The sequence below is a fragment of the Clostridium sp. AF20-7 genome, from assembly GCF_003479275.1.
GTDB classification, from domain to species: domain Bacteria; phylum Bacillota; class Clostridia; order Lachnospirales; family Lachnospiraceae; genus Otoolea; species Otoolea fessa.
Genome location: NZ_QUGF01000006.1, coordinates 128,183 through 185,853 on the forward strand (window position 1 = coordinate 128,183; position 57,671 = coordinate 185,853).

Genomic DNA, 57,671 nt, shown 5'->3' on the forward strand with positions numbered 1-57,671 from the left:
AAATGTAATATAGCTGCATATATAAAATTGAAACCAGCATTATCTCTGTTAAAATCTAATAATTCTTCTGATGATGTTTCTTCAAATGCCTTTCCTTCAAACATTATTCCATCGTTATAAAATGATTTTATTACAACATCTGGTGCGACATTATCATAAAAATAATTAAACAGTTCAATCTCCTTATTGCAAGAAATATTCCCATTCCTATAAACACCTTCACGAACAGAATCATATGGATTAACTTCAAAATCGTTTCTTATTGTCCACATTAAAAAGCCCGTGATTTTCTTCTTATTTGCGCCATCAAATGTTCCCTTTTTTACTGCTGTATTAAGCAATGAAATAATATTCCTATCTAGGGTAACTATTATTTTAGTTCCATCTCTTTTTAATTGCTTCATTGAATCCTGCTCGATTTTACCATGTACAGCATACAATGGATGCAAAATGTGAATCTGTGTAAATAATTCTTCCTCAATATATTTTCGCAAACCATGGCCTAGGTTCTTGTCTAATACCGCTTCCAAATAATCTCTCATTAATAAAATAAATCTTCATCCTTTCTGGTTATTTTAACTTCTTGTCCAAACTTCTTCAGACTAAGTAATCTTTAACACACCCACCCTGTTTCCCCAAAAAACATATGAAAAACGACTTTACCATCTGGAACTAATTCTAATTCATCGCAAACACTAATATAAAACTAACTCTGACTGCGATATCTGTATTCTTTGTAATATGCAGAAATCCTCCCATATTTTTATTTTAGCCACGCTATAACTTCATCAAAATTGTTTACATATAACTTCTCGAAACTCTTACCATTTTCATCAGACAGAAAGTCCAAAAACTCACTCATATCTTTACGGAATATCTGCCCTATTATTTTTAAATCCACGGAAGCTTTACTAACCGCCTCAAGATCATTGATTTCTCTCATTCTCTTTTCTAAATTATCATAGCGTCTCTTCCAATAATCTACATATTCCAATCGTTCTTCTGGTCCTTTATAAATAGCTGGTCCTATCTTTTCTGGTGCATCCTCACCATAGTATTTTCGTTCTTTTTCACTCAGCACAACAAATAATAGCCTGTCTTTATAATGATGGTCCTTAATAATCTCTCCAACTTCATACATACATGCCTGACGTCTCAAATATGTATCACTAACAACAGTCAATACAAAGTCATGATCCTGTATCGTGTTCATAAATGCCATAAAACTGTCTTTGTACTGCAACTCTGTATATCTGGATATCCTAATCCTGTCTTTTAGTCTTTCCTTTATCTTATTTTCAATGATATCCACAATTGGTGCATCACACTCCGTATAAGAGATAAATAATGTTATAGGTTCATCATTCTGATTCACAACCATTTCCTCAACATCATTGTTTTCATATACAAAGTACTTTCCTTCCAGCCAAATCTTTTTGTCACTTTCCGCAACTTCAATAGCAAATATATCAACACCACCTACCGATACAAAGCCATAATTCATGGATATTTCATTATCTAGCTGAGCTTTTACCATTTCTATTACACCATCCACAATAAAAGTTTTTTGACACCCTACCGTCTTCATGCATCCATTTTGTTTTTCAACTCCAAGAAAAATGTATCCTCCAGTATTATTGGTCAGACCACAAATATATTTTGCAAGTTCTGTCGGGCGAAGCTCCAAAGCTCTGCAAATCACATTATCCAGTACATTATTTTCGACTATATAGGACACTCTATCCTCATTAACACCCATATTTTTCACATTCCTTTCAACGGTATTCTGTTAAGACCAGTTAATTTAATGATTTTACCGAAAGTAATCTTTTGTGGTTCCTTTTTTCCATCTTCCACCCATAGTTCCCAGTCCATAGAATAGTCTAAAATATCCATTTCTGTTCGGTAATAAATTCTGACTTCTCCACCATCGGATGGTCTTGCCAACACATATATCTGCTTTCCATTCTTTTTTACAACAAATATTGTGTCCGCAATCTTCTGTATATCCGAAAGGTCATATTCCTCCTGCTCATCCAGAAATGAAAGAACATTTTTCTGAGCTCTCTCCAGAATTTTCTTTACATACTCATATGTGCTTATTTCATGCCTAGATTCCCTAATAAATTGGCTTGCAAACTCTGAATTGGAAAACGCCATATCTAATGCTTCTTGCGAATCGATTCCATATTGCAACAGAACTTCCTCCGTGACAGCTTCCTTTGACAAAGCCGTATCGACCACAGCACCCTTAGTGCCTTGCATGATAATTGCTTCCAACTGTTCAGGGGAATCAATGTCATACTTACTCATTATATTTGTAAATGTTTCTGCCTGCCTAATATTATTGGCAATGTCGTCGTCATCATACAAATAGTGTTTATTTGCATAAAGAATTGGTAAAATATTTTCCGCCTCACTTTGATGATCCTTTACCCAAAGCAAAAGTTTATGGAAAGCATTACGTATTTCCGGTTCCTTTGTATTTCTATTATCTTGCACAAATTCGGTAATATAGCCGGCTATATCCTTATTTGTTTTCTGACGATTCTCTGGAAGTTCCAAATATATCTCTTTCATCAACAATTCTTCTCTAATATCATATCCGGCAATACAGGCTATCTCCTTTAATGTTTCATCCATTTCATTATCAAGAAAGATTTTTTCCTTAATTGTAAAATTACCATTCTGATTTGGAAGTATTGGTTTTGTGACCTTATTAATAAGATTATCCCATCCCTGCTCAACTACAAATTCTATAAAATTTGTCAAATACATAGCAGCTTCTTCCTTAGAAGTATCCAAATGTTCAGCCAGTCCAACCACAGTACTGTATTCGCTTATGCTATCTGCAACCATAGTTATCGTGTATTTTAAAGCTTCATGCAACAGTTTTTCAGAAATTGCTTTAACCTCATGCATCTCCAACTCTAATTCCAATACACTACTCGCATAATTGCATATCTTTTTCTGCGAATCCAAACCGTCGAAAGAATCGTTATACATAAATGTTATTTTTTGATAAACACGTTCTTTTTCTTCTTTTTCCGCCTGTTCTAACTGTTTTTCAATCAGTTCTAACATTTGACCATTATTGATCTCTGCACAATGAAACCATTCACTACGCTCAAAATCCAAATGTAATAACTTTGCTTTTATGTCTTTTCCTAAATCCATTAGAATATCTTTGTATTCTTCCAGAACATCAACGTCAAAACATAGACTAGCTACACTACAGAAGTCTCCTCTCTGATTTGGCAGAATACTTAGCTGATTATTTTTTACATATGTCTGCCATTTTTCATTTTCATCAATAAGAACATAGTATTCATCTAACCAATCCCTCCAATCAATATGATCCAATTTGGTCACTAATGTATCTACATTTTCGAAATTACCCACTTGTTCCGATAATGTTTCAAATGTATAACTGTTGCATCCTGACCATAAGGAATGATACCATTCATGCAAATCTTCTTTCTGAGGAATCATATCCGGAATCATATGACTTAATAGTTCCCATATTTTTTCACGTGTTTCTGTATTTCTATCGGAAATAATAAACAACTGTTGATCATCCCAATCATCTAACAATGCTTTCATATCTCCACATGCTGTGTGAACAATCGGGATATGCAGTATTACATCTTTACATTTTGTAATTATTTCTTCCAACCATTCTTCGTCATACCATTCTTTCTTACTATAAGAAGTCACTTTGGTGATATTATAAATTCCGTCCCATTTTTTCTCTACTGCATATTTCAACAGTTGCTTATACAAACCACACGCCTTCTCTACAATATTACGATTAGCTTCTATTTCTTCATCAATTCTCGTCATATTTTTACATGTCAAAAACACCCCATCTCTTGGTTCTGTGGGATTAAAATCTGGAGAACTAATTAAAACTGGAAAAGGGAAATCCTCTGTTCCAATCAAAGGGAAATCACAAAACAATTTGGATTGATTCTCAGAAAATGGAAGAATCTTCATATTATCATCCATATGCTCCAATGCTATATAAATAGAAACATTGTCCTCTGTCATTCCTAATACATATTTATTACAACAATGACCTTGCTGCTCCACTTCAATTTCAGATACAGTTGCATTTTCTAATCCACATTTCACTTCTCCCTTATACCGAAACTTCTCTCCAGTATTTTCAACAGTAATTTCCTCAATATCAGGAAGCATAGCAAGAACATATGCTGCTGATACTCTCAAACTCTCCAATCCATCTCGTGCCGTCTTCATCCCGTACTCGTCTAGCTCATACTCGAATACAGTATTATATTCGTCCTCATCAAAATCTAAGAAATCAACAGGTGTACAACTTCCCAAATCACCAACAGCCTTCTCCATAGCTGCTATAATTTCATTTTTTTCCTTTCCTGTTCGGTCTAAAGAAATAGTAAACTTAGAATATTCGTCACCAATTTCTAGAAGTCCGGAAATATTAACTACTTCTGATAACAGATGTGTAGTAATAAATCCCGTTCCAAACTTTCCACTTTTTCTCTCTCTACCATCATTACGATCCTTAGAAGAAGCCTGATTGATAAGCGATAATATATTATCCATTGAAAAAGCCTTACCATTGTGTCGAAAAAACACTTTTCTCTGCATTTCATCATAATTAATGCTTATTTTTACTTTTCCTGTAGAATTACAGACATCTTTGGCATTCTGGCATAACTCCCATATCCATCTTTTCGCACTATTCTCATTATTACTGTAGCGAAGTTTCTGCAAGAGCTGAACAATTCTGTTTGCAGCACCAATTCTCAAAGAATTATTGTCTGCTGCTTGTATATCCATATCAAATTGTTGCTTATTCATCCGTACCTTCCCCCATTCTTCTTATCAAATTTCTTTAATAATTATGTCGGTATATTAACATGTGTTTTTATATAATCAGCAACATCATCTATTTCCGGATAAATCTTTGCTTTATTTATCCCCAAACTTTCCAACTCATTTAGTAACTCAGCTTTTTTATCAATAATGCAAATTGTAATCTTTTTATTATCCAACTTTAATCGCAAATTTGATAATGTATTATACTTTTTACCACCATATGTTTCCTCAAGCAGTCCGCAAACAATAAATGCACCTTCTTGATTATCAATTCTTCTATTCTTCCTTGCAGGAATGCAAACAACAACATCTCTTATATCCTCTGCTCTTATTTCCGATTTAAAACCAGGACGTTCCATTCTCACCTCATGAACAAGGCGTTCAACTTTATCATTAAAATCATTCACATTTGAAGACTTGACAAAACTTGAATGGTAAAATTGCATTTGCTCATCTTTAGTAAACAAAGGAAGGGATGCTAGCATTGCAACAGTATCACTTTGAAAATATTTTACAGAATCCAAACTCTGTGAAAAAATTATTATTTCGCCATAATACGAATGCTGGGATTCACATGCAAAATAGAGTGCAACCAATGGATTCTGAGTGACATCTAACAATCTTGTTGGCAAACCGTAGTGTTGCATTTCTGTCAATTTTTCTATATGTGATTCTAATCGTTCGAATTCATAAGGACATTTCGCCATTAATTCTAAATACATTTTCTTTTCATTTGATAACCATTCTTCTTTTCGAAATAAAGACGGTTTCAAATCATAAGAAACTTTACTGTGTCCTCGAAAAAACAGTTTCTCCTCTTTTTTTCTAATTTGTCCCAAAAAATCTACGTACTGATTAATTGAAGATATAAAATTTACCTCAACCTTAGCCGCATCAAAAACTATTCCGTTTGACATCCTAATATCATACTCATGCTCACGCTCATTCCAAGTTGTGTATAACTCTTTTACACAATCAAGCTTCTTATCAACAGATTTGTACATTTGAAAGATAAAATAAATAATGGCAAAGTAGTTGTATTCATCAAAAGAACTTTTATTTTTTGATAGTTTTTCTTCCAGTTCTTTAAGTACTGGTAGCATTATTTTTTCGAGTTCCTCAGTATTTGTAGCATACTTTCCTGCAAAAACTTTAACCAATGGAGAATCTAATTTCTTTAAATTATTTTCTATTTCAGATTTAGAGGTTCTCGGTCTCCCTATTAGTGGATTAATATCACAATATCCTTCCGACTGCAATTTTTCGAACATCATCTTTTCAAAAGCGCTTTTTACAATGACATTATGTTCTAGTTCGCCTATTTCGCTATAAATAAAAAAAACATTTTATGCTCCTCCTTCGTATATGTCACAGTTTATTGCTGTTATAATTCACTTAATATACAACACTCTTGTCAAATTACAGATAATTTTCCACGCCTTCAATATTTGTTTTTTCATCATAATCAAAAACAATTCCCACACTATAACTTGCTCTTGTTATTGCAACATAAAATTGAGACCTTGTTTTCGGTTGTAATTTTTTTGAATGGTCAATCATCCAGTTCCTCATTGTACCGGTTGGATAAATTAGGACTCTATCATATGTCAATCCTTTAGCCTCACCCATATTTATTACTGCATATGCGTCATTCACTTTTACTGTTCTCTTCTCCCTTAGTTGCATTGGTTTAAATTTTTCTAAATATGCATCAATATCATCTGGTCTTACTAAAAAAACTCCGTCATGTCCAGTAACCTCAAATTGCTTTGTTCCAGTTTCGCCATATTCTTCATACAACAGCGATGAATATGAACATATACTTTGGTTATTTCTGTAAGAATCATTCAAAGTCTCTTTATCAATAATGCAATCTATCTTTTTACACTCACTTCTAATAAATTCTTCTATCTTACCATCTGCATACTTCTTATACTTTGCTTCATTATGCGTATGATATGTTACCTGTCTGGGATCTCCTACCATTGTCACATCACAATCCGCTTGCAACATACTTTTTATGATGTCTAAATCATATCCCGCCAAATCTTGAATTTCATCTATATATATCTTAGGATAAATCCTGCTAATTCTTTGCGAAACCCTTCCTTTAGTCTCCTTTTCACAACGACATACAAATTTTGCAATCTTATCAGAATACATTTTCATTCCATCCGTGAAATAAAAATTTCTATAGTCCTCTTCTGCATAATATACCGGACCATATTTACCATTATATTTTTTTCCAGACTTTTCATTAACTAATATCATACCATTAATCTTATCATCTAAGACCACTCCCTGAAATGGTCGAACCCCATGCTGTAAAAGAAATGAGTACCATGTTTGTATGGTAACATTATGCGGAACACAACCATTAAGTTCTACAAATTTTTTACGGATTTCCAGTTCATTAGCAATAGTGTATGTTGTTATTAACACACTGTCCGATTGTTGCATCGCCTGTCTAACCAAATATGTAGTTTTACCAGATCCTGCTGCCGCAATTATCAATCTATTTACCATTTGATAGCCTCCAAAATATATTCCGGTATTTCTATCTGTTCAGAAGATTCGAAGATTTTCAATCCGCATTCCGTTTTGTTATGCTTCATAAATTTCCTCAAATCGTCCTCATCCGTATAAGCAGTACCAAAAATACGATTTAACTTATCTAAACCATTAGCTTTCAAAAGTTTCGGTTCTAAAGTGTTGTAATTATAATCACTCTTGCCAATCTTAAGTGTCCCTGTGTCCACAACATCATCAACACATATCTTTATATATTCTTTCTGATTTGCACCTATATAATTTTCATACTTTTTGTTGATAGCTGCCAAATCCCCATCGTTATCTGTAACAACCGCGATTTTTGTCTGAATACAATCTGCAATCTCAAGGAAACGTAAAAATGATACACCTACGGAAATCACTTCTATACCATCCTCTATCGGCAACCGCCCATCATTAAGTTGCATATATGCTTTTTGAATCACCAGCTCGTCCGAATCTCCTTCACACAAAATAGCTTTCTTACATAAAATCATTCGCAACGTATCATACCCAGCCACCTTCTTAAAGAAATTATATGTATCTTCCGATAGTTCAGAAAATTTTGTTATCCTTAAGTTATCAAGCAGCATCACTTTCCCCAACCCTAACTTATTTGCAACAAAACTACTATGTGTTGAAATAAGTATCTGTTTTTCTGCATATTGTTCCGAAATACATTTAATCAATTGATTCAATCTTGTATGTGATAAATGATTTTCTGGTTCTTCTAACAAAATGATACTTGCATTTTGCGAAGTACGTTTTGCTAATGCCAGTTCCGTCTTAACAACACACTGCTCTCCCTTTCCCATATAATGAAACGGTATTTCATCCAATTGTGTAACAAGACTATTTTCCCATGCATTCTTTGTAACTAGTTCCACAGATAATGCAATTTTTTTGTCTGTCAAACTAGCATCCTGATTTATTTTGTTGTTAATGGCTTCTATTGATGGGTCATTAATAAATGTATCCCTCATTTTTCTATGTGCCTGTGCAATAGATGTTATATCTTCCGGTTCCAATGACCCCTTTATAATTCTCGACAAATACAAATCATTTCCACTTTGATATCTATATTCAGACGAATCAATCAAACTTGATTTATAAGGTATACTACGTGTTGTGATTACATCTCTGGCAAAGGTTGTCCAAGTAATATCATAATATTCAATCGGCAAGCTTTTCACATCTCCCTGTTGCACTAATGCCTCATATTCATCTCCATATTTGTCATTAAATGCAATTTTGAAACAAAATCCTTCCGCACTGTTATCTCTATCTGAATTTGCATCCCCATTCATCAAAGGATTTTCATCCCCTCCAAAAAAGATTTCTATTGTTATGTATGGAAGTGCTATAGGTGCTGTTCCTAACGAAACAATATACTCATCTACTGCCTCTTTATTAAAAATATACTGTGAAATTTCATTCCAAATACTCTTTCCGCTAATAATTCCGGTTAGTGCCAAATTTATAGCTTCTAGTATTGTAGACTTTCCCGCTTCATTATCTCCTACAACAATATTTAAACCTTCTTCAAGAGTAATTTCAAAATCTCTATAGCATTTAAAATTATGAATTTTGACTTTTCTAATAAACATTCTATGCCTCCTCATATTGCTCATATGTAATTCTGCCAAAAGCGATATCTTTTCCCATCATGATTACCCATTTTGTCATGCTTACATATAAATCCACTCCATCTATATTTTTCTTCTACTCTTCAAATTCTATACTATCAAAGATTGTCTCTTCCACAACCTTCACACACTCATCCGTATGTTTCTTTATATCTTCACCCCAGAACCGGATTACAGTCCAGCCCTCAAAGTTCAATTTCTTATTTATCTCATCATCCCGCTCTTTGTTACGGGATATCTTGCTAATCCAGTACTCACTATTGTTACTCTTTTCAAGTCTCTGTTTTAAAGTATCCCAATCTTTTCCATGAAAGAATTCTCCATCACAAAAAATAGCTATCTTATACTTTGTCAGCACGATATCTGGACTTCCCGGAAGTATTTTATAATTCTTGCGATACCGATACCCTTTGTTCCATAAAGCCTTTCTTAATATAACTTCTATTTTGGTATCCTTCCCATGAATATTTTTCATGTTTTTATGCCGCTGTTCTTTTGTTAAATCATCTGCCACAAAATCACCTCAACAATCTGTTTTTCATCAACTTTTCCAGTTCTTTTCTCCTTTGCTTCTTGTCTAGCATTTATACTTATAACTGCTCGCTATAAATACACATCTTTAACAAGCTCCATTATTTTATCCGTTAACATATCAAGCGATTTTCCATCTGCCATAGATTTAATATCTGATTTACTTTCAATACACTTTTTTAATACCACTTTAAGCACTTTTTCGTCTTTAAGTTCTGCTTCTGACAAATCCTTTATAATTTTCTCTATCTCAATAGAAGCATCCGCAATCTGGCTGCAACGATTATAAGAATCGCCCATATCCTCTGCCACCATACTTTCATGGCCTTCTTTTTCATATGGATTAAATCCATAAAAAGCATTACTTGCAACGGGGCATATAGCATCATATATAATTTTTGCACCTAATTCTCTTTTTATCTGTTTTGGATATATAAGCCTGCCTCTATCCGATTTCATTTCAAGTTTCTTTTCAGCCAATTTACTGGCAGTTGTGATTCTCGTAAGATATGCCATCATCCTATTTGCAAAGTTTTGATTATCTACTTCATGTTGTCCAATTACTGGAATATATTTGTCCATCTCATTTTCACTAACTATATGATCTGCTAAATATAAAGAATACATTTCTGATGCACAAAGCTTTACAACTGCTACATTCTCTAGTTTTTTATCTCCAATTTGATGAAGCATATCCATCTGCACCCATCCATATTCTTTATCCCCAGATTCATCAGGACAAAAAAACATATTCTGCACATATTTGTATCCTTGCTTTGCTATAAAATCATCGTACGCAAGCTGATATAAATACTGCTTTGTAACATCTGCCACTCCAGGCTGTCCTATAACTTTGTATTCTGACGCATGCTTATGAAAATTAATGTTATAATACTTTGCATCATATATGCCAAAACAATATTCTCCACTTTCACCACACTCATAAATACTAATCAAATCTGGTCTTAGTGTATCTGACTTTTCATCACTAATATTATCTGAAGTCTTATGCCATACTGGTCTATCAATTATTTCTATTAAAGTACTATCTTTACTTTCTTTATAATCATCACAAACTCCAAGTGGCAGCTCTGATAATTTTACATTTAAAACATTTCCAAAATTCTGTGCACATACTTTTTCCCATACTAAGTTAAAGCTGTTGGTACCATATATGCTAAAACTATCAATGTTATTAAAGCTTGCTTTTTGTGCAATATACGCATACATTGCCTTCAACACCAGTTGTTTTCTTGTGTTATACTGCACATTAAGTTCATTTTGTATCCTATATAAAATATAATCTTCATCGCCCAAATCTTCCAGTTGTTCTTCCGACAGCTCTACTGTCACAATATTAAACAACTCCGGCAGATCAGATTCTTCAAGTTCCTTTGAAAATTTAGTCAATATACATGCATGTAAGCGTCTGATAAAATCATATTCATCTGAAGTTCGCTTTTTTGTCTGTAATTCAGTATAATATGGCCTGTTATTTGATATATATGAAAATGTTTCATTGATTGTTCTGTCCCACAGTATTTCTCCTGTGCCATTAGTCTCAACAATCTCAACGTCATTAGCATATATTCCATTATCATAATAATCCTGCAACAAATACAGCATTACTGCCAATAAGTTAAACGATCCTCCATCATCACTTTCATTATACAGTTTTATTACCTGCTCTTTTGAATTATATTTTTCCAAAACACGCATAATCTGCTTCATCTGTGCTATTGGACTACCACAAGAATTAATATATTTAGGATAACACTTTAATACCCGTCCATATACAACAATTACTCCAACAAATGAAAACACATAATATAATTCCCGCTCCCCACTTTCGATATCTGTTACTCTGATATCTTCCTCAACTAAGTCAGAGAGCATACTTTGCCTATCACTTTTTTTTACATTTTTAACAATTCCATACTCTTTTAACTTTCTTATAATCTGCACTGTTTCATCAGCAGTGCATTCAAATATTTTTCTAAGTTCATCTTGAGTATACCGCTTCTGCTCTTTGACATATTTAGAAATCATCCAGTAATATTCCCTTCTCATTCTAATTCACTCAAATATTCTTTCTTGATTTTGTCTCGGATTTCTTTACAGAAAATATCTATGCCTCTTTTATCAAATTCCTCGCAAATCGTTGAATATTGGTTTCTTATATCCTCATCACAGCCTCCAAACAACATATGCCTTCTCTGCTTTGCTGCATCTTCAAATAAGTACATAATAATTTTACTCTTAAAAGTTTCTCTAAACGCATCTTCATTCTCTAAAATGCTTTTAGATACAAAAAATGGTCCCATAAGCTTGTCTTCATTTATCTTATAATCTCTAGAAGCAAGTGTTGTATTTATAGCCTTCCTAAGCTCATTCCAGTCAACTCTGTATGGCACCTGTGTTTTATCACACACTAAATATGTATCTTTAATCTTTTCTTCCTTATGGTTAATACCTATATATTCAAAGTTCCATCTTCTTTTAAATGCTGTATCCATTGGAAATACGCCCTGATCAGCACTATTCATAGTTGACCAGATATACATATTATCTGGTATCTTTATTTCATCATACTGCTCTGGCCTTCCACCAAGTTCTTTTGCCAAATATGCCTTTATATCTTCAGAAGGTTTAACTGGATATTGGCTTGCATTTCTATCGTCGCGATCTAAAAGCTGAAATACCTCTCCAAATACAGCGGCAACATTTGCTCTATTAATTTCCTCTATAAGAAGCAGAAATGGTTTTACATCTTCCTTATTCTCCGACTGTCCATTTTCTATTGCCTTTACATATGTCCGCATAAATGGTCCAGGAACATACTCATATGATATTACATTTTTTGTAGGTACTGGCTTATATGTTCCAACAAAATTAGCATATGAATAATCTGGATGGAATGTAACTCTTTCGTACTCTCCACCTTCTGAAATGAGATCCTTCTGCTCATCATTCAGCTTGAAACTTTTTCCTGTTCCTGGTGCTCCAAATACAATTCTATTGTGTGCATATACAGTCCCCGTATCCTTATTTTTGCGTGAACACCCTGTATAATAATCAGGTTCAATATATGGCTTAGATTCCATTTCTTCCTCCTCAGAGCCTTCATTCTCTATGCTCATTTCTTCCTGAATAGAATTTACTGCATCCTCTTTGCTTTCTCCAAATTTTACAGATGTTGGTATCATTACAGTAACTGCTCCAAGCACCCTGTCCATAAACTCTCTGTCAAAAATTCCTTTAAATTTTTCAAGCATTTCTGGGAATTCATCAAGTACTGCACGTATAACAGCAACAGCCTTTATCATATCCAAAGTACTTAATGCCTGTGACGGATCTCTTGATAACTCTGGTCCTATATATGGAGCATCGTATGCGTCTCTATAACTTAAAAAATCTTCTCTTTTAAATGGCTTATCAAAAACGCAGTCAACTTCTATATCAAACTTAAAGTACTTTTCTTTACCATTATATCCAAAATCATATGGCTCTTTAATAACATGTGCTACTCCTATAAACCCTGGTACCCAATCCACTTCTGCTTTTCCTGTATCCCCTCCTAATGTAACAAATACAGTTTTTCCTATATTCAATTCCTCTTTCAGCGTATAAACCCCATCCACTGTTATATATTTATTACCATTTAGAATGTTATGTACTGTTTTTGTGAAACCACATTTCATAGATACAAATGTTGGTTCCTCATACTCATATCTATGAATAATCTCCGCTACAGCTTTTTCCAATTGATCTGCAGAATAATCCTTATATAAATCAAATACTTCCTGATATGCTATACCTCGTCTTTTTAAATCTCTACTCTCTCCCCAGCCTTTTCTTCCATTACCAGTAAAATAAGAATCAAAAGTATCCTTTGCATACCTATATGTTGATTTTTTTATTCCGAATCTCTTTTCTAACACTTCCCAATCATGCATCCGCTGCTTATACCTTACATCTGTTTTGGGAAGCATAGCATAATACATGCAGACTAACGCCTGTTTTTGTGAATCATTTAAAATATCAATATTGACCTTCTGCTCCATATTGTTTACTCCTTAATGCCAGAATTAGTATTCCAAAGTATATATACCATCTTCATACCTTTTAAACAAAACTTTTGTTTTACCATATTGTTCTAACATCTGTTTTGTAATATATGTACCATCCGGCACTCCAAGTTTATGCCTTATCCATTCTCCTATTATCGCATTACTTTCTGGAGTTTCTAATGCCTTTCCCTTTGCTTGTGCCTGTCTCATATAAAAAGCATCATATTCCTTTGTTACAACCTTAAACACTGGATACGTTCCATCGGCATTTACATCTGGGAAAAATCCATCTTTATGATCTGCCACATTATATGGAATATACGCCTGGTTTCTATTTCTCTTATAGCCATTTTTACGTATTCCCCAATTTACGCCAGAACCATATCCAGTATCGCTGCCATCAGCTTTCAGTAAAGAAACTTCTAATGTATCTACCGGCTCAATAGTCTGATAATTCTCCCAAGATAAATTTTCCAAATTAGTATCCGCAACATCATCTTCCACATTTTTCTTGCTAGAAAATGAAACCTTATCTTTTATCTGCCCATCAAAGCAATTTATCGTATCAGGTAATAGACTGTTGAAATAATGGTTTGCCTCTTTAGGATTACATACATCCATGCATTCTCTTCTTGCAAAAAATGCATTCATGGTATAATTAGCTGAACCATTAAAAGCTTCTATTGCCTTTCGCCCCCTGCACCATACATACACCTTCGAATGTACCTGTTTACCTTCCACAATATAATTGCATGATATCTGAGGCATTCCAGATACACTATTCAATCTTTTTATCAATGAACATATCTTGTCATGTTTCTTTTGTGTCAGACCCGTACCTTTTGTCATTCCAAGTATAATGTCCACCTTTATTCCAGACACATATTCTTTATTCCTGCCATCAAATAGTTTTATCAAGTGACTTGATATTCTCTCAACATCGGTAAATGCTGTAACAATTTTCAAATGATTACATGCTTCACCATCTTTTCTGGCTGGTGTAAATAATATTTCTTCTTCAAAATTATCAGTATACATACCTTACTCCTTTATACTTGGTTCTACACTTTCGTAGTCAATTCCCGCAAATGTTCTTAAAATAGCTTCAAAGATGATTTTAGCTCCTTTTGCAGGTACCGCCATACCGATTTGTTTTCTAACAGACTCTTTAGACCCCTCAAAAATATAATTATCCGGAAATGTCTGTAATCTTGCTCTCTCTCTATTAGTCAATGCTCTTGGCTCCGAATAATGATACATATGCGTTCCACCACCGCCTGAACCAGTTACTGTATATGCAGGTTTATCTGGATCTAACCTCTTATAAATTTGACTTATCTTTGCCCCTTTCACTTTAAGCTGCAATTCTTCTGGCAAATCCGCAGTAAACGCATTTTCTCCTGGTTTAATATATTTCAATCGCTTTACAACTATTTCGGATTGCTTTGTTAACTCGTTATTATAAGCTTCTTTTCCGATTGGAGGATTCTCTATTGCATTCTTACAAGTAACATCAACATTTTTATATGGTTTTGGACTAGGTATTTTAAATTCATATGGCAGATCCTCTCTAATACCAACAATTATTACCCTATGTCTTGCCTGCGGCACCCCATATTCCTCAAATTTATATAAATTAGGATATATTCTATATCCAGCATTCTTCAAATCTTCCTGTATCTTCTGAAATGCCTTTCCATCATTAGCACTCTTTAATCCACCAACATTTTCTGCCAAAAACCACAACGGCTTATATTTCTTTAATACCTTTACTCCATATGTGTATAACGGACCATATACACCATCAAATCCCTTTTGCTCACCTACAACAGAAAAATCATTGCATGGGAATCCAAAAGCCAATGCATCTATATCTCCAAGACTGTCAATATCAAGTTTTCTTACATCTCCACAAATAACACTCTCTCCATCATCTGGGCAGATATTTCTCATATATGTATTACATGTGTCTTTATCATAATCATTTGCCCATTTATGAATAATCTTATAATCTGAATCTTCTATCTTCGCTGTCGTTGCTCCCAGTGCCAATCCGCCAGGACCACAAAATAATTCTCCAAGTTTAAATTCTTTTACAATATTCTTCATCAAACTTTATCTCCATTTGCTAATATAAATTCTCTGTTAAATTCGACGCCCAATACATCTGCAATTTTCTCTAAATCTTCTACTGTAAAACTTTCTCTTTTCATTTTCGAATTAAAACTTTGTGGCGATTTTCCCAGCCGCCTTGCCAGTTCTGCTTCACTTACACCACATCTCACACACAATACTTTTATTTGTTCTGATATTGTCATGCACCAATCCTCCTGCTTACTATCTATTTTTATATTATAAACATATTTTTTGATAATGTCAAAATAATTTTTAAGCATATAAAACTTAATGAATTAATATTTTTCTATCTAATACATAACTGGAAGAGACAGAGGAATTACCTTCCTCTGCCCCTATTCCACATCTTATCTTCTGCTTTATCTTTACCAGCATCTCTACCAACACTCTCATCATAAATTCTCTGGAATTCCTCATACATTTCGTCTCCATCCAGCTTTATCCCCAGCCTTTTCATTACATCCGAGAACAACCATATGCTTCCACTAACATCAGCAATATCAAATCCGAATATATCAGCCTTAACAGAATCACTAATATTCTCATAACCACCAAGCTCTGATATCCTCCTGACAATCCAGCCAGCTTTGTCCACAGACACTTTTTCTTCAAATTCCATAAATTCACTTTTACCTGTTACATCAGTAATATCTTCATCCATTCTTGCCGTATTTACATCAGACACATTACGAATATCTGGCATTACAGACGTATCGTTCTGATTATTGTCTGGATTCACTACCTCAACATTCGTCTCCGGCTCAATAGCCACATCTTTCTCTGACACAGCCTCCTTTTCCATCCCCGGTATCTCAAGATCCCTGTCTGCAACGATTTCTCCTTTCCCTGTCACCGCATAATAAGCCGTATACAAATCTTCTTTTATAATGTCATCAGAAAGCTGTATCTGCCTCTTAACATTTCTCTTCTCCTGCTTCAGCTCATCCAGTTCTTCCTGCACTTCCATGTGCCATATCTGATATTCCCGGTACTGCTCTTCATTCTTTATACTGCGTTTCCGACTAGAACTTTCTCTGTATATCTCCTTCTGCCTGTCCTCAATCTGCTGAATCCTATCTTCTTTCTCACTTATGAAATCCACAAGCTCCACAATACTTTTGATGTCATTATTCACAAGCAGCAGATATTCATCCTGCAACTGATGAAACCTCTTCAAATCCTCTGCATACTTTGCTCCACCAACTACAAAACGCTTCTGTTCTACAACCCTTAATCTGTATAGCTTTGCATAAAACTTCTTCTGGAATGGTGACAGCTTCGCCCTGTGTAGTCCCCTGATATCCGACGAATAAAAGTAAGGCTTTGCCATCCAGGGCATATCCACATAATGCCGTAACATATCTTCTGAAAACATCTCGTCCAGCTTTGCCAGTTTATGATAATACCGAAATCCCGGTGCCTGCACCTCCATCCATGCGTCTTTCTTAAATACATATCCAAGTCTTTTCATCAGATATTTAAAATGCTCCACATTCCCGGCTGCATATGCACACATCTTGGCATCCCTTAGAATTATCTCTTTCATTGACATTTCCTTTTCCCACTTGTCCCTGCTGATATTTTTTGGATTCCTGCTGTACCCTGCCGGCATAATGGAAAGTCCAAGTTCATCACAATATTTATTTGTAATAGGCTGAAGATGATTCTTCCAGTTGCCTTTCGGTGAATTGTATTTCTTGCCAGTTGTCATGCTGACACTGTTCCAGATCAGATGCCCATGCATATGTTCCCTGTCAGTATGGACTGCATACACCGCCTCATAATCATCACCAAGCACATCCTTTGCGAAATGCTCGAGGACATACATTGCCTGCTCTGCTGTTACTTTTTCCTCCGGCGAAAACGATATGATCACATGATAGCCCTGTCTTTTACCTGTCTTATGAAATATATTCTTTGTCTCTTCCATCTGCTCAAACGCTGTATCTGGCAAGCAGTTAATACCGCCCACCAGTATACATTCTTCTGTCTTATCCGGATTCTGGATATATTCCAAAGCATTCTTCAGGTGCGATGCTGGATTTCTGCCCTCTGACTCCTGTATATTTAAGATCTTTGTAATCGCCATACTTCCAGCACCTCCCCGAATATTTTCTTTATATCATCCAGACTGTTCTGCAATTTATCAATATCTCTGTAATACAATCTTCGCTGTGAATTGCCAAGCTTTACCGCCTAATTAATATTATTTGCAATACCGGCAATAACACGGATTACTCTTGCCCTGTCCTCTGGATAACTTGTATCAATGTTGCCACCTGTCCGGATCAATTCTCTTATATATGCACTTGCTGTCATTCCTGTTCGTTTAAGTGCTGCTTTTAGAATATCCATATCTTTCTCTGACAACTTCACAGATATCTTATAATCTTTCCTGTCAGACTTGTATCTTCTCTTTCCATCTGCCATACATTTCTCCCCTTTCGTAGTTTTCTAATGCTGTATCAAACCAATCTCTTTTTATCTGTACCATTGCTTTTCCAACCTTTCTTAAAAAATGTGTTCATAGGTTTTGCAAGATGCGGAAAAGGTCGGACCTTTTCCCGAAAAAATATAAACGCCATCAGCGTTTACATAATTTTTCGTCTTGGCAGGAGCACCTGCACCCTGTATATGATATGTGGTGGTTAATATTCCACCACAATTACTGATATGGTGGCGCTTTTTGCCATCACTTTGCTGTTTTAGTGGCGTTTTCCGCCACCACTTTTCCATTTTGATGGCACTTTCCGCCACCATGACTTTTTTCTCGCTTATCTGAGTGGGGGCGCTTTTTGCCGTCACTTTACTGTTTTGGTGGCGCTTTTTGCCCCCACTTTTCCATTTTGACGGCACTTTTTGCCCCCACACTTTTTCGGCTCTGATTTGTGCGGGGGCGCTTTCTGCCCCCACTTTGTGGTTTTGGGGGCGCTTTTTGCCCCCATTTTCACGTTTTGGGGGCGCTTTTTGCCCCCACACTAATGAAACTGCATTACCACATCCATAATAACGATTTCCTCCGCCATCATCCTGGTCTGTGTTCTTAGCTGTAACTGTTCTGTAAAGGAATTTGGATTCTTTGGCTTATGCTTTTTCAGCCACTTAGCTTCAATATCATCGAGCAGCTCATATGCTGTATCATTGACTTCATCCGCTCTCTCTTCAAGCTCACCGAACCGCACCAGACTCTTATATCTCATTGGATATTCTTCCCTGATATATTTAATCCACATACGCCCATACTTTCCTGCATCTATATCTGCCTTCTCTGTTCCTGCTACAAGCACCGGATAAAAGATTCCATCCCTTTCTTCATATGGGATGCCAAGCTTTTCAAATGTTGTCCTACTCATAATGATTACCTCCTCATATAATCAAGTGTTTTTTATTGAAAATTCAAGGTTTTTTAACCTTTCATATCTCAGTGAATAAGCCACAGCTATGAGCATTTCGATGTATCAGGTACTGAAATAGCGGTTGAATGGTATACGAAATAAAACGTCATTGATTTTCGCTTTACTGGCCTTGCGTATGCCCTTCCCTCTATGGCAGCTAACCTCCTATATCCACCAGGATCATCTCTGTCTCCAGAGGTCCTAACTTCCTTCGTCCTGCCTGCCCATAACCAGGGTGTCAGCTATGCTCCTTTACGGGGTCATGCCCCTTGGTAATGATTTCTGCCGACTACTGGCTCATTCTTTGTATTATTGATTACTGACTCGCTTCCTGTTCCAGCACTGTGATCAGTGGACGTTATCTGTTACATTCCGCTTGATTCAGTGGCTGTCCACATGACATCCTCCATTACAGTTACTTGTCTTTCTTACGCAGCCTGTAGATAAACTGCTGGTCTCTTGATGTCACTGACCATCTTTTTCGGATCATAATCCACGCCTTTCGTCAGCATGGCATAAAAGACTCGTATCAGCTTGGCTGCAATTGCCATAAGTGACTGCATTTTCTTCAATGGATTTAGTCTTCTGGTTGTGTAATAATTATGGAGTTCCCTAAACTCCGGGTTCTTCGACACAAGTGACATTGCAACCTCAAAGAGCAGATATCTGAGTCTCTTTCGACCTCGTCTGCTTATTGTTGTCTCTCCCTTATGCTTTCCCGAACTATTTTCAACCAATGCCAATCCTGCAAGTTTCTGTAGTTCCTTCGGATTGTTGAAGCGGCTGATATTACCTACTTCTGCAAGGAATCCTGACACTGTCCTGATTCCCACACCTTTGATCTCTAACAGCTTTTCAGCCATCGGAATCTTTCTTACCAGTTCTTCAATTAGAACCATAACTTCCTGTAGACGTGTATTTCTGGATTCATAGTCCTCCAGAAGCATTCGAATTTCCATTCTTGCAGACACTGCACCTTCTTTGCTTCCAACGCTGTGTTCAGCAGCTTCTATCAGGGTCTTCGCCCTCGCCTTTCCAACTGCTCTTAACTTCGCATCACGCCAGATTTGGTTCACTCCATCGATACCTAACGTCAGGATATCTTCAGGGAGTGGTGCTGCTTTAAGGATTAGCATTCCGCTCTTGGCATCCGGCTTTCCGTATACCGTCTTATATTCAGGAAAATATATATTGAACCAACGACTGATCCTGTTTTGAATTCTTGTAAGTTCCGCCTGTAACTGGAATCTTATGTTTGATGCTGTTCTAAGATCAGCATAAACACCATCCGGCAGATATGGGATCATGTAACGTCCCTCTCTAACTAATCCTGCTATAACTTTCGGATCCTTACGGTCATTTTTAGTCGGATTATTGTCGTCGAGTTCTTTTGATTTTTTCACATGGTGAGGATTTACAAGCACCGGTTTCATTTCATTATCCTGTAGAAACTTTCCAAGATTGAACCAGTAATGCCCGATCGGTTCCATACCTGGAATCACCTTATCCTTCTCATGTCTTTCTTTGAGGTCCAGGATCCATTCCTTAAATGTCACAAATCCAGCCTCTGTATTGCTAAACTTAAATGGCTTCTTCGAATACTCGATTCCTCTGTAATCAAAAGCTCTGGCATAGTGCATTTCACTTCCGACATCAATTCCGAGTACCAAAGTTTTTTCTGTAATAGCTTCAATTTTTGCGTTCTGTGTGTTAGACTTCATTGTAGATACCTCTCTGTATAATAAGATTTTTACTAACCTGCCAGTCAGTAGTCTTATTGTACTCTGAGGTATTTTCAATTTTCAACGTCTACGCTTTTTATTATACAGGAAGCTCCTTTCTCATCACTCTGCAGAATATCAAGCACATGCTTTAATGGAACCAGCAGTTCTTCAACATCTATACCTCTGTCTGCTTCATCTAATGACTGTAATTCTTCCAGCATCGTATCAAGATGAACCTGTACTTTCTTTGCCACCTTCATTCCACCAACTACCCTGATTTCATGCTTCAGAAGACATTGGATGATATAATCCTGTTTTGAAAGTCCGCTGAGCGAAACCTTCACATTCAGCTCCTGTGCTTCCTCCGGTGACATACGAAACGCTACTACAACATTTCTCCATCCGTTCTTGGCATCCAGCCTTTTCTCGCTCATAATAATCTGCTCCTTCCGATATAAAATCTATTCTTTTAATTTCTGCTGCATATATCCAGCAAAACTTGTACCGGCATGATTCATAATGTTTTACATAGGCATTATCAGACTGCCTTGTACTTATCAATGCTTATAATTTTTTCCGCAGCCGCATCCATATCAATCATAGGTGCTGTTTCCTCTGTCTTCATGATTTCTACATCATCATCCTGCTCTTCACAATCCTCAAAGCTTGCATTGACAGCATCAAGTCTGTCTGCCATTGCCACCTGCTTTGACGGAAACAGATGTGAATAACGATATGTGATATCAATACTCTCATGGCCAACCCTGTCAGCTATTGCAACTGCGGAGAACCCAAGATCAATCAGATGTGAAATGTGCGAATGCCTAAGATCATGAATTCTGATTTTCTTCACACCTGATAACTTGCAGCCACGCTCCATCTCATGATGAAGAAAGCTCTTTGTTACCAGAAATATCCTGTCTGTTGGTGTCTGGTCATATAACATTGCAAAATATTCCTGCATTTCTTCGGCAAGGAACTTCGGCAACTTGATTGTTCTGTTGCTCTTAGGTGTTTTCGGTGTTGTAATAACATCCTGCCCCTGTAGCCGCTGATACGATTTATTTATTCTGACTGTGTTCTTTTCAAAGTCAAAATCTTCCATTGTAAGAGCAAGCAGTTCACCTAATCTCATTCCCGTCCAGTACAGCATTTCAAATGCATAAAATGAAAACTTCTTATATTCCTCAGTTGTCCAGAAAAGCATTTCCTTCTTTTCTTCCCTGCCCATATTTCCAGCCTGTCTTGCCGGATTTGATTTCAAATTATAAAACCTGCACGCATGATTGAATATCGCACTTAAAATGTTGTGCATTGTCTTCTTGTAAGTCTGGGAATAACTCTTCCCATTCTCATAACGGAATGCTACCATCTCATTCTGCCACTTGCGTACATCTCCCGGTGTAATCTCATTCATCTTAAGATTCTTAAAATATGGAAGTATCTTTGTATCCACAATGTGTTCTTTGGTAAGCCATGTGTTGAGTTTGACATAATTTTTCACATCCTCTGTATACAGCTTCCAGAACTCTCCAAATGTCATATCCAGATTATTCTCCTGCCGTATTTTGTAATTACGCTCATAATCAAGTGCTTCCCTCTTTGTTGCAAATCCTCTCTTCTTTATCTGTTTATTTTCCCCAGTCCAGTCCTTACAATAGAATTTGACAAACCAGGTGCCTGTCTTACTGTCTTTATAAGCTGGCATATTCATCATCTCCTTCTTTCCATATGAAGAAGCAGATGCCTAAGCCGTATCGCTTCTGCACCTGCCTCTGTCACAATCTTCTTACCTGTTGCTTATCCTGCATCACTCATACCATAAATGCGTTCTTCAAAATACTTTCTGCTTACTTTTCCACGAATCACAATGTAACCCTTCTTTTCAAGTTCACTGTTGATCTGTCTCATAAGCTTGTATGTTGCGGATCTTGAAATTCCAAGAATCTGCATCACATCTCCTACTTCTAAAAACTTTTCGTTCATGCCTTTCACCACCTTTCCTTTAAATATTTGTTTTGGCGTTTCTCCATACCAGTTCTGCTGATGTCACAACCAGCCTCCTTACCTGAGATAATCTCCTGTAATACCGCCCGCTCCTGCTCGAGGTACTCGGTCCGCTTGGGGGAGTGTCTACATTCGCTCGATTCCTATGAATGTCATGGCAAATGCCTGTTAGATTTCTGTACCGCTCATTCAGTTGTTTTTCAACACCATATCGTATAGATAATTGAATTGATATTATTCTATACCGTGTGGTATTGAATTATCAAGAAATTTTTCTAATGTTCTTGTATAGAAAAACTTCCATTTTCATTTTTTCCGTGTTATACTGTCTTTAACAAGTCCATCAGAGACAGATAAACGGAGGTAACTACACTATGACAATTGGTGAAAGAATAAAGAAAATACGGGTATTCCGTAAAATGACAATGGACGAGCTGGGCGGTGCACTTGGATTTGAGGGCAAAAATATGTCTGTCCGCATATCCCAGTATGAAACCGGTGCCCGCATTCCCGGTGAAGATATGATTCTAAAACTTGCTGATGCTTTGCACTGCAATTACAAGGCAATCTCTGATTACAGCCTTGGTGCTGCTGAAGATATCATTGAAACACTTTTCTGGCTTGAAGAAAGTGCCACATCACTTCCTGCACGTGGAAAGGGCACAAGATTTCCAGAGTATACAGCTCCCGGCAACCTGATTCATCTGACTGCAATGACACCTGCAAAATCTTCCGAGGCTACCAGACCAACTTACAACGAAGATGATTATGACAGTACAGGCTCACCTGTCGCATTAACTTTTGAATATGGATTGGTAAATGATTTCCTTTCGGAATGGTGTGAAATGAAAACGAAATTAAATAGTGGAGAGATTTCTCCTAATGAATATTTTGAGTGGAAAATAACATGGCCTCAAGCGTAAATGAAACTATTCCTGCACAGCTCACTTTAGTACCATTTTAGTACCACAAGGCAAAAAAAAAGCTCGCAAATGCCCATTTTACTAGGCCTTGCGAGCTTTTGAAAATTATTCAAACTCCCTGCAACTATAATATAATCATTAAATATTTGATTGCTTTTGGGCTATTTTAATATTCATAATATCCATATTTCATGCCTTATTCACAATTTCCAACCAAACAGGTATCATACGGGTATCACGAATATACTATCCTTGTTTCATATCAACATCTGACACCTTAGAATAAAAATTGTTAATGTAATTATTGATTACCGGTGTATCTATTGCTATCTGTTTTTCTACATCAGTAAAAGTCATCTCATTCCCAACTATTCCATTTTCTTCAAGGAGTAATGCCCAATCCAATATTTTATTTCTAACAGTACTCATAATTCTATATAACTCACTTTTTGAAACAAAAAACGCATATTTTGTTGGCATAAAATCTGTACTGTTATTAAAAAATTCTGTCATTGCCCCATTTACCGAAAAAGCGACTCTATCTTCACTAGAATTGTATACATCTAAAAGAGAAGATATTGAGTTTGGAATGGGCCTTCTTGAAACTATATCTGCTACTTTTGCAGATAATATCATTGGAATCCAGCCATGATATGGATTCCATGCTTTTATTTCTCCCGTAATATTTCGATATTCTGGAATCTCCTTTTTGTAGCCATTTTGCTCTTGATTAAGCCATTCTTCAAATTCTTTTAATTTTAATTTTTTAGCAACAAGATATGCTTTTCGTATCAATGATTCAATAGAATTTTTTTCATCTAATGCCTCTCTTTGAAGCTCAATTACTATACCACCCATATATGCCTCCTACACTCTACTCAAAAGAGTAACAATACCAGAAGCAATTAAACTACCTGTCACACCTATAGACAAATTTTTAATATCACTTAGTAAAGTCTTTATTCTACTGGGATTTTCTTTTTTTTGCACTAAATCCTCTATTTCGTCAATTTTATTTCGTATTTCCAAAGCATTTTCTCCATACTCATCATCCAAAAAAGAATCATATTTTTTTATCTTTTCAATGATTTCAGCCACTTCAGCATAATCAAATCCTTGATTAACTGATTGAGATTGTGAAGAATTGACCGTACCTTGTTGAATTTGTACACCGGTAACTTCCCCATAAAAATTATTGGTATTATTCGTAATTCTTTGATTTTCCCTCATTTGAATCTCCTTCTCCTTAAAATACTCAATTCCATCTATGGTCAGTATAACCTGTACTTCACCAGAAATAAATACTGTACTATTACCGCTAATACAGTTATGTAGTTTCAAATCATCCATTATATTTCCAACATTAAATTCAATGTTTGGAATTTCATTAAATATGTCCAATGTACAAGTGATAATATCACTCCCATTTTCTTTTCTTTTTTTCCAATACTATTTTCAAAAATTTCTCACTATCTTTACGCAATCCTACACTTTCTCCCACTATCGTCCTCTTTTTCATTTCTTGTTCTAATTCTTTCTGTAATTTTTTAATACCCTTTTTATTCAGCTTTACTGATATAGACATTATGAAAACACCACTTTACCTTTCTGATTTTATTTCTACATGGTGCTAGCACCATGTAATTATATCTGCCAAGGAAATATGTAATCGCTTCCGTTACGCAACAAAAATCCAATTTGAACAGTAAAGGTATAAAGTATCACCCACGTCATTTGATGCTTCCAAGTCCTTATAAAATAAGCGTTTCAGACCCTCTAAAGCGTAACAACAAACCATACGCAATTTGATAGAAAAACACCGGGGCAAGCATTACCTGCCCCTATGCTTCTCTTTCTTTTTCTGCTGTTTCAGTTCAAACTGCCGCTGTTTCTCTGCTTCCCGTTGTTCCCGGCTCACAATCTTGCGTTCAGTTTTCAACTGCTCCTGCTGTAATTTCAAAGCCTGTTGCGACTTCGTGCCGATCCCGGTATTCTGTACCTGTTTCCGCACTTCTCTCTGTACCCGTTTCGGATTGCGAACAGCTTCTTTTACATCAGTTGCCACAGCCGGACTAAATTTCAGTCGATAGTAATTTCTCAAAACAAAATCGTATACCTCATAATCTTTCGGCTCCGCCCCAAACGTAACCTTGCATACAGATAATTTCCCCTCCGATATGCGTTCAAACACACCTATCCAGAATGGTTCCTCAAAAAATACTGTCAATCTGCATGATACTTTGTCCATGACAATTCCTCCTTAAAAATTGTACTGAACAAAGAACGGACGACCCAAGGAGGGAGGGCTACTTACACCAAAACAGTGCGGCCGGACTACCTACCGGCTCTATAAGAGATGTTATCCCTTACGTTGTGTTTTTATCTCTGCTCTTTGATTTTAGCATATTATCAGCAATTTTTCCACAAGAAATAAGGTGCACAGCCGCCGCCATGCCCCAAATTCCTACCGTTCCAATGCTCTCTCGATTTTCTGCTTCTGCCCTTTCAAATCATTCTGCTTCTCATACAAGCTCTCACGTTCTTTACAGAGTGACTTCATGTGCTCCAACTGCGTCCGCACTCCCTCCCGGCAATCCGGCTCTATCCGCTTATATTCCCCGGTTATACTTCGTATCTCGTTATTGTTTGATTTTATCTGCTCCGACACACATATCCAGTCAATTAGATTGCGTACTTCTATATCTGTATCATACAAATCTGTTTCTGAAAGGATTTTCGCACACAGCCGAACCATAACTTTTTTCTCCATATCTGTCATTCTATCAATCCCCCTATCTGCTCATATCAAATACACGTTTCGGACGTTTATTTTCCTTTTCTGCCCATTCCAGAGCCTTAGACCGCTCAACTATCGACTGCACCTGTTCTCTGCCGAAATAGCGTTCCAAACGCCCCAAATCTTCCATTTTCTCCTGCAATCGGTCAATAATGTCGCTCTGCTCCATGACCTTATCTGTCAAGCGACTGATCTGCTGCTCCTGCCGGGTAACTTTTTCTTTTAGTTTCTTTCCCTGTTCTGCAAGCTGGACGCATTTAATTGTCAGTGCTTTTATCGTTTCTTTCAATTTCTCCACAAGCGGAAAAGCTTTTTTATCCTTATAAGCCTTTGCAGACATCAACGCCGCCGGTTCAGGCAACTGCCACTTCTCGTCCTCGTCATAAGCGTGTATGTTCCGTTCCATGACCGCCTTAGACTGAACCATTTTCTCAATATCTTGTTGCAATTTCTTCTGTTGCTTCTCCAATTTCACATTATCAGACAGCAGCTTTTTCTTGTCCTCTGCCAGCGTTGTCGCCTGCTTCTTCAGCAAATCACTTGTTTCCGAAAGTTGCGACACTTCCTGCTGGATTGCTTCGCCCTTCTGCCGTATCTGCTCTGTTTCCTGTACTGCTTTTCTATGCTGAATCTGAATATCTGATAATCGCTCTTTTCCGTCAGAAATAGATTGCTCCAATTCTGCGACTTCCTTTGCCCGCTCCTTTTTCTCAAAGTCCAAAACAGATAAATGCTTTTCATGTGTGCCTTTCTTCTCCCACTCAATCCCATGTTCCAGCATGACGGCGGCAAGCTGTTCTTTCTCATAAGCCACCCACTGATTTAATTCCGTTTCCCGCCTTGTACCGCCTTTAAATCCGAGAGCAGATAACGCCTGTTTCAAAGAAACTCTTGTATCAAGTCCCCGCTTGCTTCCTGTCGTATACGGTACAAAATCTATATGCAAGTGGGGCGTTGCTTCGTCCATATGAAGATAGGCACTAAATACTCTTAACGTAGGATTTCGCCGCTGGAAACCCCACATATATTTATCCAGCACCTTTGCCGCAAGCTGTCCGTTCTCTGTCTTTGCCCCCATGTTGTCCTTATCCCCGATTTGCAAAATAATTTCATGGAATGGCTTTTCCTGCTTGCCGGAACGGATTTTCTCATAATAATCGTCAATCCGGCGGTCACTTCTGGTCTGCTTCTCATTGTACCGGGCGAGTGCTTCATCAAATAATTCGTGATATACGTCCTTAACATTTTCATTGCAGTATTCCACGTTCAGACAGCTTCGCTCCGGGTCAGTATTCTTTGCATGGAATTTTCTGCTATTATGGTTGACAGAGCCTTTTCCTGTCATAAAGCTGATAGTTCGCTTCAATCAATATCCTTTCTCCCTTTCCGGGCAATCAGCGCCGGATACGGCGCATAAGCTTTGTTACTTTCGTCGAAAGTAACGCAAAAGCACTTTTGACAGCCGTTCCATCCATCAAAAGCTGCCTTTGCGCCCTGCCGGGGGCTTTTCCGTCCTACGGACGGGGCGGCTGTTGCCGCCGCTTTACTTCCGCCGCTATAGCTTTTCGGATAGCCGAAAGTACATTTTCTATCGTATATTCATCCCATCCAGCAAGCCATATCAGCATCCGCATTTCTGCCGAATATTTCATTGAGTTCGGCAATCCTCCGGGCTTCACTCTCGTAAAAATATTTGTTCACATTCCGGGTTCCCCATTCTGGCTGTCGTATCATATTCGCCCTCCTTTTCAAGACCGCAACAACGCAAGGTCTATATCTTTTGCAACCTTGCAGACACCAAGCCCGCAAATTCTATATACTCTGCATTGTTGCGCTGTTGCCTTATTCCGGCTTGATTTTATCCAGTTCCCAATACCACGAATTGTTTATCCGCTTTGCTCTGATACTCAATTCCTTTTTCGCATTTTCAAGCGTCCGTCTGGATATACCCTGTTCCTCTGCAAGATTGAAAATCTCATTGCTCTGCATGGCATTGTTTGTTTCTGCCACTTCCCGGAGCAGACGCTTCGCCTGTTCCAGCTTATTCGCTTTCGGAGCGATACCGCCCAACACTTCATCGGCAGTAATCTCATAATCTCCGAGCCAGTGAAAACCGTCCTCCGACAACTCAAAGGCCTTCGGGTGCCCAAACGCCGCCAGATTGTTTTTTATCTGGACTACCGCCCTTATATTCGCTTCGCCCTCCACTCTGCCGACCAGCAGGACGCTCCTTGCCACCGCAAAGAAATCAATGGAACCCATGCCCCGATATGCTGCCTTATTTCCAGCCGCTTTGTTCATGTGCCCTACAAGTACAATGGCACATTGATATTTCTCCGCCAGAGTCGCCAGCTTCTTTGTCATATCCCTTGCTTCATTTGCCCGGTTCATATCCATACCGCCGCCGAGATACGCCTGTATCGGGTCTAAAATCAGTAGCTTCGCCTTTGTCCTTATGACTGCTTCTTCCAGACGTTCATCTATCATGGAAAGTGATTTTATGCTCTCGTCAATGACGGAAATATTTTCACAATTTGCTCCTGCCGCTTCCAAACGGGGCTTAACCGTATCTGCAAGCCCGTCCTCCGCACTCTGGTAAATCACATTCAGCGGCTCCGTCAGTTTCATTTTACTGTCCAGACCCTCGCCTTTTGACAGCTTCGCCGCTATGTTCAGCACAAGCGTTGTCTTACCGTCCCCCGGATCGCCTTGTACAATCGTCAGCTTTCCATAAGGGATAAACGGAAACCACAGCCACGCCACCTCCTGCGACTGTATCTCCGACATTTTAATCATCTGTAATTCTGTTCTCGTTCCTGCCATAATGTCCTCCGTTTTTGAAAAATTCGTTGTCACCGGAAGAAACCTCTGCTATACTTGAATTGTGATTGTTGATAACAGAGGTTTTCCAGTTATCACAGCCCTAACAGTTGCCGCTGTCAGGGCTTTTTTCTTCGCCTTGCCACAGATACCTTGCACCGTCCAACATCCAAAGAATTGCTTTCAGCATATCTTCATAGGCTTCCCGCAAATCTCTGATTTCTTTGGAAGTAATCCCCGGATTTTTGCCATCGATTTGCTCCGCCAGTTCCACCAGCCGATTCTCCATTTCCTGCAACCGTTCCACAATCTGATAAACTGTTTCTTTCTTGCCTACCACGCACACCCGGTTATAAATGCAGGAACGGACAAAATAATCTTTTTTCTTCATGCCGCTTGTGAAAATCTTTGCTTCGATTTCTTCCCTCTCTCTGGGAGAGATACGGAAACTGATTGTCGGATATTTGTGTGTGCCGCTCATTCCTCTGCGCCCTCCTTAAATTCTTCATTCAGCAATTTTGCCATTTGTGTCTGTTCCGTCGGGAACATATGAGCATAGCGATAAGTAATATCCACGCTTTCAAGCCCCACCCTGTTTCCGATTGATACCGCCGAAAATCCCATGCTGATAAGCAGTGATACATGAGAATGTCGCAAATCGTGGATTCTAATGCGTTTCACTCCCGCTTTTTCCGCCCCTCTTGTCATTTCATGGTGCAGAAAGCTTTTTGTCAGATGAAAGATACGGTCAGTGGGAAGAATCCCGTATAATCTGCCGATATAATCTTTCAGTTCTTCACATAAGAAATCCGGCATGCTTACATTTCGTTTGCTTTTCGGAGTTTTCGGGTCTGTAATTACATCTTTACCCTCCAATCGCTGATAAGATTTTGTTATCCGAATGACTTTGTTATCAAAATCAATATCCTGCGACGTGAGAGCTAACAGTTCGCCCACTCGTAAACCGCACCAGTACAATATCTGAAACGCATGATAGGAATATGGTTTGTCCTTTACCGCTTCAATGAATTTCAGATATTCCTCTTTTGTCCAGAACAACATTTCCTCCGCTTTTCCCTTTCCCAACGGCCCCGCCTTTACAACAGGATTGCTTTTCAGTTCATAGAACCGTACCGCATGATTAAACAGTGCACTCAATTCTGATTGCAGAGTTTTCAAATAAGTCGGAGCATAGGGCTTCCCTTTTTCATCACGATAGGAAATCTGTTCATTCTGCCACTGGATAATATCTTTCGGACGAATATCACGCATTTTCTTATCCTTGAAATAGGGCAGTAGCTTTGTCCTCAAGATATGCTCTTTCGTCAGCCAGGTATTGTGTTTCAGTTTCGGCTTCATATCTCTTGTGTATGCCTGAACAAATTCCTCAAAAGTCATATCCAAGTCAGCCGCTTCTTTCATACGAAAATGCCGTTCCCACTCTGTTGCTTCCCGTTTGGTCTTAAATCCCCTCTTAACTTTCCGGCAATTCTTACCAGTCCAGTCATAATAGTGAAAGGACACATACCATGTTCCCCGCTGTTCGTCTTTGTACGCCGCCATAATCTCACTCCTTTCCTAATTCGCCTGTGCCATGCCATAAAATTTTTCTTCATAGTATTTTCTGCTCACTCGTCCGGCGATTGTGATAAAACCTTTTGCTTCCAGTTCTTCGTTCATCTGCCGCACCAGCTTATAAGCAAATGGTTTGGAAATGCCTAAGTCCTGCGCCACTTCTCCGGCTGTTACAAATAAATCATTTTTCAAATACACGTCCTCCTTTTGGATTTTTAACTTTTTTGTTAAGTTCTGTATTTTCAGTATACTTAACATTTCTGCTATTGTCAATAGCTTTTTTGTTAAGTTTATCTTTTTTATTAAATTTAGCATTTCTGATAAGTTTTTGTTGCCGTATTATTTTAGGTATGCTACAATGTAGGAAACGGGATAACTATTTTCACAGGAGGGCTTTATGGAATACACGATACGAGAAATGACGGTAATGGAATATCCTCTATTGAATGAATTTCTATACGAAGCTATTTTTATTCCAGACGGTATAAAGCCGCCACCGAAAAATATTATCGCTTCTCCCGAATTACAAATTTATGTTGACCGCTTCGGGGCATCAAAAGCTGATTTCGCATTAGTCGCAGAAGTTGAACAAAAAATCGTTGGTGCTGTCTGGGTACGCATTATACACGATTACGGACATATTGATGATGAAACGCCCTCTCTTGCCATCTCTCTATACAAAGAATACCGGGGACAGGGGATAGGAACCGATATGATGAAAGAAATGCTATCTTTGTTGAAAACACATGGTTATAAACGTGTTTCACTTTCTGTTCAAAAGGCTAATTATGCGGCTGAAATGTATCGAAAAATCGGTTTTGATATTGTACGGGAAAACGAAGAAGAATGGATTATGGTGTGTAATTTGTAAAGTTTAAGGAAAGGACACAAAATTATGATACTGGGAGAGCGAATTAAGAGAATCCGCACATTTCGGGGATTAACACAACGAGAACTAGGATTGAAGCTGGGATACGAGGAGCGCAACGCTGATGTTCGTGTGGCACAATATGAATCCGGCTATCGTGTTCCCAAAAAAGATACTCTCATGGAAATTGCCAGGATTTTGAATGTCAACTATATCAATTTTATTATAGAAGCCCCCGGCTGCGCTGAGGACATTATGCAGACTTTTTTCTGGCTTGACGAGGACAACCGCAATACCTTTCATCTGTTTCAGCTTGTCCGCAATCCCGGCAAGTGCAACGTTTCTGATGATAAGTCTGTTCGCTATAATGATAGTGACGAATGGCCTGCTCATGCTCCTGTCGGTATGTGGATTGATTATGGTCTGGTAAATGAATTTCTGCGTGAATGGGGTTTGCGGAAAGAACAGCTAAAAAGCGGAGAGATTTCAGAGGACGAATATTTTGAATGGAAAATCAACTGGCCAGCTTCCAGCAGTAGCGTTGATGAAAAAGGAAATGACAAGAAAAATAATAGTTATCAATGGAGAAAATCATGATTTCTCATTCAAAATCTTGCTTAAAGAGTTCAACCATGTTATTATTATATAGAACATATGTTTGTTTTTAAGGGAATGGAGGATAAAAATGCTTATAGAAAACTTAACGAATTATTGTGATATGAACTATCGACAAAAATGTCTAAATGAAAATTGTGGCTATTGTAATACATCATGTTCTCATCCTACTGTTTGCCCCCAAGACTGTGAACAATGTCTAGAACAAATTCATTTTCCTTCTAGACACCCCAATGGAAGACTTGATTATACATGTAATAATGTCTTGAATTTTTATGTATGTAAATATTTCCATAAATATGCTTCTGAAATTGAATATGCTTTACATTCTATCAATAGTCTTCCATATAAAGATACATTCAATATATTATCTCTGGGATGTGGAGCATCTCCAGATTTAGCTGCTTTTGAAAACTATTTGTCAAAAAATAATTTTTGCATTCCCGTGAACTACTTAGGTATAGATATAAACCCGCTTTGGAATGACAAGCATAATTTTATTAAAGATTATTTTAAATCAACCTCATATAATCCGGAGTATATTTGCACTGATGTTTTTGAAATTTTTAAAGATCATTACACCGTTGATAAAAATCTTCTTATTTTACAATACCTCATCTCACATTTTTATAACACTGGTAAGTTGACTGCTGTAAATGAATTTTATAAAAACCTAATACAAAATGTTATTAAAAGAATGCAACCTAAATCAATAATAATTATCAATGATGTAAATAGTAATCGTCGTGGAAGAGATTTATTTTTACGATTTTCAGATACTCTATCAAAATACGGGATTCGGCACACATATTCCTGTCGATATTTTGAGTATAACATTCAAAACGAGTATCAACGTTATGGTATCAAATATCCAAGTAAAGATATATTAACTTGGCCTACACCAAATTTGGCACGTTATAATCCGTGGACGGTATGTTCAAGTGCCCAATTAATAATAGAATTGGAGTGATTTTATGATAATAAGTGCAAGTCGAAGAACTGATATCCCTGCTTTCTTTTCCGAGTGGATTATAAACCGCTTAAAAGAACAATATGCCTATGTACGAAATCCTATGAATATTCACCAAGTAAGTAAAATCAACTTATCTCCAGATGTTGTTGATTGTATTGTTTTTTGGAGCAAAAATCCTAAGCCAATAATTAATAAACTTAACGCTTTGAAAGATTATATGTACTATTTTCAATTTACACTTAACGCATATGATAAAGATTTCGAAGAAAATCTTCCTACTTTGTCTACAAGAATTGATACTTTCCAGACATTATCCAATTATATTGGAAAAGAACGTGTCATATGGCGTTATGATCCCATTATCATTAACGAAAAATACTCTATTGATTGGCACATTGAAAGATTCAAATACCTTACAGAACAACTCTGTCTTTATACAGAAAAAGTAACCATAAGTTTTATTGATTTATATACAAAAATCTCCCATAATATCAAAGGGAAAAATATTTATGAATTATCTTATGAGCAAAAAAACACCCTTGCGAGATACTTTGCAGAAATTGCTTATTCACATAACATAGAAATAGATACCTGTGCAGAAGACATTGACTTATCTTCTTATGGCATAACTCATGCTAGATGCATCGATGACAGACTTATTTCAAAGTTACTACATTGTTCCATAGACATAGAAAAAGATAAAAACCAACGATTGGAATGTGGTTGTATTGCAAGCATTGATTTAGGTCTATATAATACTTGTCAAAATGGCTGTATATATTGTTATGCTAATCATAGTTATGCTATTCGTAAGCAAAATTTTGAAACTTATGATCCATTTTCTCCTTTACTCTGTAGTAATATAACAGAATTTGACAAAATAACAGAGCGTAAAGTCAAAAGTCAAAAAAATATGCAACTAAGTCTATTTGACATATAGGTATCAAACAGGTATCACACCACACACTAAGAGCCGGAAAGTCCGCTGTTTATGCGGCTTCCCGGCTCTCTGTTTACTATTCGAACTCAATCGTAGCCGGCGGTTTCCCCGTGCAATCATACAGTACGCGGTTTACACCTTTCACCTCATTTACAATTCGGCTTGTGACTTTTCCGAGTACTTCCCACGGAAGTTCTGCGGATTCTGCGGTCATGAAGTCGGATGTGAGGACGGCACGAAGTGCGATGGCATAGTCATAGGTTCTGACATCGCCCATGCAGCCTACGGAACGCATATTGGTCAGGGCTGCGAAGTACTGACCGAGTGTGCGGTCGATACCTGCTTTTGCGATCTCCTCGCGGTAGATAGCGTCTGCATCCTGTACGATGCGTACCTTCTCTGCGGTTACCTCACCGATGATACGAACGCCAAGTCCCGGACCCGGGAACGGCTGACGGTATACCAGATTTTCCGGAATACCAAGCTCCAAACCGGCGCGGCGGACCTCATCTTTAAACAGCATACGCAGCGGCTCGATGATCTCCTTGAAATCTACGTGTTCCGGAAGTCCGCCTACGTTGTGGTGGGACTTGATAACAGCGGATTTTCCAAGACCGGACTCAATCACATCCGGGTAAATCGTACCCTGTACGAAGTAATCTACTTTGCCAATCTTCTTTGCTTCTTCCTCAAATACGCGGATGAACTCTTCGCCGATGATCTTACGCTTGCGCTCCGGATCGGTTACACCTGCCAGCTTATCATAGAAACGCTGCTGTGCATTGACACGGATGAAGTTCAGCTTGTACGGACCGTTCGGACCAAATACTGCCTCTACCTCGTCACCCTCGTTTTTACGAAGCAGACCGTGATCGACGAATACGCAGGTCAGCTGGTCGCCGATCGCTTTCGCCATCAGGACACCTGCTACGGAAGAGTCTACGCCGCCGGACAGAGCCAGAAGGGCACGACCATTTCCTACTTTTTTACGGATTTCTTCGATGGATTTCTCTACGAACGCATCCATCTTCCAGTCACCTGCACAATGGCAGACACTGTATACGAAGTTATGCAGCATCTTGGAGCCTTCCTGTGTATGAAGTACCTCCGGATGTGCCTGGATGCCGTACCAGCCTTTTTCTTCATTTTCCATACCTGCAATCGGGCAGACCGGAGTATGAGCTGTCACACGGAAACCTTCCGGCGCCTTGGAAATATAGTCGGTATGGCTCATCCAACAGATGGTCTTCGGGGATACACCCTCATACAGCTTAGATGTTGTGTCTACCTCCACCTCAGTCTTTCCGTATTCGCTGACCGGTGCTGTGGCAACCTCGCCACCTAACAGGTAGGACATCAGCTGTGCGCCATAGCAGATACCCAGTACCGGGATTCCCAGATCAAAGATTTCCTTTGAACATCTCGGAGATTCCTCCTTGTATACACTGTTCGGTCCGCCGGTGAAAATGATACCCTTCGGGTTCATCTCTTTGATTTTTTCCAGCGGCAGGGTGTAAGGATGAACCTCACAATATACGTTACACTCTCTTACTCTTCTGGCAATCAACTGATTGTACTGTCCGCCAAAGTCCAGTACAATGATCATCTCTTTCTCCACGAGTATTCCTCCTATAATTTTATGCTGCGATCCGTACTTCATCAACTTGTAGCTTCGAATCAACTTCCAGGATTTATGGTCACACGCTTGCACAACATGTGAACTGTAACAGTCATACTGCTGCCGCAGGTAATCGCTCCGTTTCAGCCCCATCGCCGCCAATCGAAAAATAACCGGTCGCAATCTGTTCAGCAGCTATACCACGTTCTCTTCCTGTCAATTCCTGTAACTTTTATTATAAAATACCCGGCAATTAAAGACAAGCCATTTTTACGGTATTTTCAGGCACTTTTTTCAGAAAAATGCTTTTCGATTCAATTCAAGTCGAACATCCGTGAGACTTGGCGCGTGATTCTGGTCAGCGAAGCATCGGCAAAATCCGCTACCAGTATGATATCGTACGGAATTTTCAGTGCAGAAAATTCCTATCCGCAAGTAAAAATGCATATTCTATGCAGAATCACTGCGCATCCTCGCGGAGCGTTTATCTCAATCGGAGACCTAACTCCCACTGAGACAAATTTGTTATTACTCGCCACCTAAAGAGGTGGGGGCTTCTCAACTGAGAGCAAAGGATGAGAATTATTATACTATTTGCATTGTGCAGATATGCACACCCTGCGCTTTCATCTCGGTAATTGAATTGCCGAGGATTCCCGCTTATTGTCCTAAACATTTAAATATTTCTTCACATACTTCCCCGTATACGATCCCGGCGTCGCTGCCACCTCTTCCGGTGTTCCTTTCGCAATCACGGTTCCGCCGCCCTCGCCGCCTTCCGGTCCGATGTCGATCAGGTAGTCAGCAGTTTTGATGACATCCAGGTTATGCTCAATGACAACCACGGTATTTCCACCATCCGACAAACGTCTTAATATCTCAATCAGACGGTGTACATCGGCAAAATGAAGTCCCGTAGTCGGTTCGTCCAGAATATAGATCGTCTTGCCGGTTCCACGCTTGCTCAACTCTGTCGCCAGCTTGATTCGCTGTGCCTCACCGCCGGACAGCTCGGTGGACGGCTGTCCCAGGCGGATATAGGAAAGTCCTACATCGTAGAGTGTCGCAATCTTCCGGTGTATGGAGGGCACATTTTCGAAGAATTTCATTGCCTCCTCGACCGTCATATTGAGGACATCATAGATGCTTTTCCCTTTATATTTGACCTCCAGCGTTTCCCGGTTATAGCGCTTGCCGCCGCAGACCTCACACGGCACATAGATATCCGGCAGGAAATGCATCTCGATCTTGATGATGCCGTCGCCGGAGCACGCCTCACAGCGCCCGCCTTTTTTATTGAAGCTGAAACGTCCTTTATTGTAGCCTTTTGCCTTGGCATCCGTAGATGCCGCAAACAGATCCCGGATCAGATCAAATGCCCCCGTATAGGTTGCCGGATTGGAACGCGGCGTCCGCCCGATCGGAGACTGGTCGATCGCGATAATCTTATCGAGCTGCTCGACGCCCTCGATGGATTTATGTTTTCCCGGAATCGTATGTGCCCGGTTCAGCTTCTTTGCCAGCGCTTTATAAAGAATCTCATTGACAAGTGAGCTCTTTCCCGAACCGGAAACGCCGGTGACGCAGGTCATCACGCCCAGCGGGAATTTGACGTCGATATTTTTAAGATTATTTTCCGCTGCGCCTTTTACCGTCAGCCAGCCAGCCGGTTTTCTCCGCTCGGACGGCACCGGAATCTGAATGCGCCCGCTCAAATATGCGCCGGTGATCGATTTTTCATTTTTCATAATCTCTTCCGCTGTGCCGATCGCCACGACCTCGCCGCCGTGTTCGCCCGCGCCCGGACCGATGTCCACGATACAGTCTGCCGCGCGCATCGTATCCTCGTCATGCTCAACCACCAAAACTGAATTTCCCAGATCCCGCAGGTGTTTCAGGGTATCCAAAAGCTTGTCGTTGTCCCGCTGGTGAAGTCCGATACTCGGCTCGTCCAGAATATATGCCACACCGACCAGACCGGAGCCGATCTGGGTTGCCAGGCGGATTCGCTGCGCCTCGCCGCCGGACAGCGTGCCAGTCGCACGCGACAGGGAAAGGTATTCCAGACCGACATTGATAAGGAAGCTGATCCTCGCCCGAATCTCTTTCAAAATCGGCGCACCGATCGCCTGCTGCATCGGCGTCAGCTCCAGCGCATCGATAAATTCGCGGAATTTGACGATCGACATATCGGTCGCCTCGAAAATATTTTTCCCGCCAACCGTGACTGCCAGAGATTCCTTCTTTAATCGCTGCCCCTTGCAGGCTGGACACGGCGTGATCCGCATAAATGTCTCATATTCCGCCTTCATTGAATCAGAGAACGTCTCACGGTATTTGCGGTTCATGCTCTGAATCAGCCCCTCAAAGGCAATATCATAAATTCCCTCGCCACGCTGTCCACGGTAATACACCTTCACAACCTTGCCGCCGGTTCCGTAAATTAAAATATCATGGATCTCCTTCGGATAATCTTCAAACGGGGTATCCAGACTGAAATCGTATTCTTTTGCCAATGCATTTAAGATCGCGCCGGAAAAGCTCGTTTTGTCCGTGCAGGACTGCCATCCCATCGCCGTGATCGCACCCTGATTGATGCTCAGGCTCTTGTCTGGAATCATCAGATCCTCGTCAAACTCCATCTTATATCCCAGACCGAAGCAGTCCGGGCACGCACCAAATGGGTTGTTGAAAGAGAAGCTGCGCGGCTCGACCTCATCCACGCTGATACCGCAGTCCGGGCAGGAAAAATTCTGGCTGAACGTCAGGGTATCGTGCTTTTCTTCGCCGTTTTCATCCCGCACCGCCATATCGGTCAGCATCAGACCATTGGAGAGACCCATGACCGTTTCAATCGAATCCGAAAGGCGTTTCTCAATCCCCGGCTTGACCACCAGGCGATCGACCACAATCTCAATATTGTGCTTGATATTTTTATCCAGCGTGATCTCCTCGGAAAGCTCGTATAAGCTGCCGTCCACCCGCACACGGACATAACCGCTCTTCTTTGCCTGCTCCAGCACTTTCTCGTGGCGTCCTTTCCGCCCGCGCACGACCGGGGCAAGAAGCTGGATCTTTGTGCGCTCCGGCAGCGCCATGATCTGATCAACCATCTGATCGACCGTCTGGCGGCGGATCTCACGACCGCACTTCGGGCAATGCGGAATACCGATCCGTGCGTACAAAAGACGCATATAATCATAGATCTCCGTCACTGTGCCGACCGTCGAACGCGGATTCCGGTTCGTCGATTTCTGGTCGATAGAGATCGCCGGGGACAAGCCCTCGATGCTCTCGACATCCGGCTTTTCTATCTGACCTAAGAACTGACGCGCATAGGACGACAGGGACTCCATATACCGCCGCTGCCCTTCGGCATAGATCGTGTCAAATGCCAGAGATGATTTACCCGAACCAGAAAGTCCGGTCAGGACGACCAGCTCATTTCTCGGAATATCAATGGAAATGTTTTTCAGATTGTGCTCATTGGCACCTCGTATCTTTATATATTGCTTCGCCATATCTGTACCTCAATTATCATTGACTCTGCTCTGTTTTATCATGTCGCTGCTGACTTATTTTATAGTCATTATAGTCACAGTCTTCCCTGTAATTATGCTTAGTATAACACATTCCAAAAGTCTTTGCAAACATTTGTTCTGTTTGATAAAATTGAATCAGCTAAACATAGATATTCCTTGGGAATAGAAGTCAAACTTTTCATCAATTCTAATACAAAAAGGGCACCTCCGCCCGACTCCAAACCTAACATGGAGGCCAGACAAAAATGCCCTTTCGCCCTATTTCATTTTTTCACGCATTCATTTTATTTCACGTTTTTTCGTTCCCCGAAGATACACCAGCCAGTACCCGCCTCCAATCACCAGCATCCCGCCGAGCATATTTCCGATCGTAGCCGGAATCAGATTATTGAGAATAAAGGTTCCGATCGTCAGCCCTTCCGCTGCCAGACCGTACTCACCCATGATCATCAGCCCCGCCGGGATGTAAAACATATTGGCGATGCAATGCTCGAAGCCGCAGAGAATGAAAATCGCCACCGGCGGATAAAGCGCCAGAATTTTGCCAGATACCTGCTCGGAGCTCATCGCCGCCCAGACTGCAATACAAACCAGCACATTACAGAGGATCGCACGGCACAGCACCTCCGGCAGAGTCAGGGTCACCTTGGAAACGGCTGTATTCAGAAGAACCTGCGCCAGATCTCCGCCGTACAGGCTTGGAATATGCCCGTAGACAAATAAAACCGCCACAAAGATCGCGCCAATCAGATTTCCCAGATAAACAAACAGAAGATTTTTAAACAGCCCGCCCACGGAAATCCGTTTCTGCAGCGCCGAGATCGTCATCAGGCAGTTCCCAGTGAAAAGTTCCGCCCCGGTGCAGACCACCAGCGCCAATCCTGCCGGGAATACGAGTGCCGAAGCAATCCGCGATGCCGAGGCATTTGTCATTGCTGCCGAGGCAACCGAAGCCCCCGCGCCTGCCAGCGCGATGAACATTCCGGCGAAAAAGCCGAGTATCAGCATATGAGACACCGGAAGTTCCGCCTTTTTTCTGCCCGTCTCCACATAATTTTCTGCAATCTGTTTCGATGCAACCATAGATTTTCCTCCCATCAGCCTTTCTATGTCCGAAATTCATTTTTCAAATTCTTCCTTTTATCTTCTGAATTTCCGAACCTGCCACATCGTTTTATAACCTTTCCTTCCATTTCAAACAGAAAAAGACGGTTTTCGTCCGATCTTTCTATTCTATCCCTTTAAAATCTTTGACAAACAACCGTCTTTTCTATTATTTCTATATCATTTCTGATGTCGTCCTATCATCTCAAGCCGCCATCTGACATCACCTATCAAGGGCTTCCCTTATTATTTCATGTAACTACTTTTTGTAGCCCTCCCACAAATCCTATAAGTTCCCCTTCATTTTCCTACCGTTCCTCCCGGAAATAATTCTCACCCAGATGCGCCGGAATATGTGCACCCTTATTCTTACGCATCGATGCAATCACCAGCACGAGGGCAGTGATAATGAATGGAAGTGCATCGAAAAATGCCGTCGGAATTGCATACGTATTTTTCGGCACATAGTATTTCAGCACGCGCAGCGCACCGAAAATAAAAGAACCGTAAATAACATTGACCGGCTTCCATGCCGCGAAGATAACGAGGGCAACGGAGATCCAGCCAAGACCGCCGACGCTGTCGCGCAGCCACACACCGCCGTTGATGATCATGGAGCAATATGCACCGCCGATGCCGCAGATGGCACCTGAGAGCAGGATATTGATGTATCTCCACTTCGTAACTTCGATTCCCACTGCGTCCGCTGCACCCGGATTTTCGCCGATCGCCTGTACATTTAAACCAACCTGTGTCTTATATAAGTAGATACTTGCCGCAATCGCGATGATGATTCCAAGATAAACGAACGGGTTATAGGAAAATAACAATTCTCCGACCACCGGCAGATCACTAAGCCCCGGGATGTGGATGTTACGCATCTGTGCCGTCACCGCATCCGGCAGCTTCAGTGTGCCGTTTTCTGATTTTTCCAGCATAAAGACACCGATAAAATTGGATAATCCGACGCCGAAAATCGTCAGAGTCAATCCCGTTACGTTCTGATTTGCCATAAATGTGACAGTCAAAACACCGTAAATCAATGCCGACAGCATTCCAGCCACCGCCGCAGCTAACAGCGCCGCAACAAAGTTATCCGTCTGATAGCCGACCATGAATCCGGCACATGCCCCGATCGACATCATGCCCTCGACGCCCAGATTCAGATGTCCGACTTTTTCACTCAGAATCTCGCCAACCGTACCAAACAGGAAAGGCGTACCCGCCAATACAGCCGCCACCAGAAATTTAATTACGATCTCGCTGCTCATGCGCGTGTACCTCCTTTTCCGCGAAATACAAATTGATACCGTATAAACAGTTCACATCCCAGAATGAAGAACAGGATGATTCCCTGCAGCACATCCGCGCAGTCCGAGGACAATCCGAATGAAGACTGAACTACGCTGCTTCCTTTTTCCAGCACGCTGAACAAAAAGGTAACCAGCAGAATCACAGGCGGATTCAACTGTGCCAGCCATGCCACGATGATCGCCGTAAATCCGACACCTCCGGCAACTGCCGTCGTCAGAGTGACATCCGAACCGGTCGCCTGCACCATGCCGCCGATGCCGCAGACAGCGCCGGACAGAAACATCGTCCGCAGAACCACTTTTTTTACATTCATGCCGGCATAGCGGGCTGTCTCCTGGCTTTCTCCCACGACGCTGATCTCATATCCCTGCTTGGAACGATTTAAGTAAACCGCTATCACTACCACAAGAATCAGCGCAATCACCCAGCCGAACTGGATGCCGAACACCTTATCGAGCGCCGCATTCTTATTGAAACGGGCAATCTTCGCATATCCCTGGGAACCTGGGTCACGCCATGCGCCCTCTCTCAAAAATACGATGACATTCAGCGCGATATAGTTTAACATCAGCGTAAACAGCGTCTCGTTCGTATCATACCGGGTCTTAAACCACGCCGGAATGAGTCCCCACAGACCTCCGCCGATCGCGCCTGCCAGAAACATCACGATCACCAGCAGCCAGTGATTCCAGTTTGCATGGAACAGGGCAAAATACGAGGCAAAAATACCGCCCATAATGATCTGTCCCTCAGCTCCGATGTTCCAGAATTTCATTTTAAATGCCAGCGTCACGCCCAGCGACGCAATCAAAAGTGGAATCATGATTTTGACCGTCGCCTGTATCGCCATCTCGCTTCGCAGCGCTCCGGTTACAATCGTCTGATAAATGACAAATGGATTCTGCCCAATCAGCAGGATAAAGAATCCGCCTGCCACCAGAGCCAGCACGATCGCCTCCAGACGGAGGATCAATGTTTCTCTTTTTCCAAGTTCCGCCTTTTTTACAACGCGGATCCACGGTTCTTTCATGCCTGTTCCTCCTTCTTTTCGGATGCCATACTCTTATCCAGCCCCAGCTCGCCCGCCTCGGTACCGGTCATCATCAGTCCCAGCTGTTCTTTTGTGAGCTTCTTCGCATCCACGATACCCGTGATCTTTCCATGGCAGAGTACCATGATCCGGTCTGAAAGCTCCAGAAGCACATCCAGATCCTCTCCGATATAGACAACCGCCACGCCCTTTTTCTTCTGCTGGTTCAGGAGATCGTAAATCAGATAGGAAGAATTAATATCAAGCCCTCGCACCGGGTAAGCCGTGATCAGCACCTGCGGGCTCGACTCAATCTCACGTCCCAAAAGTACCTTCTGGACATTGCCCCCCGACATCATACGCACCGGCGTATCAACGCCCGGCGTCACGATTCCCAGTTCTCCGATCAGGCGTTCTGCCATCTCCCTCGCCGGTTTCCGGTCTACAAACAATCCTTTCCCTTCCGAATAGGACTTGAGCAGCATATTATCAACCATACCCATTGAAGCAACCAGTCCCATGCCGAGACGATCCTCCGGCACGAAACTCATACTGATTCCGAGGCGGATGATCTCCGCCGGAGTCTTACCGATGATATTTTCCTTACGGTACAAAATAGCGCCCTTTTTCGCGTCCATCAACCCGGTCAGCGTCTCGCAGAGTTCTTTCTGGCCGCTTCCGGCAACACCGGCAACGCCCAGAATCTCGCCTGTTTTAATCTCAAAAGAAATATCATCCAGCGCCACGCCGCCGTCACTCTTATCGACGGTCAGATCGACAATCTTCAAAATAGTCTCTCTCTTCTCCATCTCCGGGCGCTCGATATTCAAGCTGATTGGTCGTCCAACCATAAGCTCCGTAAGTTTCTTCTCATCACATCCGGCAGTTTCCACCGTCTCGATGCTCTTTCCTTTTCGCAGAATCGTGACACGGTCACTGATAGAAAGGACCTCATTTAATTTATGGGTAATAATAATAATCGCACAGCCCTGTTCCCGCATCCGGCGCAGGATTTTAAACAGCCGCTCCGTCTCCTGCGGCGTCAGGACTGCCGTCGGCTCGTCCAGAATCAGGATCTGGGCACCTCTATATAATACCTTCAGGATCTCGACCGTCTGCTTCTCGCTGACCGACATGTCGTAGACCTTTTTCTCCGGTTCAATTTCAAGTCCAAATGACTGTCCAAGCGCTTCAATTTTTTCCCGCAACGCCTTTCTTCCCAGCCGTTTTCCCTTGGTTCCCAGCACGATATTATCCATCGCACTGAACACATCCACCAGTTTGAAATGCTGATGAATCATACCTATTCCTAAATTTCTCGAATCTACCGGCGAATTTATGGAGACTTCTTTTCCTCCAACCAGAATCGAACCGGCATCTGGGTGGTAGATACCGGAAAGCATGTTCATGAGCGTTGTCTTACCGGAACCATTTTCTCCCAAAAGTGCCATAATCTCGCCGTACCGGACGGTCAGATCAATCTTATCGTTCGCCACGACGCTTCCGAATGCTTTCGTGATCTGCCTACACTCAATGGCATACTGTTCTGTCATATCGTCACCTCAAATGAATATTTAACCAATTTTTTAATCAATTTCCTAAAAAAGAAAAAAGAGGTGCCGCAAATGAAAATGGATCCATTTGAAGCTGCCTCCTTTTATCTGTTATGTACAATTCCGTGATTATTTCTCTACGATGTTCTTGAAGTACCAGTGGATATTGCCTGTGATATCTGCATCAGACATATGCTCGCCCTCGGTGCCAACGGTGGTTCCGTCGTTGCACTCGATCACGCCGTCAAATACATCCCAGTCGCCAGACTCGATCTTCGCACGTGCCTCGTCGATCTTCTCCTGCGTACCATCTACGCACAGGTCAGATAACGGGGAAATGTCTACCAGACCTTCCTCCAGACCGCCGAAGTAGTTCTCGCCTGTCCATGTACCATCAATCAGATCCTGTACAGCTTTGGTATAGTATGCGCCCCAGTTCCAAACGGTGGAGGTCAGAACTGCCTTCGGAGCATCCTTGCTCATATCAGAGTTGTAACCAACACCAAATACGCCAGCTTCCTCAGCTGCCAGCTGCGGGTTCGGTGTATCGCAGTGCTGTCCAATGACATCACAGCCCTCGTTGATCAGGGCTACGGCTGCCTGTTTCTCACCTTCCGGATCGTACCAGCTGTTGGTGGTCTTGATGTAAACGGTTGCATCCGGGTTTACAGAATATACACCCATTGCAAATGCGTCACATCCGCCGGTAACCTCGGCATTGTCCTTGCCCCAGGCGCCGACATAACCGATCTTATTGCTCTCTGTCTTTAAACCAGCCGCGATACCAGTGAGGTAACGGGACTGATAAATCCGTCCAAAATAATTGTTAAAGTTCACACCGTTGGATTTGTAGCCGGTTGCATGGGAGAAGATAACGTCCGGATATTCTTCTGCCAGTGCCTCGCATGCATCCATGTAGCCCCAGCTTGTCGCGAAGATAATCTGGCATCCTTCCTCGACACACTCGCGCATTGCTGTCTCGATGGCAGTCTGATCATCGTCCGCTACGTTGTTCTTGCGGATAATCTGATCATCCTCCAGACCAACGGCTTTCTGCATCGCTACTATACCCTGATCATGCGTATAGCTGTAACCGGAACCATCCGCCGGATTTCCAATATGAATCACTCCGACCTTCAGATCCTCTTTAGCAACTGCCGGCATCACGCCCTCTGCTGCCTCGCCTGCTTCTGTGTCTGCCGCGTCAGCTCCCTTTTCCTCCGCTGCCTTCGTATCTGCTGTATCAGAAGACGAAGAAGAACAGCCTGCACACAGAGACAGCGCCATGGCAGCGCTCAGTAACACGCTTACTACTTTTCTCATAACATTTCCTCCTAAGAATGCCTGCGAATGCGGTTCTCTCCCTTTCTCATCGTTTGTCAGAATTCCCTCGCAGAACTTGAAATCCGAAAATAAAACCGCATTCCCGAAAATTTGGATCGATACAGGAAATATTATTGCATATTTACAGACGATTTTCAAGGAATTTGCCTGATTTTTACTGTGATATTTATTAATCTCTTTTCATAAGTTTTACTTATTTCTTTTTCTCTCCTGTAATCCCCCGATATGCAGGAAGGGAACACCGGAGGAATCAGCTGCCAGCATCTTTTTTCGACGCAGACAACACAAAAACAGGCACCAGACATTTCCTTTCAAAATGCCTGATACCTGCTCAGCTCACTGTAACTGATTTCTCTTATAACTTCGGCAAACACGTAACCGTCCACCTTATAATACACGGCTCTGTTTTAAGCCTCTGCCTCGCCATCCTCTTTCTTCTCTTCCAGAATCTTCATAAACTCCTCACCGGTAATCGTCTCCTTATCCAGAAGATAGTCTGCCAGCTCATGAAGCTTATCCTCATGCCCGGAAAGAATAGCTTTCGCTTTCTCATACGCGCTCTTTACCAGCACAATCACTTCCTCATCGACCCTCGCCGCCGTCTCTGCCGAACAAGCCAGGGAAGTATCGCCGCCTAAGTAGGCGTTGTTGACCGTCTCGAGCGCTACCATGCCGAAATGGTCACTCATGCCGTAACGCGTCACCATCGCACGGGCGATCTTGGTTGCCTGTTCGATATCATTCGAAGCCCCAGTCGTGATAGAATGGAAGATCAGCTCCTCCGCCGCACGGCCGCCGGTCAGTGTCACGATCTTGTTGAACGCCTCTTCCCTGCTCATCAGGAAGCGCTGATCCGCCTCCACCTGCATCGTATATCCGAGTGCCCCGGAGGTTCGCGGCACAATCGTGATCTTGTGGACCGGAGCCGAGTGCGTCTGCAGCGCCGCTACCAGCGCATGACCGATCTCATGGTAGGAGACAATCTTCTTCTCATCCCCGGAAACACCGGCATCCTTCTTCTGATATCCGGCAATAACCGTTTCGACACTCTCTTCCAGATCCTGCTGGGACACGGTCTTTCGTCCCATCCGGACTGCCCGCAGCGCCGCCTCATTGACAATGTTTGCCAGCTCCGCGCCGCTCGCACCGTTGGTGGCACGGGCGATCTCATTGTAATCCACACTCTCATCCACTTTAACCTTTTTGCCATGGACTTTCAGAATTGCCTCACGGCCTTTCAGATCCGGCAGCTCTACCGGAATCCGGCGGTCAAAACGTCCCGGACGAAGCAGCGCCGGATCGAGGGATTCCGGACGGTTGGTCGCCGCCAGAATGACAACACCCTTCTTGCCGTCAAAACCATCCATCTCAGTCAGAAGCTGGTTCAGCGTCTGCTCGCGCTCGTCATTGCCGCCCATGCCGGCGCCGTCACGCTTCTTACCAATCGTATCGATCTCGTCGATAAATACGATACACGGCGCTTTTTCATTGGCCTGTTTAAATAAATCACGCACCTTTGCCGCACCCATGCCGACAAACATCTCAACAAATTCCGAACCGGAGATCGAGAAGAACGGAACGTGTGCTTCCCCGGCAACGGCCTTCGCCAGCATCGTTTTACCGGTTCCTGGAGGTCCGACTAACAGGGCGCCCTTCGGTAGCACCGCACCGATCTCCGAATATTTTTCCGGCTTGTGAAGGAAATCAACGATCTCTTTCAGTGCATCCTTGGCCTCTTCCTCACCGGCCACATCCGCAAAGGTGATGCCGGTCTCGGATTCCGCATAAATCTTTGCATTGGACTTGCCGAATGTCATCGCATTTCCGGCGCCGCCCATCTTCTTCATCAGCGAACGCCCCATGAGCTGTCCGATTCCGATAAAAAGAATCAGCGGCAGAATCCAGGTCAGCAGGAAATTGAGAAGCGGAGAAGCCTGTGTATTGATCTCCGCACTGTATTTTACATCTTTTCCATCAAGCAGCTCATACAGGTTTACCCCCGGAATCTCCCCAGTCTTGTAGGTGACATTCCAGGTCTTGTTTTTATCGTCATTTTTCAGCGTATAGACGATCTCATTGTTCGTCGTCACATACACCTCATCGACATTATTCTCTTTCAGCTGTTCACTGAACTGGTCAAACCGCACTTCCTGCGTCCGATCCATCATGGATGGGAAGAGGAAAATGTTTAACAGCATGACAACCAGCATTACCAGTCCATAATAATATAGAAATGATTTTCTGGGCGGCTGCTTTCCGCCGCCGTTCGTGTTCTCTACCATAGATTGTTCTCCTTATTGTGAGTCTGTGACAGATGGTTTCTGTGTTTCCGTCACATCGTTTCGTGATACATTAACATATACCGCATTCCTTGTTATTTGTCAATCCACAATAGTAAATATTTATTTACTTTTTATATTTGTTGACCTTTTTGTCTGGATGTGCTAGAGTACAAGTAAATTGATGTTTCCTTGTTTGCAATTTATGTTTGTGAAATGAACCGCATTTTATTACTTTGATATTTAAATTTGGAGGTTTTCCTATGAATCCAGGCAAAAAAAATTCAAATCTTTTAAAAAACACCGGTATCCACTTCCTGGAGTTTGCACTCGGCTTTCTCTCCCTGGCGAAATGCCACTACCAGCCAAGCCATGATATGAAAGTCAACTCGCTTCCATTTTTCGCCCTGATCGCGCTCGACAGCTGGGCAGATCAGGACTATACCATGTCTGAGCTGGCGGACAAGCTGAGTATCACAAAGCAGCAGCTCTCCCATATGATCAAGGTTCTTGAGGAACGCGGTCTGGTCGAGCGGATCCATGATACAGCCAACCGCCGCCGCGTCTACATCCGCATCTGCGATTCCGGCCGTGAGATGATGAACCAGATGAAGCAGGAAATGCTGTCTTCCACCCTGTTTGGGCTGCGCGCTTACACCCCGGAAGAACTGGCATCGATGGACGAGTGCCTGTGCCGCCTGATGGAATTAATGAAGAAATTCAACTGTGAAACCGATGAACCTGCGAAGAATGTATCCGTATGATAAAGACACCGGAGACACTTTTTTCTCCGCTTTCTTTTAAATCCTGTATAATTGACTTTTGTAACGTCCAGCAGCATTCCGGATTGATTTCTCTGCCATTTCATCCTTTCATCCGTTCCGGTGTGTTCCACGCCTCGGCAGAGTTTTCTTTCTGTGCCAATGGACGTTTCTCAATGATACAGAAAGAAGGTTCCTACATATTATGCCACAAATGATAGAAAATCATATTTTTCCACACGCTACTCATAGCAAGCACACTCTCCCCCTCTCATCCAGGCAAACTTCTGCTGCCATTCCACGCCTTTCCGGTCAAACGCGTGCTGCCGCACCTGCAAAAGCCCAAAAGGCCGCGGACGAATTTGCCCGCTACCTGCTCACGCGCAACCTTGCCGATGAGACACTCCGCGCTTACACTTATGCGGTACGGCAGTATTTTACCTATTACCGCGACATTACCTACCCCAATTTAAAGCTATACAAAATCTTTCTGCTCGAGCACTACAAGCCGCAGACCATCAACCAGCGGATCCGGGCTTTGAATGCCTACCTGGATTTTAAAAAGCTCTATCCCGGGCATCTTCCCATGGTAAAAATCCAGCAGAAAACATATCTGGATCACATGATCAGCGAGGCGGATTATGAATACCTGAAACGCTGCCTGCTTCGGGATGAACGGTACACTTACTATTTTCTCATCCGTTTCATGGCGGCAACCGGCGTCCGGGTCAGCGAGGTGATTCAGTTCCAGGCAGAAGATATTTTCTCCGGCTATAAGGACATCTATTCCAAAGGAAATAACGTCCGGCGCATCTACATTCCACAGTCACTCCGAACCGATACCCTCAAATGGCTTTCCTTTCTCCACAAATCCCACGGTCCCATCTTCCTCAACCGCTTCGGTTCCCCCATCTCTCCAGGCGGCATCCGCAGCCAGCTCAAAACCATCGCCCTCTCCTACCACATGACACCGGAAATGGTACATCCGCATGCATTCCGCCACCGATTTGCCAAGAGTTTTATCGAAAAATGCGGCGATATTTCCCTGCTCTCCGATCTGCTTGGACACAAAAATCTCGAAACAACCCGGATTTACCTGCGTCGTTCCAGCAGCGAGCAGTATGAGATTGTCAACCGGGTAGTCACCTGGTAGAGAGGAGGAAATGAAGCACATATGAATTTTGAAACACTTATTTCCGACTTTGGCATTTACCTTGAAAAACAGGGGCACGCCGCCAGCACCATCCGGGTCTACAGCTGTTCCGTCCGGCTGTTTTTTGCGCATTATAACAGCCTTTCGGTCGAGCACCTGCAGTCGTACCGGCGCTGGCTGCTGGAATGTTATAAGCCATCGACAGTGAATACGCGGATTCTGGGGATGAACCGGTTTCTGGATTTTATGCAAAACAGTGGATTGTTGGATAATGAAAAGGCGAATTTTCAATCACCCATATCCGCCCCCACAGATTCACTCCGCATCACTCCCACAGGTCACTACCGCCTGCGCCCCATCCGGGAGCAGAAGCACACCTACCTTGATACAGTGATCTCCCAGAAAGATTACGACCGGCTCAAACGGCGGCTAAAAAAGGATGAAAATTACTTCTGGTATTTCATCGTGCGTTTTCTCGCCTCCACCGGCGCTCGCGTCAGTGAACTGCGCCAGATCAAAATGGAGGATCTGCAGCTTGGCTATCTGGATCTCTACTCCAAAGGCGGCAAGATACGGCGATTGTTCTTCCCCCGCTCCCTCTGCGGGGAAGCAATCCCCTACTTTGCCTCCCGCGGCATCGACAGCGGCTTTCTCTTCCTGACCCGCCGCCGCACCTGCATCTCCGCACGCGCCATCGAGATGCAGTTAAAAACCATCGCAAAGCGCTACCAGATTAATCCGGCTACGATGTACCCGCATTCTTTCCGGCACCGCTACGCCATCAATTTTTTGAAACGGTTCAATGACATTTCCCTGCTGGCGGATCTGTTAGGACACGATAGTATCGAAACAACCCGGATTTACCTGATGAAATCGAGTCAGGAACAGCAGACGGTGATTGACCGGGTGGTGACGTGGTAGGCACAGGCGTGTGAAAACCATAAAAGGGGAAAGAACTGCCATTTTCCACAATTCTTTCCCCTTTATTATAGATTTATTTTTTCTCTGCCTCCACAATCACGAGCTCATATGGAAGTGCTTCCTCAGCGCTATCGGTTCTAATGTTTTCACCCGACCGTTCTACCGCATTCTCTTTTTTCTCCTGCTTCCCACTGTCCAGCTTTGTCTCAACATTTTGTTCCGCCTTCTTTTCAGAATCTTCCTCCTTTTCTGCTGTTCTACTAATAAGACGATGGGAGATTTCATTTGGTTTTATATATTTGCAATTTTTTTAACAACTTTTCTTTCCAAATAAACATTTTTCAAAACGGAAGTTAGAAGAACCAGATGGATAATAGAAAACGCATAAAGATATTACAGGCATAAAAAAAGCCCGGCAGAAAGAAAATGTGCTATGACATTCTCTCCCTACCGGACTTTTCCTAATATTAAATTTCCTTACAGCACCTTACTCAAAAATGCCTTCAATCTTTCGCTCTTTGGATGCTCGAAAAACTCCTTCGGCTCGTTTTCTTCGATGAAGTTGCCGCCCTCCATGAACATGACGCGGTTTGCCACCTCGCGGGCAAAGCCCATCTCATGGGTAACCACGACCATCGTCATGTGCTCCTCGGCAAGCTGACGCATTACGTTTAATACCTCGCCTACCATCTCCGGGTCAAGCGCAGAGGTTGGCTCGTCAAAGAGCATCACATCCGGATGCATTGCCAGTGCGCGTACGATCGCCACACGCTGTTTCTGACCGCCGGAGAGCTGTCCCGGATAGGCGGATGCCTTTTCCTTTAATCCGACACGCTCCAGAAGTTTCAATGCCTCCGTCTCCGCCTCGTCCTTCGGGCGTCCGAGCAGTTTCATCGGTGCCAGCGTCATATTATCAAGAATCGTCATATGCGGGAACAGGTTGAACTGCTGGAATACCATTCCCATTTTCTGACGGAGTTTGTCAATGTTTGTCTTCGGATCCGTGATATCCGTTCCCTCAAAATAGATGTGTCCGCCGGTCGGTGTTTCCAGCAGGTTCATGCAGCGCAGAAATGTGGATTTACCGGAACCGGATGGTCCGATCACGCAGACAACATCCCCCTTGCGTATCTGGGTGGAAATATTGGTCAGGACCTTTAAATCACCGAACGCCTTGGAAAGGTCATTGATGTCAATTATCACTTCTCCATTTTGTACGTTATCGTTCATTCTTTCTCAGGCTCCTTTCCAGATTCTGTGCAAAGTGGTTGAAGATCATCGTCAGCGCCAGATAAACAGCAGCCACGATCAGAAGCGGTGTCCACGCGTCATACGTTCTGGAACGGATGATATCACCGCCCTTTGTCAGATCCTGCACCGCCACGTAACCGGCTACCGAAGTCTCTTTCAGAAGAACAACAAACTCATTGCAAAGCGCCGGAAGTACGTTTTTAAACGCCTGCGGCATAATAATATAACGCATCGTCTGGACATAGTTAAAACCAAGGCTTCGACCTGCCTCCATCTGTCCCTCGTCGATCGACATGATACCGGAACGGAAGATCTCCGCTACATATGCCGCCGAGTTAAGACCAAACGCGATCACACCGACAAAGACGCCGGCAAATACACGCGATACAAAAATACAGTAATAGAAAATCATCAACTGGATGACAACCGGCGTTCCCCGGATGACTGTCAGATATACCTGGCAGACACCATTTAAAAATTTCATTTTACCGGTTTTGTCGTGAGTCGCACGGACAATCGCAATCAGCAGACCAAGGGCAATGCCGATCAGGGTTGCAAATAACGTGATGATCAGGGTATTTTTCAGGCCCCCTGTCAAATACTGCCACCTGTCATCCTTGATCAGGTTTAAATATAAGGCCTGCTTGAGTTTCTCCAATCCGTTTTCCTCCTTGTAAGATGATATAGACCCGAAAAAGGGCTGCTGCCGAATTTCATCTTTTTCATTCTGCAGCAACCTTTTTCTTAATCAAACAGATGTAGCTTTTTCTGTCAAATTATTCAGCGGTAATGTATTTTGCAACGATCTCGTCCAGTTTTCCAGACTCTTTCAGGTTTGCGATGGATGCGTTGATAGCGTCCAGAAGCTCTGTATTGCCTTTCTTAACTGCGATTGCGTACTCTTCTTCTGCGTACGGTGTTTCCAGAAGCTTTAAGCCGTCATTCTCGTCTACAAATACCTGTGCCGGTTTGTTGTCAATGATAACTGCATCGATCTTGCCAGTGGACAGTGCCTGTACTGCATCTGCGCCCTTGGAAAATCTCTGTACACTCTCCTCGCCGAAATCATCGGTGGAGTAAAGGTCACCGGTGGTACCCTGCTGAACACCGATCTGTTTGCCCTTTAAATCATCCAGGGATTTGATGTCGCTGTCCTCGGTTACGATAACAGACTGAACGCCGGTTGCGTAAGTGTCAGAGAAATCCACCTGGGTCTGACGATCCTCGGTAACAGTCATGCCTGCTGCTGCGAAATCAGCTTTGCCAGACTGAACCTCCGGGATGATAGAATCGAATGCTACGTCGGTGATTTCCAGAGATGCTCCCATATCCTCGCAGATAGCGTTTGCAATATCTACGTCGATACCTACGATATCATTTCCATCGTGGTACTCATACGGTGCGAACTCAGCGTTGGTAGACATAACCAGAGTCTTTCCTGCAAATGCGCTGTCGCCAGCCTCTGCTGCCTCGCTGCCCTCTGCTGCCTCTGCGGTTGTCTCCTCATTCTCCTCTGCGGCTGCGGTTGTCTCTGCCGGTTTGGAAGAGCATGCTGCTAACGATGCTGCCATAGCAGTTGCCATAGCGATTGCTGCTAATTTCTTTTTCATAATAAATTCCTCCTCATTTCTATTCGCTGCTTTTGTATTTTTATGCAGTAAATACGAATATTCTTACTTTTATTACTGTATCTAGGAATACATTATACCGCATTTTTATAAATAATCAAGCCTGAATTCCTGTTTTTTACAGGGTTTTGTATGATTATGCATTCTTTTCCAATTTGTACGGTTCCAGTTTCGGACAGATCTGGTTGTTAATTCTTGGCACGGGAGTTTAATAGTTGCATAATCAGGTTAGTGAAATTTTGAAAGTAAATGAAAGCAGATGACAGCTCGAAGAATGTTTCCGGTTTCCGAACGGATTATCAATTCATAACGAACAGTAAAATGAGAACAATTCCAAAAATGGACAAGGAAGAAAAAAATACTATAGTCTGCAACAGCAACAAAAATCGCTGCACCCCAGCAAATACAAGGGTTACAGCGATTTTATTTTCACTCAACTGCCAAAGACTGGATATATATTTTTTTCAATAATCCAAATTTTTGTTTTTTCTGTGTTTCCTGTTTTCAAACTTCACGTTCTCTCCACAGGCAATATCATTTACTTAGAGAATTTCTTTGAAAAAAATTTTCTTTTTTCTACCAATAACTCAACAAGCACTTGACAACACCTTGATAGTTCAGCGCCTCAGCTAAAAAAACGCATAAAAGCAATCCATTCGTTATAATAGCGTTGACTAGAAACTATAAAACAAGCCCGGCAACCAGGTTGATACGACAGGAACAAACGATACCAGCAGCAAAATAGGTAATGCACCAAAAAGCAAAAATGGAAGAATAGGTTTAATAAGTTTATGAATCGGAACATCACAAACTCTGGAACATGCCATCAGACAAGTAGCCATTGGCGGTGTAATTGAGCCAATACCGATCGAAACAAAAACGATTACTGCTAACTGAATTGTATCAATCCCACATGCAGTAGCAATCGGTGTAAGAAGCGGCACCAGCGTCAAAATAATAACATTTCCATCCAAGAAAAAACCTATAAAAAACAGCAGAAGATCTATTAACAGGATAAGACCAATACGATTATTGGTAATTCCCAACATTAACTCTGCCACCAACTCAGGAATATGGTTAAGTGTCATCAAGCGACTGAAAATCAAAGTCATTGGAAACATTATAACCAATGCCGAAACATCCTTGACTCCCTTAGAAAAAACGCCCATCAATTGAACCAGAGAAAGCTTTTTATAAACTACCACTCCCATGATCGCTCCATATAAACAGGTAATTGCACCTGCTTCTGTCGCTGTAAAAATGCCGCCATAGATACCCCCTAACACAATTACCGGCATTAAAACTGCTACAACAAGCTCTAAAAAAAATCTATTCCGGCTTATAGTCTCACGCGCATTTTTTTCTGATTCTTCTTTAGGCTCATTATCTTCAGTACATGCAGAAACGGATGCAACTGTTTTACCCGCATATTCTGGATGATAATATTTTATATAAATAATCCGATTAATGATCAAATAGAGCCCTGCCCATATTAATCCCGGCACAATCGTAGCCATAAATAAAGCACCAACCGATGCCGAGGACACGGATGCAAAAATAATAGCATTTACATTTGGTGGAATCATAAAGCCAAAAGGACTGGAAGCTGCAATTAATGCCGCTAAATATGCTTTATCATATCCTTTCTTTTCCAATTCTGGCACCATAGCTGTTGACAGTGTATTAGCCGTTGCCAATGCCGAACCGCAAAGGGCTCCAAAAAAGCAGGAAACTACTGGAATTGTGGCCGTCAATCCTCCCTTTACATTATGTAGCATCTTATCCGCTACCCGAATCAGCACATTTGCAATTCCGCTTCGCTCAATCAAAGAACCTCCTACTATAAAAAGCGGAATCGCCAACATAGAAATAGAGTTCAAAATGTAAAACGCATTCGTTGCAAACGTTCCTGTACTTCCAAGCCCCATATATGCCACAAAAAAGGAGCCGCCCAAAAATGCTAACGGAACTGCAACGCCGGAAAAAATCATGAGTAAAATTAATACTGCAGCTATTCCAAATATCATAATGTGCGTAACCTCCTTATAGATTTACAAACATTCACCACATAATAAACCATCATCCCCAAAGCTCCTAAAAATACAGAAGCATATACCCACCACATGCTAAATCCAACAGCTGGAGACACCGTATTACGTTCAATATGTGTCATCATTAAATTAAATGTTAATGGCATAAATAATCCACATATTATAGTAGAAATAATCAAACTAAACAAATGAAGTGCTTCTTTTGACTTTTCCGTCTTACACAGATTCAAGAAGAAATCGACTTTTAGCATATTGTCATCACGCACAACCAGTATTACTCCAAGCCATACAAATACAATAAATAGAATTGTTGGCAATTCCTCATAGCCGTGCATATTAATATTAAATACCCAACGACTGAAGATTGTCAGATTAACCATAATCATCATCACAATCAACAAAATACCCGCTAAATTTCCAACCACAAATTCAACTATATGATCTAATTTTTTTAAAAATTTCACCACGTTCCTCCTCTCTTTAACGGTAAATAAAAAAGCAGGGGATACTACAAACATAGATATCAATCCACTTGCAGCATCCCCCATACCATTAATAATTAAACAGCTCAGATACCTGATTGTATAATTCTTCTCCAATCAGTTCTCTCCACTTATCCGACAGAGAAGCCGCATACTCTTTCCATTGATTCAATTCCTCATCTGTTGGCTGATAATATGTAATTCCTTTTTCATCAAAGAATTTTTCTGCGTCTGCTTTCATATCTTTATAAGATTCATATTCAGCCTCTGAACACGCCCAGGCAGCATCCACAAATATCTTTTGATCCTCTTCGCTATACTGATTAAACTTATCTAAATTCATCATCAAACTATACGAAGTCCACTGAGCTCCAACATATGAATAAAATGGTGCTACTTCATAATAATTTTCAATAATATATGAAGGTATCTGCTGATCCGTAGCCGTAATCAAACCATTCTGCAGCGATGTATATAACTCTCCGTATGGCATAATTGCGATATTTCCCAAACCGCCATAAAATTCGTTAACAATAGCATCTTCATATGTTCGAAACGTTTCATTCGCCAGATCCTTCGGCACTTTAATCAATTTATCTGTCGAAAAGATGTGGCGCTGTAAGCCACTGTTTTGTGCCAAAAGTTTAATTCCATTTTCTTCATAAAGCTTTGTATTAATAGCAAATCCTTCTGCATTCGGATTAGCAAGCTTTTCCCTCACTGTGTCTAAATCAGGTAATAAAAATGGAATTCTTTGCCATGCAAATCTCTTATCTACATTAGACATTCCGGCACCAAAGTTAAAATCCGTCTCCCCATCCTGAATCATCTGAAAGGATTCCGCATCGCTGGCATAACTGGAATACCAATAAATATCTACTACATAACGGCCATTACTATTTTTCTCCACCTCTTCTTTAAATTTCAGTAGTCCATCAGCCCAGGGATTATAATCCGGGGCAACCTCTGGATCTAACGCTGATGTTGTCAAAACAAGATGAGTTGCATCTGAATCTGCTTTCGTAGTTTCTTCCGCTTTATCGCTCTGCAGTGCAACTGTATTATTACCTCCACATCCAACTATAGTTAATGCCATCATTGCTGCCATTGTCGTTGCAATTAATTTTTTCATTGTACTCCTCCTTTTTCAACATCCACCATATTCTTTTTCTGCTCGTTCCTGGCTGATCAAGCCATCTTTCACATC

The 57,671-nt window shown here is 41.4% G+C and carries 53 protein-coding genes and 1 pseudogene (2 of these 54 running past the window's edge); 8 read left to right on the forward strand and 46 right to left on the reverse strand.

The features are described from left to right. The 20 genes and pseudogenes from DWX68_RS07815 to DWX68_RS07910 form a co-directional block, all read right to left on the reverse strand. On the reverse strand, positions 1-542 hold the 5' portion of the coding sequence (locus DWX68_RS07815; protein WP_118628979.1) for a hypothetical protein. The gene continues 145 nt to the left of window position 1, outside the view; only the first 542 of its 687 coding nucleotides appear in the window; it begins with the start codon at positions 540-542; its stop codon lies off the left edge, out of view. Positions 543-763: 221 nt separating this feature from the next. Beyond that, positions 764-1,759 carry an RNA-binding domain-containing protein gene (locus tag DWX68_RS07820; protein WP_118628981.1) on the reverse strand — a complete coding sequence of 332 codons (996 nt, stop codon included), beginning with the start codon at positions 1,757-1,759 and terminating at the stop codon, positions 764-766. 5 nt (positions 1,760-1,764) lie between these two features. Further along, the gene (locus DWX68_RS07825; RefSeq protein WP_118628983.1) at positions 1,765-4,845 is read right to left on the reverse strand and encodes an ATP-binding protein; all 3,081 of its coding nucleotides are present in this window, start codon (positions 4,843-4,845) and stop codon (positions 1,765-1,767) included. 41 nt (positions 4,846-4,886) lie between these two features. After that, on the reverse strand, positions 4,887-6,137 hold the full coding sequence (locus tag DWX68_RS07830; protein ID WP_118628985.1) for an FRG domain-containing protein: 1,251 nt from the start codon (positions 6,135-6,137) through the stop codon (positions 4,887-4,889). A 145-nt stretch (positions 6,138-6,282) separates the two neighbouring features. Continuing rightward, the gene (locus tag DWX68_RS07835; RefSeq protein WP_118628987.1) at positions 6,283-7,389 is read right to left on the reverse strand and encodes a UvrD-helicase domain-containing protein; all 1,107 of its coding nucleotides are present in this window, start codon (positions 7,387-7,389) and stop codon (positions 6,283-6,285) included. Next, the gene (locus DWX68_RS07840; RefSeq protein WP_118628989.1) at positions 7,383-9,020 is read right to left on the reverse strand and encodes an AAA family ATPase; all 1,638 of its coding nucleotides are present in this window, start codon (positions 9,018-9,020) and stop codon (positions 7,383-7,385) included. Before DWX68_RS07840 ends, DWX68_RS07835 begins: the two co-directional genes overlap by 7 nt. 115 nt (positions 9,021-9,135) lie before the next feature. Then, positions 9,136-9,573 (reverse strand): very short patch repair endonuclease, encoded by a 438-nt coding sequence (locus tag DWX68_RS07845; RefSeq protein ID WP_118628991.1) that lies wholly within the window; start codon positions 9,571-9,573, stop codon positions 9,136-9,138. A gap of 89 nt (positions 9,574-9,662) precedes the next feature. Beyond that, on the reverse strand, positions 9,663-11,639 hold the full coding sequence (locus tag DWX68_RS07850; protein ID WP_118628993.1) for an LlaJI family restriction endonuclease: 1,977 nt from the start codon (positions 11,637-11,639) through the stop codon (positions 9,663-9,665). A gap of 17 nt (positions 11,640-11,656) precedes the next feature. Then, the gene (locus DWX68_RS07855; protein ID WP_118628995.1) at positions 11,657-13,654 is read right to left on the reverse strand and encodes an AAA family ATPase; all 1,998 of its coding nucleotides are present in this window, start codon (positions 13,652-13,654) and stop codon (positions 11,657-11,659) included. Positions 13,655-13,678: 24 nt separating this feature from the next. After that, positions 13,679-14,698 carry a restriction endonuclease PLD domain-containing protein gene (locus DWX68_RS07860; protein ID WP_118093151.1) on the reverse strand — a complete coding sequence of 340 codons (1,020 nt, stop codon included), beginning with the start codon at positions 14,696-14,698 and terminating at the stop codon, positions 13,679-13,681. A gap of 3 nt (positions 14,699-14,701) precedes the next feature. Continuing rightward, complete coding sequence (locus tag DWX68_RS07865; protein WP_118628997.1) at positions 14,702-15,769, reverse strand: DNA cytosine methyltransferase; 1,068 nt, start codon at positions 15,767-15,769, stop codon at positions 14,702-14,704. Beyond that, the gene (locus tag DWX68_RS07870) at positions 15,769-15,978 is read right to left on the reverse strand and encodes a helix-turn-helix transcriptional regulator (RefSeq protein WP_118341405.1); all 210 of its coding nucleotides are present in this window, start codon (positions 15,976-15,978) and stop codon (positions 15,769-15,771) included. The genes DWX68_RS07865 and DWX68_RS07870 overlap by 1 nt, the downstream gene beginning before the upstream one ends. A gap of 137 nt (positions 15,979-16,115) precedes the next feature. Next, complete coding sequence (locus tag DWX68_RS07875) at positions 16,116-17,885, reverse strand: relaxase/mobilization nuclease domain-containing protein (protein ID WP_118628999.1); 1,770 nt, start codon at positions 17,883-17,885, stop codon at positions 16,116-16,118. A gap of 107 nt (positions 17,886-17,992) precedes the next feature. Next, complete coding sequence (locus DWX68_RS14890) at positions 17,993-18,226, reverse strand: ribbon-helix-helix protein, CopG family (protein WP_243027652.1); 234 nt, start codon at positions 18,224-18,226, stop codon at positions 17,993-17,995. A gap of 81 nt (positions 18,227-18,307) precedes the next feature. Then, on the reverse strand, positions 18,308-18,709 hold the full coding sequence (locus DWX68_RS07885; protein WP_182432159.1) for a hypothetical protein: 402 nt from the start codon (positions 18,707-18,709) through the stop codon (positions 18,308-18,310). 65 nt (positions 18,710-18,774) lie between these two features. Further along, positions 18,775-19,149 carry a TnpV protein gene (locus DWX68_RS07890; RefSeq protein ID WP_118629003.1) on the reverse strand — a complete coding sequence of 125 codons (375 nt, stop codon included), beginning with the start codon at positions 19,147-19,149 and terminating at the stop codon, positions 18,775-18,777. Positions 19,150-19,619: 470 nt separating this feature from the next. Then, on the reverse strand, positions 19,620-20,912 hold the full coding sequence (locus DWX68_RS07895; RefSeq protein WP_118629005.1) for an IS110 family transposase: 1,293 nt from the start codon (positions 20,910-20,912) through the stop codon (positions 19,620-19,622). A gap of 74 nt (positions 20,913-20,986) precedes the next feature. Next, entirely contained in the window at positions 20,987-21,349 is a 363-nt protein-coding gene (locus DWX68_RS07900; RefSeq protein WP_118629007.1) for a hypothetical protein, read from the reverse strand. Between the two features lie 245 nt (positions 21,350-21,594). Next, positions 21,595-22,623: pseudogene (locus DWX68_RS07905) on the reverse strand (site-specific integrase); the annotation flags it as partial. Between the two features lie 92 nt (positions 22,624-22,715). Continuing rightward, on the reverse strand, positions 22,716-22,901 hold the full coding sequence (locus DWX68_RS07910; RefSeq protein WP_118629011.1) for a transcriptional regulator: 186 nt from the start codon (positions 22,899-22,901) through the stop codon (positions 22,716-22,718). A 395-nt stretch (positions 22,902-23,296) separates the two neighbouring features. Between DWX68_RS07910 and DWX68_RS07915 the strand changes: the two genes are divergently transcribed. Continuing rightward, positions 23,297-23,845 (forward strand): helix-turn-helix transcriptional regulator, encoded by a 549-nt coding sequence (locus DWX68_RS07915; RefSeq protein ID WP_118629013.1) that lies wholly within the window; start codon positions 23,297-23,299, stop codon positions 23,843-23,845. A 246-nt stretch (positions 23,846-24,091) separates the two neighbouring features. Here DWX68_RS07915 and DWX68_RS07920 read toward each other — a convergent pair whose 3' ends face one another. The 11 genes from DWX68_RS07920 to DWX68_RS07965 form a co-directional block, all read right to left on the reverse strand. Beyond that, positions 24,092-24,703 carry a hypothetical protein gene (locus tag DWX68_RS07920; protein WP_118629015.1) on the reverse strand — a complete coding sequence of 204 codons (612 nt, stop codon included), beginning with the start codon at positions 24,701-24,703 and terminating at the stop codon, positions 24,092-24,094. A gap of 9 nt (positions 24,704-24,712) precedes the next feature. Next, positions 24,713-25,246, reverse strand: coding sequence for a hypothetical protein (locus DWX68_RS07925; RefSeq protein ID WP_147354947.1), 534 nt, complete (start codon positions 25,244-25,246; stop codon positions 24,713-24,715). 16 nt (positions 25,247-25,262) lie between these two features. Further along, positions 25,263-25,430 carry a hypothetical protein gene (locus tag DWX68_RS14660; protein WP_182432160.1) on the reverse strand — a complete coding sequence of 56 codons (168 nt, stop codon included), beginning with the start codon at positions 25,428-25,430 and terminating at the stop codon, positions 25,263-25,265. Positions 25,431-25,676: 246 nt separating this feature from the next. Further along, a complete protein-coding gene (locus DWX68_RS07930; protein WP_118629019.1) occupies positions 25,677-26,093 on the reverse strand; it encodes a YjdF family protein in 417 nt (138 codons plus the stop codon). A gap of 216 nt (positions 26,094-26,309) precedes the next feature. Beyond that, on the reverse strand, positions 26,310-26,624 hold the full coding sequence (locus tag DWX68_RS07935) for a hypothetical protein (protein WP_118600130.1): 315 nt from the start codon (positions 26,622-26,624) through the stop codon (positions 26,310-26,312). 13 nt (positions 26,625-26,637) lie between these two features. Beyond that, on the reverse strand, positions 26,638-27,987 hold the full coding sequence (locus tag DWX68_RS07940) for a plasmid recombination protein (protein WP_118629021.1): 1,350 nt from the start codon (positions 27,985-27,987) through the stop codon (positions 26,638-26,640). 254 nt (positions 27,988-28,241) lie between these two features. Beyond that, positions 28,242-28,376: a hypothetical protein gene (locus tag DWX68_RS15040; RefSeq protein WP_270487749.1), complete on the reverse strand. Its 135-nt coding sequence runs from the start codon at positions 28,374-28,376 to the stop codon at positions 28,242-28,244. 108 nt (positions 28,377-28,484) lie between these two features. Beyond that, positions 28,485-29,465, reverse strand: coding sequence for an AAA family ATPase (locus DWX68_RS07950; RefSeq protein WP_118629023.1), 981 nt, complete (start codon positions 29,463-29,465; stop codon positions 28,485-28,487). Between the two features lie 100 nt (positions 29,466-29,565). Next, a complete protein-coding gene (locus DWX68_RS07955; protein WP_118521519.1) occupies positions 29,566-29,943 on the reverse strand; it encodes a hypothetical protein in 378 nt (125 codons plus the stop codon). Continuing rightward, positions 29,940-31,025, reverse strand: coding sequence for a site-specific integrase (locus DWX68_RS07960; protein ID WP_118629025.1), 1,086 nt, complete (start codon positions 31,023-31,025; stop codon positions 29,940-29,942). The genes DWX68_RS07955 and DWX68_RS07960 overlap by 4 nt, the downstream gene beginning before the upstream one ends. Positions 31,026-31,040: 15 nt before the next feature. Continuing rightward, positions 31,041-31,229 (reverse strand): MarR family transcriptional regulator, encoded by a 189-nt coding sequence (locus DWX68_RS07965; protein WP_087306154.1) that lies wholly within the window; start codon positions 31,227-31,229, stop codon positions 31,041-31,043. Positions 31,230-31,434: 205 nt separating this feature from the next. Here DWX68_RS07965 and DWX68_RS07970 point away from each other — a divergent pair, with 205 nt between their 5' ends. The 4 genes from DWX68_RS07970 (at position 31,435) to DWX68_RS07980 (ending at position 34,433) form a co-directional block, all read left to right on the forward strand. Further along, complete coding sequence (locus DWX68_RS07970; RefSeq protein ID WP_118629027.1) at positions 31,435-31,908, forward strand: GNAT family N-acetyltransferase; 474 nt, start codon at positions 31,435-31,437, stop codon at positions 31,906-31,908. 24 nt (positions 31,909-31,932) lie between these two features. After that, positions 31,933-32,502, forward strand: a complete 570-nt coding sequence (locus DWX68_RS07975) for a helix-turn-helix transcriptional regulator (protein WP_087306152.1) — start codon at positions 31,933-31,935, stop codon at positions 32,500-32,502. A gap of 88 nt (positions 32,503-32,590) precedes the next feature. Further along, a complete protein-coding gene (locus DWX68_RS14530) occupies positions 32,591-33,490 on the forward strand; it encodes a hypothetical protein (RefSeq protein WP_140393083.1) in 900 nt (299 codons plus the stop codon). Positions 33,491-33,494: 4 nt separating this feature from the next. After that, positions 33,495-34,433 carry a DUF1848 domain-containing protein gene (locus tag DWX68_RS07980; RefSeq protein WP_087306150.1) on the forward strand — a complete coding sequence of 313 codons (939 nt, stop codon included), beginning with the start codon at positions 33,495-33,497 and terminating at the stop codon, positions 34,431-34,433. A gap of 76 nt (positions 34,434-34,509) precedes the next feature. Here DWX68_RS07980 and guaA read toward each other — a convergent pair whose 3' ends face one another. From guaA to ftsH, 8 genes are all read right to left on the reverse strand, one after another. Continuing rightward, positions 34,510-36,051: a glutamine-hydrolyzing GMP synthase gene (gene guaA, locus DWX68_RS07985; protein ID WP_118629029.1), complete on the reverse strand. Its 1,542-nt coding sequence runs from the start codon at positions 36,049-36,051 to the stop codon at positions 34,510-34,512. 668 nt (positions 36,052-36,719) lie between these two features. Beyond that, complete coding sequence (gene uvrA, locus DWX68_RS07990) at positions 36,720-39,572, reverse strand: excinuclease ABC subunit UvrA (protein ID WP_118629031.1); 2,853 nt, start codon at positions 39,570-39,572, stop codon at positions 36,720-36,722. Positions 39,573-39,872: 300 nt separating this feature from the next. After that, on the reverse strand, positions 39,873-40,676 hold the full coding sequence (locus DWX68_RS07995; protein WP_182432161.1) for a formate/nitrite transporter family protein: 804 nt from the start codon (positions 40,674-40,676) through the stop codon (positions 39,873-39,875). Positions 40,677-41,005: 329 nt separating this feature from the next. After that, positions 41,006-41,968: an ABC transporter permease gene (locus DWX68_RS08000; protein ID WP_118629035.1), complete on the reverse strand. Its 963-nt coding sequence runs from the start codon at positions 41,966-41,968 to the stop codon at positions 41,006-41,008. Next, a complete protein-coding gene (locus DWX68_RS08005) occupies positions 41,965-43,041 on the reverse strand; it encodes an ABC transporter permease (RefSeq protein WP_022360157.1) in 1,077 nt (358 codons plus the stop codon). Before DWX68_RS08005 ends, DWX68_RS08000 begins: the two co-directional genes overlap by 4 nt. Then, a complete protein-coding gene (locus DWX68_RS08010; RefSeq protein WP_107000563.1) occupies positions 43,038-44,594 on the reverse strand; it encodes an ABC transporter ATP-binding protein in 1,557 nt (518 codons plus the stop codon). Before DWX68_RS08010 ends, DWX68_RS08005 begins: the two co-directional genes overlap by 4 nt. 129 nt (positions 44,595-44,723) lie before the next feature. Continuing rightward, positions 44,724-45,917, reverse strand: coding sequence for a BMP family ABC transporter substrate-binding protein (locus tag DWX68_RS08015; RefSeq protein WP_107000564.1), 1,194 nt, complete (start codon positions 45,915-45,917; stop codon positions 44,724-44,726). 428 nt (positions 45,918-46,345) lie between these two features. After that, the gene (ftsH, locus tag DWX68_RS08020) at positions 46,346-48,220 is read right to left on the reverse strand and encodes an ATP-dependent zinc metalloprotease FtsH (RefSeq protein WP_118629037.1); all 1,875 of its coding nucleotides are present in this window, start codon (positions 48,218-48,220) and stop codon (positions 46,346-46,348) included. Positions 48,221-48,480: 260 nt separating this feature from the next. Here ftsH and DWX68_RS08025 point away from each other — a divergent pair, with 260 nt between their 5' ends. The 3 genes from DWX68_RS08025 (at position 48,481) to DWX68_RS08040 (ending at position 51,052) form a co-directional block, all read left to right on the forward strand. Then, positions 48,481-48,981: a MarR family transcriptional regulator gene (locus tag DWX68_RS08025; protein WP_107000566.1), complete on the forward strand. Its 501-nt coding sequence runs from the start codon at positions 48,481-48,483 to the stop codon at positions 48,979-48,981. A 211-nt stretch (positions 48,982-49,192) separates the two neighbouring features. Continuing rightward, positions 49,193-50,131 (forward strand): tyrosine-type recombinase/integrase, encoded by a 939-nt coding sequence (locus tag DWX68_RS08035; protein ID WP_118629039.1) that lies wholly within the window; start codon positions 49,193-49,195, stop codon positions 50,129-50,131. A 21-nt stretch (positions 50,132-50,152) separates the two neighbouring features. Next, positions 50,153-51,052 carry a tyrosine-type recombinase/integrase gene (locus tag DWX68_RS08040; RefSeq protein WP_118629041.1) on the forward strand — a complete coding sequence of 300 codons (900 nt, stop codon included), beginning with the start codon at positions 50,153-50,155 and terminating at the stop codon, positions 51,050-51,052. 477 nt (positions 51,053-51,529) lie between these two features. Here the strand turns inward: DWX68_RS08040 and DWX68_RS08045 are convergent, their stop codons facing one another. The 7 genes from DWX68_RS08045 to DWX68_RS08075 all read right to left on the reverse strand — a co-directional run. Continuing rightward, positions 51,530-52,282 (reverse strand): amino acid ABC transporter ATP-binding protein, encoded by a 753-nt coding sequence (locus DWX68_RS08045; RefSeq protein ID WP_118629043.1) that lies wholly within the window; start codon positions 52,280-52,282, stop codon positions 51,530-51,532. Then, on the reverse strand, positions 52,272-52,961 hold the full coding sequence (locus tag DWX68_RS08050) for an amino acid ABC transporter permease (RefSeq protein WP_022360148.1): 690 nt from the start codon (positions 52,959-52,961) through the stop codon (positions 52,272-52,274). Before DWX68_RS08050 ends, DWX68_RS08045 begins: the two co-directional genes overlap by 11 nt. Before the next feature lie 118 nt (positions 52,962-53,079). After that, the gene (locus tag DWX68_RS08055; RefSeq protein ID WP_118524506.1) at positions 53,080-53,913 is read right to left on the reverse strand and encodes a basic amino acid ABC transporter substrate-binding protein; all 834 of its coding nucleotides are present in this window, start codon (positions 53,911-53,913) and stop codon (positions 53,080-53,082) included. A gap of 692 nt (positions 53,914-54,605) precedes the next feature. After that, entirely contained in the window at positions 54,606-55,958 is a 1,353-nt protein-coding gene (locus DWX68_RS08060) for a TRAP transporter large permease (protein WP_117796216.1), read from the reverse strand. Continuing rightward, positions 55,955-56,581 carry a TRAP transporter small permease gene (locus tag DWX68_RS08065; RefSeq protein WP_117796217.1) on the reverse strand — a complete coding sequence of 209 codons (627 nt, stop codon included), beginning with the start codon at positions 56,579-56,581 and terminating at the stop codon, positions 55,955-55,957. Before DWX68_RS08065 ends, DWX68_RS08060 begins: the two co-directional genes overlap by 4 nt. Beyond that, positions 56,535-57,596: a TRAP transporter substrate-binding protein gene (locus DWX68_RS08070; protein ID WP_117796218.1), complete on the reverse strand. Its 1,062-nt coding sequence runs from the start codon at positions 57,594-57,596 to the stop codon at positions 56,535-56,537. Before DWX68_RS08070 ends, DWX68_RS08065 begins: the two co-directional genes overlap by 47 nt. A 15-nt stretch (positions 57,597-57,611) precedes the next feature. Further along, positions 57,612-57,671, reverse strand: the final stretch of a protein-coding gene (locus DWX68_RS08075) for a hydantoinase B/oxoprolinase family protein (protein ID WP_118468271.1). Its footprint extends 1,602 nt past the window's final position; 60 of the gene's 1,662 nt are visible here — the last part of the coding sequence; its start codon lies off the right edge, out of view; it ends in the stop codon at positions 57,612-57,614.

Excerpts from the sequence above, each read along its gene's own strand:
- DWX68_RS08015 (WP_107000564.1), bottom strand. The coding sequence starts at position 45,917 with ATGAGAAAAGTAGTAAGCGTGTTACTGAGCGCTGCCATGGCGCTGTCT.
- DWX68_RS07855 (WP_118628995.1), bottom strand. The coding sequence starts at position 13,654 with ATGGAGCAGAAGGTCAATATTGATATTTTAAATGATTCACAAAAACAG.
- DWX68_RS07940 (WP_118629021.1), bottom strand. The coding sequence starts at position 27,987 with ATGACAGGAAAAGGCTCTGTCAACCATAATAGCAGAAAATTCCATGCA.
- DWX68_RS07840 (WP_118628989.1), bottom strand. The coding sequence starts at position 9,020 with ATGTTTATTAGAAAAGTCAAAATTCATAATTTTAAATGCTATAGAGAT.
- uvrA (WP_118629031.1), bottom strand. The coding sequence starts at position 39,572 with ATGGCGAAGCAATATATAAAGATACGAGGTGCCAATGAGCACAATCTG.
- DWX68_RS07930 (WP_118629019.1), bottom strand. The coding sequence starts at position 26,093 with ATGGACAAAGTATCATGCAGATTGACAGTATTTTTTGAGGAACCATTC.
- DWX68_RS14890 (WP_243027652.1), bottom strand. The coding sequence starts at position 18,226 with ATGGCAGATGGAAAGAGAAGATACAAGTCTGACAGGAAAGATTATAAG.
- DWX68_RS07935 (WP_118600130.1), bottom strand. The coding sequence starts at position 26,624 with ATGACAGATATGGAGAAAAAAGTTATGGTTCGGCTGTGTGCGAAAATC.
- DWX68_RS07910 (WP_118629011.1), bottom strand. The coding sequence starts at position 22,901 with ATGAACGAAAAGTTTTTAGAAGTAGGAGATGTGATGCAGATTCTTGGA.
- DWX68_RS07970 (WP_118629027.1), top strand. The coding sequence starts at position 31,435 with ATGGAATACACGATACGAGAAATGACGGTAATGGAATATCCTCTATTG.
- DWX68_RS07915 (WP_118629013.1), top strand. The coding sequence starts at position 23,297 with ATGACAATTGGTGAAAGAATAAAGAAAATACGGGTATTCCGTAAAATG.
- DWX68_RS07860 (WP_118093151.1), bottom strand. The coding sequence starts at position 14,698 with ATGTATACTGATAATTTTGAAGAAGAAATATTATTTACACCAGCCAGA.
- DWX68_RS07960 (WP_118629025.1), bottom strand. The coding sequence starts at position 31,025 with ATGGCGGCGTACAAAGACGAACAGCGGGGAACATGGTATGTGTCCTTT.
- DWX68_RS08000 (WP_118629035.1), bottom strand. The coding sequence starts at position 41,968 with ATGAGCAGCGAGATCGTAATTAAATTTCTGGTGGCGGCTGTATTGGCG.
- DWX68_RS08060 (WP_117796216.1), bottom strand. The coding sequence starts at position 55,958 with ATGATATTTGGAATAGCTGCAGTATTAATTTTACTCATGATTTTTTCC.
- DWX68_RS15040 (WP_270487749.1), bottom strand. The coding sequence starts at position 28,376 with ATGATACGACAGCCAGAATGGGGAACCCGGAATGTGAACAAATATTTT.
- DWX68_RS07820 (WP_118628981.1), bottom strand. The coding sequence starts at position 1,759 with ATGGGTGTTAATGAGGATAGAGTGTCCTATATAGTCGAAAATAATGTA.
- DWX68_RS07975 (WP_087306152.1), top strand. The coding sequence starts at position 31,933 with ATGATACTGGGAGAGCGAATTAAGAGAATCCGCACATTTCGGGGATTA.
- DWX68_RS08035 (WP_118629039.1), top strand. The coding sequence starts at position 49,193 with ATGATAGAAAATCATATTTTTCCACACGCTACTCATAGCAAGCACACT.
- DWX68_RS07835 (WP_118628987.1), bottom strand. The coding sequence starts at position 7,389 with ATGGTAAATAGATTGATAATTGCGGCAGCAGGATCTGGTAAAACTACA.
- DWX68_RS07995 (WP_182432161.1), bottom strand. The coding sequence starts at position 40,676 with ATGGTTGCATCGAAACAGATTGCAGAAAATTATGTGGAGACGGGCAGA.
- DWX68_RS08045 (WP_118629043.1), bottom strand. The coding sequence starts at position 52,282 with ATGAACGATAACGTACAAAATGGAGAAGTGATAATTGACATCAATGAC.
- DWX68_RS07920 (WP_118629015.1), bottom strand. The coding sequence starts at position 24,703 with ATGGGTGGTATAGTAATTGAGCTTCAAAGAGAGGCATTAGATGAAAAA.
- DWX68_RS14530 (WP_140393083.1), top strand. The coding sequence starts at position 32,591 with ATGCTTATAGAAAACTTAACGAATTATTGTGATATGAACTATCGACAA.
- DWX68_RS07895 (WP_118629005.1), bottom strand. The coding sequence starts at position 20,912 with ATGAAGTCTAACACACAGAACGCAAAAATTGAAGCTATTACAGAAAAA.
- DWX68_RS08055 (WP_118524506.1), bottom strand. The coding sequence starts at position 53,913 with ATGAAAAAGAAATTAGCAGCAATCGCTATGGCAACTGCTATGGCAGCA.
- DWX68_RS08025 (WP_107000566.1), top strand. The coding sequence starts at position 48,481 with ATGAATCCAGGCAAAAAAAATTCAAATCTTTTAAAAAACACCGGTATC.
- DWX68_RS07950 (WP_118629023.1), bottom strand. The coding sequence starts at position 29,465 with ATGGCAGGAACGAGAACAGAATTACAGATGATTAAAATGTCGGAGATA.
- DWX68_RS08070 (WP_117796218.1), bottom strand. The coding sequence starts at position 57,596 with ATGAAAAAATTAATTGCAACGACAATGGCAGCAATGATGGCATTAACT.
- DWX68_RS07875 (WP_118628999.1), bottom strand. The coding sequence starts at position 17,885 with ATGGCGATTACAAAGATCTTAAATATACAGGAGTCAGAGGGCAGAAAT.
- DWX68_RS07830 (WP_118628985.1), bottom strand. The coding sequence starts at position 6,137 with ATGATGTTCGAAAAATTGCAGTCGGAAGGATATTGTGATATTAATCCA.
- DWX68_RS07890 (WP_118629003.1), bottom strand. The coding sequence starts at position 19,149 with ATGAGTAGGACAACATTTGAAAAGCTTGGCATCCCATATGAAGAAAGG.
- DWX68_RS07980 (WP_087306150.1), top strand. The coding sequence starts at position 33,495 with ATGATAATAAGTGCAAGTCGAAGAACTGATATCCCTGCTTTCTTTTCC.
- DWX68_RS08010 (WP_107000563.1), bottom strand. The coding sequence starts at position 44,594 with ATGACAGAACAGTATGCCATTGAGTGTAGGCAGATCACGAAAGCATTC.
- DWX68_RS07850 (WP_118628993.1), bottom strand. The coding sequence starts at position 11,639 with ATGATTTCTAAATATGTCAAAGAGCAGAAGCGGTATACTCAAGATGAA.
- DWX68_RS07870 (WP_118341405.1), bottom strand. The coding sequence starts at position 15,978 with ATGACAATATCAGAACAAATAAAAGTATTGTGTGTGAGATGTGGTGTA.
- DWX68_RS14660 (WP_182432160.1), bottom strand. The coding sequence starts at position 25,430 with ATGTCTATATCAGTAAAGCTGAATAAAAAGGGTATTAAAAAATTACAG.
- DWX68_RS07955 (WP_118521519.1), bottom strand. The coding sequence starts at position 29,943 with ATGAGCGGCACACACAAATATCCGACAATCAGTTTCCGTATCTCTCCC.
- ftsH (WP_118629037.1), bottom strand. The coding sequence starts at position 48,220 with ATGGTAGAGAACACGAACGGCGGCGGAAAGCAGCCGCCCAGAAAATCA.
- DWX68_RS08005 (WP_022360157.1), bottom strand. The coding sequence starts at position 43,041 with ATGAAAGAACCGTGGATCCGCGTTGTAAAAAAGGCGGAACTTGGAAAA.
- DWX68_RS07900 (WP_118629007.1), bottom strand. The coding sequence starts at position 21,349 with ATGAGCGAGAAAAGGCTGGATGCCAAGAACGGATGGAGAAATGTTGTA.
- DWX68_RS07865 (WP_118628997.1), bottom strand. The coding sequence starts at position 15,769 with ATGAAGAATATTGTAAAAGAATTTAAACTTGGAGAATTATTTTGTGGT.
- DWX68_RS08040 (WP_118629041.1), top strand. The coding sequence starts at position 50,153 with ATGAATTTTGAAACACTTATTTCCGACTTTGGCATTTACCTTGAAAAA.
- DWX68_RS07825 (WP_118628983.1), bottom strand. The coding sequence starts at position 4,845 with ATGAATAAGCAACAATTTGATATGGATATACAAGCAGCAGACAATAAT.